Genomic DNA, 57,044 nt, shown 5'->3' on the forward strand with positions numbered 1-57,044 from the left:
ACATCTGCCCACCCCAAACACAACGTCGGCCTGACCCACCAACGAGATGGATCAGGCCGACGTCACGACGAAGGGGCATTCGCCAACAGCATCCGGTGGCCGGACACGCCCCTCCTCACTGTGTGCCGGAGCCGTCAGGCGCCGCGCAGCACCGCGCCGGTGCGCTCGGCGGCCAGCGCCACCGCGGCGTCCCGGGCGGCGGTGGCCTCGTCGACGGTCAGCGTGCGGTCCGCGGCACGGAACCGCAGCGCGTACGCCAGGGACTTGCGGCCCCCGCCGATCTGCTCACCCGTGAAGACGTCGAACAGCCGCAGCGATTCGAGGAGTGCGCCCGCGCCCTCACGAAGCGCCTGCTCCACGTCGGCTGCGGGCACGTCCTGCTCCACGACCAGCGCGACGTCCTGGGTCGCCACCGGGAAGGTGGAGATCCTGGGTGCCTGGAGGGCGCCGTCCACGGCCCGCTCCAGGACGTCGAGCTCGACCTCCATGGCGCAGGTGCGCTCGGGCAGGTGGAGCTCCTTGATGACGCGCGGGTGCAGCTCACCGGCGTGCCCGAAGAGCGTCTCCTCGCCGTCGACCCGCACGTACAGCGCGGCACAGCGGCCCGGGTGCCACGGCGCGTGCTGCTCGGCGCGGACCGTGACGTCGACACCGGCCTCACGGGCGACGGCGCGGGCGGCCTCGACGGAGTCCGCCCAGTCGGCGGGACGGCCCCTGCCCCACCAGCCGGCCTGCTCGCGGGCGCCCGCGAGGACGACCGCGGCGCGGCGCGGCTGACGCGGGAGCGCCGCGTCGAGCGAGGCGATCTCCTCGTCGGTCGGGCGCCGGTCGACGGGCAGCCGGACGGGCTTGGTCTCCTGGCCGGTCGGCCTGAAGACGAGACCGGTCTCGAACAGCGCCAGGTCGTGGCTGCCCCGGCCGTCGTTGCGCCGCAGTGCGCCGAGGAGGCCCGGCAGCAGCGTGGTGCGCAGCGAGGGCTCCTCGTCGGAGAGCGGGTTGACGAGCCTGACCGTGCGACGGCGGTCGTCGTCCGCGTCGAGCCCGAGCTGGTCGAGGACGGCCTCGCCGGTGAACGGGTAGTTCAGCGCCTCGACGTAGCCGGCCCCGGCGAGCACCCGGCCGATGCGGCGGTGCAGCCGCTGGCGGTCGGTGAGCCCCCGGCCGGAGGGCGGCGTGGGGAGGGTGGACGGGAGGTTCTCGTAGCCCTCCAGCCTGATGACCTCTTCGGCCAGGTCGTTCGGCTCGTTCAGGTCGGGCCGCCAGGACGGCGCCGTGACGAGCAGCTCGTCCTGTCCGTAGACGTCGCAGCCGACCTCCTGGAGGCGGCGTACGACGGTCTCGCGGCCGTAGGCGACACCGGCGACCCTGTCGGGGTGGTCGGCCGGCATCGTGATGGTGCGCGGGCCGGACGGGGCGGTCACCTCGGTGACGCCCGCCTCGGCGGTACCGCCGGCGAGCAGCACCAGCAGGTCGACGGTGCGCTGGGCGGCAGCGGCGGCGGCCTGCGGGTCGACGCCGCGCTCGAAGCGCTTGGACGCCTCGGAGGCCAGCTTGTGGCGGCGCGCGGTGCGGGCGATCGAGATCGCGTCGAAGTGCGCGGCCTCGATGACGACCTCGGTGGTGCGGGTCTCCTCGTCGGCGTCCGCGATCTCCGTGTTGGCCCCGCCCATGACACCGGCCAGGCCGATCGGCCCCCGGTTGTCGGTGATGACGAGGTCGGCCGCGTCCAGCACGCGGACGGTGCCGTCGAGGGTGGTGAGCTTCTCGCCCCGCTCGGCGCGGCGCACCCCGATCGGGCCGTCGATCCGGGTCCGGTCGTAGGCGTGCAGCGGCTGGCCGAGTTCGAGCATCACGTAGTTGGTGACGTCGACCGCGAGCGAGATCGGCCGCATCCCGGCCTTCTGGAGCCGGCGCTGCAGCCAGATCGGGGAGCGGGCCTCGGGCTGCAGGCCCACCACGGTGCGCGCGGTGAAGCGGGAGCAGCCGATCGGGTCCGCGACCTGGACCGGGTAGCCGTACGCGTTCGGCGCGGGCACGTCCAGGAGCGCCGGGTCGCGCAGCGGCAGGCCGTAGGCGATGGCGGTCTCACGGGCGACGCCGCGCATCGAGAGGCAGTAGCCGCGGTCGGGCGTGACGGCGATGTCGAGGACCTCGTCGACGAGCTGGAGCAGCTCGATCGCGTCGGTGCCGGCCTCGTGCTCCGGCGGCAGCACGATGATGCCGCCGCTGCCGTCGTCGCCCATGCCCAGCTCGTCGCCGGAGCAGATCATGCCGTGCGAGGTCTTGCCGTACGTCTTGCGAGCGGCGATCGCGAAGTCGCCGGGCAGTACGGCGCCGGGCAGGACCACGACGACCTTGTCGCCGACGGCGAAGTTACGGGCGCCGCAGACGATCTCCTGCGGCTCGCCGGTGCCTCCCCCAGAGCCTCCGGCCTGGGAGGTGCCCCCTGCGGTGCCGACGTCCACCGTGCAGAAGCGGATGGGCTTCTTGAAGCCCTCCAGCTCCTCGATGGTGAGCACCTTTCCGACGACCAGCGGGCCCTTGAGGCCGGCGCCGGTCTGCTCGACCGTCTCGACCTCCAGGCCGACGGCGACGAGCTTGGCCTGTACGTCACGGCCGGTCTCGGTGGCAGGCAGGTCGACGTACTCCCGCAGCCAGGAAAGCGGGACGCGCATCAGATCTCCATCCCGAAGGGCCGGGTGAACCGGACGTCGCCTTCGACCATGTCTCGCATGTCTTCTACGTTGTGGCGGAACATCAGCATCCGCTCGATGCCGAACCCGAAGGCGAATCCGCTGTACTTCTGAGGGTCGACGCCGCAGGCGATGAGCACCTTGGGGTTGACCATGCCGCAGCCGCCGAGCTCGATCCAGCCCTCGCTGCCGCAGGTGCGGCAGGGGCGGTCCGGGTTGCCGACGGACTCGCCCCGGCAGACGTAGCAGACCATGTCCATCTCGGCGGACGGCTCGGTGAACGGGAAGAAGTTCGGCCGAAGCCGGGTCTTCATGTCCGGGCCGAAGAGCGCCTGGACCATGTGGTCGAGGGTGCCCTTCAGGTCGGCCATGGTGAGGCCCTCGTCGACGGCGAGCAGCTCGATCTGGTGGAAGACCGGGGTGTGCGTCGCGTCCAGCTCGTCGGTCCGGTAGACCCGGCCGGGGCAGACGACGTAGACGGGGGGCTCGCGGTCGAGCAGCGTGCGGGCCTGCACCGGCGAGGTGTGGGTGCGCAGCACGACACCGGACTCGTCGTTCTTCGCGCCGTCGGCGCCCTCGACGAAGAAGGTGTCCTGCATCTGCCGGGCCGGGTGGTCGGGCACGAAGTTCAGGGCGTCGAAGTTGAACCACTCGGCCTCGGCCTCGGGGCCCTCGGCGATCTCGTAGCCCATGGCCACGAAGACGTCCGCGACGCGCTCCATGATCGTCGTGAGCGGGTGGCGGGCGCCCGCCGGGGTGCGGTCGTAGGGCAGCGTGACGTCCACCGCCTCCTCGACCAGGACCCGGGCGTCGCGCTCGGCCTCCAGCTCCGTCTGGCGGGCCGCGAGGGCCCTGCCCACGGCGGCGCGGGCCTGGCCCACGCGCTTGCCGGCCTCGGCCTTCGCCTGCGGCGGCAGCGCGCCGATCTCGCGGTTGGCGAGTGACAGGGGCGAGGTACCACCGGTGTGCGCGGTCTTCGCCTGGGCGAGCGCGTCGAGGTCGCCCGCGGCGGCGAAGGCGGCGAACGCCTCGTCCCGGATGCGCTCGATCTCTTCCGGTTTCAGTGCCTCGACCTCGACTGGGTCGTACGACTTGTTCGGTGCCGACATCTCTTCCCGTACTTCCGATTGGCTGGTACTGCGCTTACCGGGGGATACCCCCGGGCCTCCGTGGCCCCGCTCGACGCCTGGAGGACACAAAGGTGCCAATGGCCGAGTCTAAGGGTCACAGGATGTATGGGGCGCCCGTGGTCCGCCGAGGCCGCTTCTACTGCATGTAGGCCGGCGTGCTCACGGGCAGGATAAATCGGAACTCGGCGCCGCCCCCCGGGCCTCGGCCGACCGTGATCGTGCCGCCGTGGGCTTCGACGATGCCCTTGACGATGTAGAGGCCCAGGCCCGTGCCGCCGCGCTTGCTGCCCCGCCAGAAGCGGGTGAAGACGCGGCCCATCGACTCCTCGGGGATGCCGGTGCCTTCGTCGCTCACGGTGACGGCCGTTCCCTTCTCGTCGCTCTTGGCCGGTGCGGGTGCCACCTCGATGGTGACGGTTCCCTCGCCGTGGCGCACCGCGTTTTCCAGCAGGTTGCCGAGGACCTGGTCGACCTTGTCCGGGTCCGCCCAGACGGCGGGCAGCGGCTGGCAGGTGCGGACGAGGAACCGGTCGGGTGCCTGGCCGTTCGCGGTGAGTGCCTGGATGTGGCGCTCCACGGCGGCCGAGAGGTCCACGGGCTGGCGGCGCAGCTCCAGCCGCCCCGAGTCGATCCGGGAGATGTCGAGCAGCTCCGTGATCAGCCGGGTGACGCGGTTGGCGTCCGCGTAGACGGTCTCCAGCATCAGCCGCTTCTGGTCGTCGGTGAACCGCTCCCACTTGGCCAGCAGCGTGGCGGTGAAGCCCTTGACGGAGGTCAGCGGCGAGCGCAGTTCGTGGGCGACGGTGGCGATCAGTTCGGCGTGGCTGCGCTCGGTGCGGCGGCGGGCCTCGGTGCCGCGCAGGCTGATCACAAGGCGGCGGACGGGCCCGGTGGGGCTCTCGCGTACGTAGCGGGCGGAGACGAGGACCTCGCGGCCGCCGGGCAGCAGCAGATTCCGCTCGGGCTGGCCGACCCGGGTGGCGAGGCCGCCGTACGGATCGGTCAGCTCCCACCAGCGGCGGCCCTTGAGGTCCTCCAGCGGCAGGGCGTGCTCCAGCGGGCGGCCGAGGGCGGCTGCCCGGGGTACGGCGGTGATCCGTGCGGCGGCGGCGTTGAAGCAGATTACCCGGCCGGTCTCGTCCGCGATGACGAGCCCGTCGGGAAGGTCGTCGGGATCCAGCAGGGGGCCACCAGGTCCGGTGTCCGCGCCGGGTGCCCCGTCCGGGGCCGCTCCGTCCGGGGCCGCTCCGGGGCGCGCGACGGGCGCGTGTGTCGCCTGCGGTCCGCTCATGCCGACAGCCATATTCCCGTACCCCACCTCTCGAACCGGTGCAGTGGGCCCCCGAGTTCGTCACCCTACTAGTCGTCGGTGACGGAGCGACACCCTGCGTCGCCCCGAGTGGTGTCCGGGTGGGTCAGCGGGTGGTGCGGGGCGGGCGCTGGGCGCGCGCGGAGGCGTACAGGCAGACCGCGGCGGCGGTGGCAAGGTTGAGGCTCTCCGCCCTGCCGTGGATCGGCACCCGCACGACCGCGTCGGCCAGGGCCCGGGTCTCTTCCGGCAGACCCCAGGCCTCGTTGCCGAAGACCCAGGCGGTGGGGCCGCCCATGGTGCCCGCGTCGAGCTCGTCGTCGAGGTCGTCCTCGCCCGCGCCGTCGGCGGCCAGGATCCGAGACCCCGCGTCCCGCAGCCCCTGCACGGCCTGCTCGACGGGAATCCCGACGGCGACCGGCAGGTGGAAGAGCGAACCGACCGACGCGCGCACGGACTTGGGGTTGTAGAGGTCGACCGAGGCGTCGGTGAGGACGACCGCGTCGGCGCCCGCCGCGTCGGCGCAGCGCAGCACCGTGCCGGCGTTCCCGGGGTCCCGGACGTTCGCCAGGACGGCGACCAGCCTGGGCCGCCCGGCGAGGACCGACTCGAAGGGCGAGTCGAGGAAGCGGCAGACGCCGATCAGCCCCTGCGGGGTGACGGTCTGCGACACATCGGCGAGGACCTCACTGTCGGCCAGGTGCACCCGGGCGCCCGCCGCGAGGGCGGCCTCGATGATCGACTCGTACCGCTCGGCGGCCTCGACGGTGGCGAACAGCTCCACGAGGGTCGCCTCGCCGTCACCGCCCCGGTGCCCCGCGGCCTCGCGCACGGCCTGCGGTCCCTCGGCGATGAACCTGCGCTCCTTGCCGCGGAAGTTGCGCCTGGCCAGCCGTCGGGCGGCGGCGACCCGTGGCGATCGCGGGGAGATCAGTTCGGGGGTGCCCATGATCGGCGGCGAGCCTCTCTGCGTACGAAGGTGCGGGTCGTGACAGGTGGTGAAGGGGGGCGCAACGCACCGGACCCGCAGACGGCGAGCGCCTGCGGGTCCGGCTCAATACCAGGAAGTGCGGCCCTGAATCAGGCGGCCTTCGGGGCGTTGACGTCGCTCGGGAGGGCCTTCTGGGCCACCTCGACGAGGGTCGCGAACGCGTTGGCGTCGTTCACCGCGAGCTCGGCCAGGATCTTGCGGTCCACCTCGATGTTGGCGGCCTTCAGACCCTGGATGAGGCGGTTGTACGTCATGCCGTTCTGGCGGGCAGCGGCGTTGATGCGCTGGATCCACAGCTGACGGAAGTCGCCCTTGCGCTTCTTGCGGTCGTTGTAGTTGTAGACCAGGGAGTGGGTGACCTGCTCCTTGGCCTTGCGGTACAGGCGCGAGCGCTGACCGCGGTAACCGCTGGCGGCCTCGAGAATTGCCCGGCGCTTCTTGTGGGCGTTGACTGCCCGCTTGACGCGTGCCACTTGTTAACTCCTTGTAGCGGGGCCGTGGTCGTACTCACACGGCCCGGAAACGAATTGGTCCCGGTCGGATCGAGGGCGCGCCCCCGGCTTCACCGGGGGCGACGGCCTCACTTGCCGAGAAGCTTCTTGATCTTCTTGGCGTCGGCCGGAGCCACGACGACCGTGCCGGACAGCGAGCGGGTCTTCTTGGACGACTTGTGCTCGAGAAGGTGGCGCTTGCCGGCCCTCTCGCGGAGCACCTTGCCGGAGCCGGTGATCTTGAAGCGCTTGCTGGCACCGCTGTGCGTCTTGTTCTTCGGCATCGCGCCGTTCTCTCCTCGTCAGTGGCGCCCCTCCCGGTGCGGGCACCGGGCAGCAGGGGCGTCAGATCTTGGTGGGATTCCGGGGGGACCCGGGGGGCGCCTGGATGGCGGCCCCCACAGGTCACGCCTCGGAGGGTGTCTCGGCCGGAGCCTCGGAGGACGCCTCGGCCGGAGCCTCGACAGCCTCGTCCTCGGACTCGGCGTCCGGGGTGTACCCCTGACGCTCCGCCTTGCGGGCGGCCTGGGCCTCGCGGGCCTCGGCCATGGCTTCGGTCTTCTTCTTGTGCGGGCCAAGAACCATGATCATGTTCCGGCCGTCCTGCTTCGGGTTGGACTCGATGAAGCCGAGTTCCTCCACGTCCGAAGCGAGACGCTGGAGCAGTCGGAAGCCCAGCTCGGGGCGGGACTGCTCACGACCACGGAACATGATCGTGATCTTGACCTTGTCGCCCTGCTTGAGGAACCGGACGACGTGACCCTTCTTGGTGTCATAGTCGTGCGGGTCGATCTTCGGCCGGAGCTTCATCTCCTTGATGACCGTGTGCGCCTGGTTCTTGCGCGCCTCACGGGCCTTCATGGCCGACTCGTACTTGAACTTCCCGTAGTCCATGAGCTTGCACACGGGCGGACGGGCGGTAGCCGCCACCTCGACCAGGTCGAGGTCGTACTCCTGTGCAAGTTCCAGGGCCTTGGCAAGCGGGACAATCCCGACCTGCTCGCCGCTGGGACCGACAAGTCGCACCTCGGGTACGCGAATCCGGTCGTTGATGCGGGGCTCGGCGCTGATGGATCCTCCTCGGTAGCACCACGCGGCCGCCTGGCGGACAGCCACGTAACGTCTGTTTCGACAGACCAACCGTTGCGTGGGCAAGAAAAATGCCCCGGACGGGACACAGGCGGGGCTCCTGGAAAACCGGAACACCGCCGCGGTCAACCGCGGGGCGCATCGGGCGGCTCCATCGTCCGTACGGAACGATGGGCGCCACCTGACCGGTGACCCGCCGTCCTGAGGACGGTCAGGTGGGAGATCGGAGCCTCCACTTGTGGGCCGGGCACATAGATGCCCAGCCGGTCGTTACACAAGGTTAGCAGCTCGGCCGGGCGGGCGCTAACCGGTCGTCGCAGGCCCTCCCGCAGAGGGGCCGGGCCCGGCGTGGGCCTATCGTATGGGGCATGAGCGACGCGACCCCCACCACTGACTCCCCCGGCTTCGACGAAATGGCCCGCGACATCGCGGAGGTGCCTGCGGTCGAGGTGATCGTCACGGTCGCGGTCAACCTGATGAGCGCCGCCGCCGTGAAACTCGGGCTGACCGAGGACGGCGACGAGCACAAGGACCTCGACGAGGCCCGCAAGCTGATCCACGCGCTGGCCGGCCTGCTGGACGCCAGTACCACCGAGATCAGCTCCTTCCACGCGGCTCCGCTGCGCGACGGCCTGAAGTCGCTCCAGCTGGCCTTCCGCGAGGCCTCGCTGGTACCGGACGAGCCGGGCCAGGGCCCCGGCGAGAAGTACACCGGACCGGTCTTCGGCTGAGCCGCACACCCTCTCACCCCTTCCTGCTCCTTACGACCCTGAGCCCCCGCCCTTCCTTCCGGGCGGGGGCTCGTCGCGTGCGGGCGGTCAGGCCCGGTCGAGGTCGAGTTCGGGCCGGGGCTGGACCGGGTGGGTCAGCTTGATCGCGAACGCCGCGATCACTCCGCCGATCAGCGGTGCCACCAGGAAGAGCCACAGCTGGGAGAGCGCCGGGCCCCCGGCGAACAGGGCCGGGCCCAGGCTGCGCGCCGGGTTGACCGAGGTGCCGGTGAGCGGGATGCCGACCAGGTGGATCACCGCGAGCGCGACGCCGATGGCCAGACCGTCGAAGCCGATGACCGCGACCTTGTGGGTCACCGCAAGCACGACGAAGACCAGCAGGAACGTGAGCATCACCTCGGCCAGGAACGCGCCGCCGAGATTGATGTGCACGTCGGAGCGGTCACCGTAGCCGTTGCTGCCGAACTTCCCGTGGGTCTTCAGTCCCGGCACCTGCTTGGCCAGCAGGAACAGCAGGGCCGCGCCGGCGATGCCGCCGAGCAGCTGCGCGATCCAGTACGTCACCGCGGTCCGTACGTCGATCCGCCGGGCCGCGAGCATCCCGATCGTCACCGCGGGGTTGAGATGACAGCCGGATATCGGGCCGAAGGCATAGGCCAGCGCCATGAGGACGAAGCCGAAGGCGAGCGCGATTCCGACGGTCCCGATGTACTGGACACCGAGTACCGCTGATCCGACGGCGAAGAAGACCAGCAGGAGGGTGCCCAGGAACTCCGATGCTGCCGTACGCGTCTGCATACAACCACCTCGCGAAGAACGGTTGATTTCTCCGCAATTCTCCGACTCCGGGCGCCTTCGCGCGCGTTGAGCCGGTGGGGTGATCAGCGGGTGAACAGGGCGTCACCCGGTGCGTTCACGTCGGCCGGGAGCAGCGCGAGGTCCAGGCCGCGCACCAGCCGGGCCCGCAGCACCTCGCTGGCCGCCAGCGACCGCGCGACCCGGCCCGCCGCCTCGGCGGGGTCGGCGTCCGCCGCCAGCACCAGGGCGAGGGTGCCGTCGGCGTGGCCCGGACCGAGGTGGGCGCGGAGCACCGCGGGTTCGGCGGCCACGGCGTCACGTACCGCCGAGGTGACGGCGGGGTCGTCCAGCGGATCGGTGCTGGTGCGGCCCTCCGCGAGGGCCAGCAGGGCGGAGCCGGTCACCTCGAAGGCCACCGGACCCGCGAGGTCGAGCACCAGGGTGTCCGCCTTCTCGTGCACGGCTGCCTGGAGCGCCTGGTGCAGGGGTACGGCGACGGGGCGGGCCTGCGGGTCCCAGCGGGCCAGCGAGGCGGTGGAGGTGAAGGCCGGCAGGGCGCGGCGGTCGCCGGCCTGGAGGGTGGGGACGGCCATGTCGCTCGTCTTCTCCCGGCGCAGCCCGTTCCCGTCCTCCTCCACCTCACCGAGCACGGCCACCACGGGGACCAGCAGCCGGGCCGCCCTGAGGGCTTCGAGCACCGGGCCGACGGCCTCGCGGTTCTCGGCCCAGGCGGCCAGTGCCGAGCTCAGGGCGGGGTCGGCCGTGCCGTCGTCGTCGGAGTATCCGGGGTCCGGAATGTTCTTCTGCGCCACAGGGCGAGCGTAGTGCCTGGCCGTCGCCGTCCCTCCGACAGGTCGGACCCGGCCGGTTCCCGGCTGTCAGCGGCGCGGGAACAGCGGCCGGCCGTTGCGGCCGCGCCACAGCACCACGGCCAGTGCGAGCAGGAGAGCGCCGAGGCCGCCCGCGACCGGGGCCAGCCAGCCGGCCGGGCCGTCGTCCCCCCGGGCCGCGGTGGGGCCGGATCCGAAGTACTTCTCGCGGTAGCCCGCCGCGGTGGCGTCCGGACGCAGACCGGCCGGACGGAGCTTGGCGCCCGCCTCGATCGCCGCGGCCGGGTCGACCATGCCGTAGCCCCGGGAGTCGTCCCGGCCGCCGGAGGGGGAGCTGCGGGCGGTGTCCGTGAGGAGCTGCTTGATCTGGGCGGGCGTGAGACCGGGGTGGGCGGCACGGACCAGCGCGGCCGCGCCGGAGACGAAGGCCGAGGCCGCCGAGGTGCCCCACTCCACGTAGTACTGCCGGTCGGGGGCGGGGACGACGATGTCGACGCCGGGTGCGCTCACGGCGGCGTACCAGCGGCGGGTGGAGAACGCGGCGTGGGTGCCGTACCGGTCGACCGCGGCGACCGCGATCACTCCCGGGTAGGCGGCGGGGTAGGAGATGTGGTCGCCCTTCTCGCCCCCGTTGCCCGACGACGCGACCAGGACCGCGCCCTTCTTCAGCGCGTACTGGACGGCCGCGTCCTCGCCCGGCTCCGGGTGGGCCGACTCGCTGTCGTCGCCCAGGGAGAGGTTGATGACGTCGGCTCCGTGGTCGGCGGCCCAGCGGATGCCGTCCGCGAGCGCCGTGCCCCGGGACTTGCGGGCCTTGGCCCGGTCCGGGTCGCCGGCCTCCAGGATGACCCGGACCGGGAGGATCTTCGCCTGCGGTGCGATACCGAGCACCCCGTCGGCGTCGTCCGCCCCGTGGCCCCGGCCGGCGATGATCCCGGCCATCGCGGTGCCGTGCCGTGCCCAGGACCGGTCGCCCCGTTCGGCGCCGAAGCCGATCATGTCCTTGCCGGGCAGTACCTGGCCCGCCAGGTCGGGCAGGCTGCCGTCCACCCCGGTGTCGACGACGGCGACGGTGATGCCCTTGCCGCGTGTGGTCTGCCAGGCCCGGTCGGTGTGCAGTGCGTCCAGGCCCCACTGCTGGGCCCTGATGGTGTCGGCCCGTGCCGGTGACGCGGGCAGCAGCGCGAGTGCGGTGGCGGCGCAGACCGCGCCGACGGCACGGCGCCGGCGGGCGCGGCGGCTCGCTTTGGGCACTGGGCTCACTCCGGCTTCTTTGTGAGGTCGGTGACGGTCCCGCGCAGGCCGCGTTCTACCAGGTCGGCCAGCCCCTTGGCCTCGTGGCCGAGCCCGGCCTGGGCGGCCGCCGTCGTGGCGTGCGCCGCCATGGCCTTGGCGGCGGGCTGCGGTACGGGGACCGTGCGTCCGTCGGCGAAACCGGAGACCGCGAACACCACGACGGGTACCTCGGTCAGGACGTGCACGCTCCAGCTGGCGCGCTGCTTGTCGCCGAACCCGGCGGCCGGGGTGCCCTTGACGGGGTACGCGCGGGGCATCAGGTCGGTGCGTCCGTCCAGGTGCTGATCGGTGAACCGGGTGTTCAGCGCGCGCATGGCGTCGGTGTCGCCCTCGGCGAAGACCAGCCCGACGGTGGTCACGCTGCTCGATGTCGCGTCCGTGTACGTGGCGCGCAGCAGCCGGGCGCAGCCGGCCGGGCGGAGCGTCTTGAGCAGCAGCGGGTCCAGCGCGCTCGTGCAGCCGCTGTCGGGGGCGACGGCGAGCCTGGTCCAGACCCGGTCGGAGCCGCCGGGCCCGGCGCCGTCCCCCTTGAGGGTGCGCGGGAAGAGGGTGTCCACGGGCACGCTGTGCCAGGCGGCGCGGCCCACGGTGTAGGTGCTGTGGGCCGCCGGATCGGCCGAGGAGTCGCTGATCAGCCAGCTGCCGGTGGCCGCGCCGCCGATCAGGCCGAGCCCGAGCACGACGCAGACGGCGGCGGCCGCGGTCCTGAAGGGGCTCCGGTTCCGCACCGGGCGGAGCCTGGTGGTGGTCTCGGCGGGCGTCTCGGCCGGCGGGAAGTGGTACGGCGGCCGGTGGGCGGGCGACGTCGCGGGGCCGTCGGGCCACCCGGGCGGTGCGCCGAGGTCCACCGCGCCGACCGGGCGGCGCCGGGTCGCCGCGGGCGGCGTCGCGGGGCGCGGCGGGACGGCCGGGGTGACGGGGGGTACTGCCGGACGCGGCGGGGCCGGGGGCACGGGCCGGAGCCGGACGGTCGACTCCACGGCGGGCGGCCCGGGACGGGGTGCCTGCGCGGGGGCCGGCCCTGCGGCGGAGGGTGCCGGTGCGGAGGGCTCGGGTTCGGCGGGGCCGGGAGGCGTGGGTACCCGCCCGTCCGGCGGAGCGGCCGGGCGTGGCGGGACGGGAGCGCGCTGCGCCTCGGTACTCATCAGCCCCCCTGGTCCGTCCGTACCGCACGCGGATCGCCGCCACAGGCAGGCTCGTTGCGCGCCGCGTGCCCGTCACTCTACGGGCTGCGGCGCCCCTGATGGGAGCGGGCCGCCGGGCGCCGGACCGATCTGCGCAGATCATCCCCCTACCCAGCGGTACAGGTGTCTGGCAAGCTGCGGCCATGACTGCCCGCGCCGCTGACCGGACCCGCTACAACCGGGCCACCGCACATCTCGATGCCCCGATCGCCGTCGTCGATCTGGCGGCGTTCGACGCCAACGCCGACGACCTGGTACGCCGTGCGGCCGGGAAGCCGGTCCGCGTGGCGAGCAAGTCGGTGCGCTGCCGTGCGCTGCTGGAGCGGGTGCTCGCACGGCCCGGCTTCGCCGGGATCATGTCGTTCACGCTGGCCGAGTCGCTGTGGCTGGCGCGGGCCGGTTTCGATGACGTGCTGCTCGCCTATCCCTCGGCCGACCGGCCGGCGTTCGCGGAACTCGCCTCGGACCCGAAGCCGGCCGCCGCCGTGACGGTGATGGTGGACGACCACGCGCAGCTGGAGCTCATCGACGCGGCACGCGCCGGGGGCACCGAGGAGATCCGGGTCTGTCTGGAGCTGGACACCTCGCTGCGGATGCTCGGCGGCCGGGTCAGGATCGGGGCGCTGCGCTCACCGCTGCGCTCCCCCGCCCAACTGGCCGAGCTGGCCCGGTCCGTGGCCCGCAGGCCCGGTTTCCGGCTGGTGGGTCTCATGGCGTACGAGGGCCATATCGCCGGGGTCGGCGATTCGGTCGCGGGGCGGCCGCTGCGGTCCCGGGCGATCCGGCTGATGCAGGCATCGGCCCGCCGTGAGCTGGCGGTCCGCCGGGCCGAGGTGGTGCGGGCGGTGCGGGCGGTGGCGCCGGATCTGGAGTTCGTGAACGGCGGCGGCACCGGCAGTGTGCAGCACACCGCCGCGGAGCACGCGGTGACGGAGATCGCGGCCGGTTCGGGGCTCTACGTGCCCCGGCTGTTCGACAACTACACCTCGTTCACGGCCCGTCCGGCGGCCCTGTTCGCCCAGCCGGTGGTGCGGCGGCCCGGGGTGGGCGTGGTGACGGTGCTCGGTGGCGGCTACCCGGCGTCGGGTGCGGCCGGGCCGGACCGGCTGCCGGTCCCGTACCTGCCGGAGGGGCTGCGCTACGACCCGCAGGAGGGGCCGGGTGAGGTGCAGACCCCGTTGCTCGGCGCCCCGGCCGACGATCTGCTGATCGGTGACAAGGTGTGGTTCCGGCATGCGAAGGCCGGTGAACTGTGCGAGCGGTTCGACGAGTTGCAGCTGATCGAGGGTGACCGGATCACGGCGACGGTGCCGACGTACCGGGGCGAGGGCCGCACCTTCCTCTGAGCCGGGGGCGGTGTCAGGGGGCCACGGAGCTGCCGACGCCGCCGCTCGTCGCGCTGTCACCGATGGGCCGGATGCCCTTGGTGAGGGTGTCCATGAGGGAGAGCGGCGGCCCGTCGGGGCCGGCGTCGAAGGCGTAGCGCACGACGACGAGCGACTCGCTGCCGACGCTCGACGGGAAGGCGAGCGACTGCACGTATCCGCCGGGGCCCTTCCCGGTGACGACCCGCCAGCGCACCAGGTACCCGGTGCGTCCCGCCACGCTCACCGAGGCGGCCGCGAGCTGCTTGTGGGACGTGATGCCGCCGTGGATCCGGGTGCCGACGGCGTTCTTCTCGTACGCGGCGTCCGCGGCGTCGGCTATGTCCTCCCTGGCGAGGCGCTCGGCGGTGTCGGCGTCCGCCGCGTTGGGTGTCCGCGTGGTCACCGTGCCGTGGTAGCAGAAGTCGGCAGAGCTGCCGGGGCAGTTGTAGGAGCGGGCCGTACGCATGGTGAGCACCTGCTCCACGGTGCTCTCGGGCTTCTCCCAGCCCTCGGGGATCGGCAGGGTGATGCCGTTGAGCTGGTCCACCAGGACGGCCGGGTCGCTGTCGTCCTCGGGACCGTCCGACGAGGTGTCCGGTGCGGGGTCGGTGGCGGTCGCGCTGTCTGCGGATGGGGAGCTGCTCGAACGGGCCTGCGGCCGCTTCGCGTCGTCGTCCCTGCCGAGCAGGACGGCTCCGGTCACCGCGGCGCCGATCACCACCGCTGCGGCCACCACGAGTGCGATGATCCGGCCGCTCCCACCGCCGCTTCCCGGGCCGGGCCCGGCGGGGGCCGCGGACGGCACGGCGGGCCCGTACGGCTGCGTCGCGGTGGCGTACGGGCGGGTGTGGGCGGTCCATGCCGTACCGTCCCACCACCGCTCGTAACCCGGTGCGGCCGTGTCCGGGTACCAGCCGGGCGGTGTCGCGTTGCTCATCGCCACGCTCCAAGACGTGTCGGGGATGCGCCGTCGGGGCGGCGGCGCCTGGCACGCGCGGGGAGACCCGGGGGCGGACGACGCGAGTGGTGGGAGCCAGTTTATTCCCGCCGGGCCCTGGCGCTGCCCCTCTCGGGGGAGCACTGGCCCGCCCCGTGGCCCCGGCGCATGGTGGAGGAGCACGTTCACCGTACGACTCCAGGGATGTCCGATGGCTCTTCTCACCACCCCCTTCAACCGCGAGTCCACCGCCGACGAGGTGCTCGCGGGGGTCGGTCTGCACGGTCGCACCGCGCTGGTGACCGGTGGCTCCTCCGGGGTCGGGAGCGCGACCGCCCGAGCGCTGGCCCGAGCCGGTGCCCGGGTCGTGATCGCCGCCCGGGGCCTGGCCCGGGCCCGTGAGGTGGCTGCCGGCATCACGGCGGACACCGGCAACCGGGCCGTGACGGCAATCGCGCTCGACCTCAGCGCCCCCGCCTCGGTGCACGGCCTGGTCAGCGCCTGGCAGGGCCCGCTGCACATGCTGGTCAACAACGCCGGAATCATGGCGCTCCCGGATCCGGACCGCGACGCCGACGGCTGGGAGCGCCAGTTCGCCACCAACCACCTCGGGCACTTCGCCCTCGCCGCCGGGGGCGGCAGGATCGCGGTGGTCAGCTCGACCGCTCATCTGGGCAGCCCGGTCGTGTTCGACGACATCAACTTCCGCGAGCGGCCGTACGACCCTCTCCTCGCCTACGGCCAGTCGAAGTCGGCCGTCGTCCTCTTCGCGGCCGAGGCCGGAAAGCGCTGGGCGGCGGACGGCATCACCGCCAACGCGCTCATGCCGGGCGGGATCAAGTCGCCGCTCCAGAAGCACGCGTTCGGCGAGGACATGTCGGACGAGGCCCGCGCGGTCTACGACGGTTACCCGTGGCGCAGCGCTGACCAGGGCGCGGCCACTTCGGTCCTGGTGGCGGCGTCCCCGCTGCTCGACGGCGTCAGCGGGCGGTACTTCCAGAACTCGGCCGAGGCGCCCGTCATCGACCCCGCGCTCGTCGGGCAGGCGGCGGAGCCGGTCGGCGTCGCACCGCACGCGATCGATCCGGAGTCCGCCGCGCGGCTGTGGGACGTGTCGGAGCAGGCGGTCGGCGGCTGAGCCGCCCGGTTGCCCGCTTCCGAACCGCGACCAGAGGGAACACCTTCATGAACCAGCCCCTTCAGACCCCCTACGGCTTCTCCTCCACCACCGACGACGTCATCGAGGGCGTCTCGCTGACCGGCAGGCGGGCCGTCGTCACGGGAGCCACGTCCGGCCTGGGCGTGGAGACGGCCCGTGCGCTGGCAGCCGCGGGCGCCGAGGTGGTCCTCGCGGCCCGCCGGCCCGACGCGGCCGCCGACGCCGCCGCGGAGATCAGCCGCACGACGGGGAACCCGCACGTCACCGCGCGCTCTCTCGACCTCGCCGACCCGCGTTCCGTCGCCGCCTTCACCGAGGCCTGGACCGGCCCGCTGCACATGCTCGTCAACAACGCGGGGATCATGGCGCTCCCCGAGCTGAGGCGCACCCCCGAGGGCCACGAGCTCCAGTTCGCCACGAACTACCTGGGCCACTTCGCACTCACCCTCGGTCTGTATCCGGCCCTCGCGGCCGCAGGTGACGCCCGGATCGTCTCCGTCAGCTCTCTGGCGCACCTCATGTCACCGGTGATCTTCGACGACCTCGACTACCGGTTCCGGCCGTACGATCCCTGGTCGGCGTACGCGCAGTCGAAGACCGCCGACATCCTGCTCGCCGTCGGCGCGGACCGACGCTGGGCCAGGGAGGGCATCCGTGCCAACGCCCTCAATCCCGGTGCCATCGCCACCAACCTCCAGCAGCACACCGGTGGCCTGCGCACCCCCGAGCACCTGCGCAAGACGGTCTCCCAGGGTGCGGCGACCAGTGTCCTGCTGGCCGCGTCGCCCCTGCTGGCGGGTGTGGGGGGCCAGTACTTCGAGGACTGCGCGCCCTCCCCGGTGGTCGAGGGCAGCGGCGCCCTGGGATCGGGTGGCGTCGCCCCGTACGCCCTCGACCCGGAGAACGCGGAGCGGCTGTGGCGTACGGCCGCGGAGCTGATCGCAGGCTGAGCCCGGTGAGCGGGCAGGGTGCTCAGGACGGCGCCGGCAGCTCGCGCACCAGGCACTCCAGCGCGGCGGCGGACGGGGTGCCGGGGGCGGCGGTGTGGACGACGAGCAGCGTGCCGGGCAGGCCGGGGACGGCGAAGCGCTGGTACTCCAGGCTCAGCGGGCCAACGGCCGGGTGGTCGATCTCCACGGTGCCGCCGGGCGGCGGGCTCACGTCGTACCGCTCCCAGAGCGTGCGGAACTGCGCCGAGGCCGCGATGAGTTCGTCGCGCAGGGCGCGCAGGCGCGGGTCGTCGGGGGCCCGGTCGGCGAAGGCGCGCAGTGAGGCGACGGCGCGGGCGAGGAGCTCGGGGGCGTTGCGGTAACGGCGGCGGACGCTGTCGCCGAGGAAGGCAGCGCGCAACAGGTTGACGCCCGGACGGTAGAACGGGGCGAGGGCGGTGGCGGGCGGAGTGGCGGCGAGTACGTCGAGGTAGGCGTTCTGCACGACGGCCGGGACGTCGCTCCAGACGGTGAGCAGTTGCCGCAGTCCGGCGGGGAGCCGGCCGGCCGCGTCACCGGGGCCTGCCGGGTCGTCGGGGGGCAGGTGCCCGGCGAGGCGGTGCAGGTGGCGGGTTGCGGCGGGGTCGAGCCGCAGGGCGCGGGCCAGCGCGTCGAGGATCTCGGGCGAGGGATTGCGGTCCCGGCCCTGTTCGATGCGGGTGTAGTAGTCGACGCTCATCCCGGCGAGCCCGGCCAGTTCCTCGCGGCGCAGCCCCGGTACCCGGCGGCGCCCGGTCCCCGGCTCCACTCCGGCGCGGCCGGGGGTGAGCGCGTCGCGGCGGGTACGCAGGAACGCGCCGAGGGCGGGCGAGGGGGCGGTCACGCGGAGGACTCCTCGGAGCGCGGGGCGGCGGTGAGCGAGGCGAGCAGCGCGGCCTCCCGGCTGCCGGGCGCGGCGTGGTAGATCACGAGGAGCTGTCCCTCGTCGGGCAGGACGGTCAGCTTCTCGTACGCGAGGTCGAGCACCCCGAGGGCGGGGTGGCGCAGCCGGGTGCCGCCCGCGGTGCGCTGGCGCACGTCGTGCCGGTCCCACAGCAGCCTGAACTCCTCGCTCCCCGAGCGGAGTTCCGTGATGAGCTCGACGAAGCGCGGATCGGTGGGTGCGGGGCCCGTCCGGGCTCGCAGGGAGGCGACGACGGAGGCGGCGGTGCGGTCCCAGTCGTCGTGGAGCCTGCGGACCCGGTCGCCGAGGAAGGCGGCGCGCAGCAGGTTGACGCCGCTGCGGTAGCTGGGCGAGAGCGCGGTGGCCAGGGGGTTGGCGACGAGGACGTCGTGGTAGCGGCCCTGGACGAACGCGGGGGTGTCGGTGCGGCTGAGCACGAGTCGGCGTACGGGCTCGGGAACGGTCTCCGGGGCATGCGGCGCCGGGTGCGTGTGGCCGCCGAGGGCGAGGGCGTGCAGCCGTGCGCGGGCGTCGGTGCCGAGCCGCAGGACCCGGGCGAGCTCGTCGACCACCCCCGGGGACGGGTGCCGGTCCCGGCCCCGCTCCAGGCGCAGGTAGTACGCGGCGGAGATCCCGGCGAGCGCGGCGACCTCTTCGCGGCGCAATCCCGGCAGCCGGCGGCGGGGCGAGGCCGTGAGCCCCACCTGTTCGGGCCGCACGAGGGCCCGCCGTGCCTGGAGGAAGTCGCCGAGGGGACCGGGGGATGAAGCCACGCTCTCCACCGTAGACGAGGACCGGGGAGGGGCGGACGGATGCGTGCGGCCCCGGCGGGGCTCGCCAACGGGTGCGTCGCGAGCCCGTCACCGGCGAGGACGCGGTGGGACCGGGGCCTACAGGGGCGTGACGTAGGCGCCGGAGATTCCGCCGTCGACGAGGAAGTCGGTGGCGTTGACGAAGGAGGAGTCGTCGCTCGCCAGGAAGGCGACGGCGGCCGCGATCTCGGTCGCCTCGGCGAACCGGCCGAGCGGGATGTGCACCAGCCGGCGGGCCGCGCGCTCCGGGTCCTTGGCGAACAGCTCCCGCAGCAGCGGGGTGTTGACCGGCCCCGGGCACAGGGCGTTGACCCGGATGCCCTCGCGGGCGAACTGGACGCCCAGTTCACGGGACATCGCGAGCACCCCGCCCTTGGAGGCGGTGTACGAGATCTGGGAGGTCGCCGCGCCCATCCTGGCGACGAACGAGGCGGTGTTGATGATCGAGCCGCGCCCCTGGCGCCGCATGTAGGGCAGGGCCGCCTTGCAGCACAGGTAGACGGAGGTGAGGTTGACGTCCTGGACGCGCTTCCAGGCCTCCAGGCCCGTGGTGAGGATGGAGTCGTCGTCGGGCGGCGAGATGCCGGCGTTGTTGAAGGCGACGTCGACGGAGCCGTAGGTGTCGTGCGCCGCCGCGAACAGGGCCTCGACCTGTCCGGGATCGGTGACGTCGACCTGTACGAAGGTGCCGCCGACCGCTTCGGCGGCCGCCTTGCCGGCGGTCTCGTCGACATCGCCGCAGACCACGTGCGCGCCCTCGGAGGCGAGCCGGTGGGCGGTGGCGAGCCCGATGCCGCTGCCGGCGCCGGTGATGACGGCGGTGCGGCCGACGAGGCGGCGGCAGATGTTCCCGTTGTCCGTGGTCATGCCGGTTCAGGCCTCCGTACTGAGGAAGACGTTCTTGGTTTCGGTGAAGGCGGTGAGGGCGTCGGGGCCGAGTTCACGGCCGAGGCCGGACTGTTTGTACCCGCCGAACGGGGTCCAGTAGCGGACCGCGGAGTGGGAGTTGACGGACAGGTTTCCCGCCCGGACGGCCTGCGAGACGCGTAGCGCGCGTCCCACGTCGCGGGTCCAGAGGGAGCCCGCGAGGCCGTAGCGCGTCGCGTTGGCGAGCCGGACGGCGTCCGCCTCGTCCTCGAAGGGCAGCACGACCGCGACGGGCCCGAACACCTCTTCGGTGGCGACGGGCGAGTCGGCGGGTGCGTCGGTGAGGACGGTCGGCGGGAACCAGAAGCCGGCGCCCTCGGGCGCGCTGCCCCGGACGGCGGCCGCCCCCTCCGGGACGAGCGAGCGCACCCGGTCCAGCTGGGTGCGCGAGATGAGCGGGCCCATCTGCGTCTTCTCGTCGGACGGGTCGCCCACGACGACGGCGGCGACGGCCGGGGCGAGCAGTTCCAGGAAGCGGTCGTACGCGGACCGCTGGACGAGGATCCGGGTGCGGGCGCAGCAGTCCTGGCCCGCGTTGTCCAGGAACGACATCGGGGCGGCGGCCGCGGCGGCTTCGATGTCGGCGTCGGCGAAGACGATGTTGGGGCTCTTGCCGCCGAGTTCGAGGGTGATCCGCTTCACGTGCTCGGCGCACTTGGCCATGATCTGCTTGCCGACCCGGGTGGAGCCGGTGAAGACGATCTTGGCGACGCCGGGGTGCTCGACCAGTGCGCTGCCCGCCTCGTCGCCCGCGCCCGGCAGGACCTGGAAGAGGTGTTCGGGCAGGCCTGCCTCCAGGGCCAGGGCGGCGAGCCGGAGCGCGGTGAGCGGAGTGGTCTCGGCGGGCTTGAGGAGGACGGCGTTGCCCGCCGCGAGGGCGGGGGCGAGGCCCCAGGCGGCGATCGGCATGGGGAAGTTCCACGGTGCGATCACGCCGATGACGCCGAGGGGTTCGAGCAGGGTGATGTCGATGCCGCCGGGCACGGGGATCTGCCGGCCGCTCAGCCGTTCCACTCCCCCGGCGGCGAAGTCGAGCAGATCGCGGACGTTGCCCGCCTCCCAGCGGGCGTTGGAGATGGTGTGGCCCGCCTCGCGGACCTCCAGCCGGGCCAGTTCCTCGGTCCGGCCGTCCACGGCGGCGGCGAAGCGGCGCAGCAGCCGGGCCCGGTCGGCGGGGGCGAGCGCCGACCAGGTCCGCTGGGCGGCGGCCGCCCGGGTGACGGCGGCGTCCACCTCGGCCGCGGTGGTGGCCGGCACGGTGGCGACGAGTTCCTCGGTCGCCGGGTTCAGTACCTGGTGCTCACGGGTCAAGGAAGTCCTCACAGACGTTCGAAGGAGCGCTTGATCTCCCAGTCGGTGACCGCCGCGTCGAAGGCGTCGAGTTCGACGCGCGCCATGTTGGCGTAGTGCGCGACGGTCTCGTCGCCGAAGGCGGCCTTCGCGATCTCGCTGTGCTCCCAGAGTCCGGCGGCCTCGCGCAGGGTCGTGGGCACGTGGTCGTAGGCGGCGGTGTACGCGTTCCCCTCGCAGGGCTCGGGCAGTTCGAGACCGTGCTCGATGCCGTACAGGCCTGCGGCTACGAGTCCGGCGACGGCGAGGTAGGGGTTGACGTCGCCGCCGGGGACCCGGTTCTCGAAGCGCAGGGACCGGCCGTGGCCGACGACCCGGAGCGCGCAGGTCCGGTTGTCGGCGCCCCAGGCGACGGCGGTCGGGGCGAAGGAGCCGGGCTGGAAGCGCTTGTAGGAGTTGATGTTCGGGGCGTACAGGAGCGAGAAGTCGCGCAGGGCCGCGAGCTGCCCGGCGAGGAAGTGCCGCATCACCGGGGACATCGCGCCGTCCTCGGCAGCCATGACGCTGCGGCCGGGGTCGTCGGTGGACCGGAGCGAGAGGTGGATGTGGCAGGAGTTGCCCTCGCGCTCGTTGAACTTGGCCATGAAGGTGAGCGCGACGCCTTCCTGCGCGGCGATCTCCTTGGCGCCCGTCTTGTAGACGGCGTGCTGGTCGCAGGTGACCAGGGCCTCGTCGTAGCGGAACACGATCTCGTGCTGGCCGGGGTTGCACTCGCCCTTGGCCGACTCGACGGTGAGGCCCGCGCCGGCCATCTCGTTGCGGATGCGGCGCAGCAGGGGTTCGACGCGGCCGGTGCCGAGGACGGAGTAGTCGACGTTGTACTGGTTGGCCGGGGTCAGGCCTCGGTAGCCTCGGTCCCAGGCCTGTTCGTAGGTGTCCTTGAAGACGATGAACTCGAGCTCGGTGCCCGCGTGTGCGGTGTAGCCGTGCTCGGCGAGGCGGGCCAGCTGGCGGCGCAGTATCTGGCGGGGCGCGGCGAGGACGGGTGAGCCGTCGCTCCAGGCGAGGTCGGCGGTGACCATCGCGGTGCTCTCGTTCCAGGGCACCCTGCGCAGGGTGGTGAGGTCGGGGAGCATGGCGAAGTCGCCGTAGCCCCGGTCCCAGGAGGACATGGCGTAGCCGTCGACGGTGTTCATCTCGGTGTCGACGGCCAGGAGGTAGTTGCAGCCCTCGGTGCCGTGCGGCACGACCTCGTCGAGGAAGAAGGAGGCGGCGAAGCGTTTGCCCTGGAGCCGCCCCTGCATGTCGGGGAAGGCCAGCACCACGGTGTCGATCTCACCGCTGTCGACGAGGAGCCGCAGTTCCTCGTCGGCGAGCGGGGCTGTTCGGTCGGACACGGATGGATCCTCTCCTCGCGGGCCGGCAGATGATCCAGATCTATGGTCAGCTGATCCAAATCTATGGGCAGGGCAAGGGATTTGGATACGGTGCCCACGTGTTCCGCGTGCCGTGCGAGAGGGAGATCCGATGAACCGCCCGCTGATCGGGATCAGTACCTATCTGGTGGATTCGGCGCGCTGGGGCCTGTGGGATCTGCCCGCGACCCTGCTGCCCGCCGGGTACAGCCGTCTGGTCCGTGAGGCCGGCGGCCTCGCCGCCCTGCTTCCGCCGGACGCGCCGGAGCTGGCGGCGTCGGTGGTGGCGCGGCTCGACGCGCTGGTGGTCGTGGGCGGGCCGGATGTGGACCCGGCGCGGTACGGGGCCGGGCGCGATCCCCGGACCGGGCCGCCCGCGCCGGAGCGGGACGCCTGGGAGGGAGCCCTGATCGGGGCGGCGCTGGAGTCCGGCACCCCGGTGCTCGGGATCTGCCGGGGGATGCAGCTGCTGAACACGGTCCTGGGCGGCACGCTGACGCAGCATCTGGACGGGCACACCGGTCCCGGCGGGGCGACGGGGGTGTTCGGCACGCACACGGTGACGGCGGTGCCGGGGACGCGGTACGCATCCGTGGTCCCCGGCGACTGCGCCGTGCCCACCTATCACCACCAGGCCGTGGACCGGCTGGGCGCGGGCCTGGTGGCGTCGGCGCACGCGGCGGACGGCACGGTGGAGGCCGTGGAGCTGCCGGGCCCCGGCTGGGTCCTCGGGGTGCAGTGGCATCCGGAGATGGGCGACGACGTGCGGGTGATGGCGGCCCTGGTGGCGGCGGCCCGGCTGGGGTCTTCCGTTTGGATCAGGCCGGATCAGGGAGCGGTGTCCGATGCGTGCGGCTGCGAGGCGGAGGAGGGAGTGAATGCGGAGCATTGGCGACCGACGGCAACGCCGCAGATGTGCGTGCCGGACACCGCGAGCCCGGCATGATCCAAACGAGCGGCCCTAACCGAGCCGGTGATCGGGCCTGTTCCGTAGCCAGTCCAGCGCGGCGGCGCCCTGGGCCGCCTGGAAGGCCCGGAGCGTGGGCAGGCCCGGCGGGGCGGGCCGCAGCGAGTGCGCCACGAAGTAGCCGGCCAGGGCGGCGAGCACGGCGGTGACCGCTGCCGGGTCGGCGTCGCGGCCGAGCGGGTGGGCCGTGAAGACGGCCTCCGGGTCGGGTCCGCCCTGCGCCGCGACGCACGGCAGCATCGCCAGCAGGTCGAACCAGGGCGCGGCGCGCACCGCGTGCGGCCAGTCGACGAAGACGACCCGGTCCTCGGTGAGCAGGATGTTGTCGGCGCGCAGGTCTGCGTGGGCGAGGCTGTCGCCGTCGGCCGCTGCCGCCCAGCCGGACTCCAGTTCCGCCAGTGCGCCGAGGTGGCGCGCGGCCCAGGGGCCGAGGCCGGCGTCGCCCCCTGCCGCGTACAGGGTCCGCCAGCCGGTGAACATCGAGGCGTCACGCAGCGTGACGGGGGGCGCGTCGATCGGCGCCGGGGTGAGCGAGCGGCCGAGTGCGTCGACCGCGTCCAGGACGCGGTCCAGTTCGCCCCGGTCCCAGGGGACGGCGGGCTGGCGGCCCTCGATGTCCTCCAGGACGAGCGCGACGCGGGTGCCGTCGTCGTACGAGCCGAGCAGCCGGGGCACCGGGGCGTGCGGCGGGAGTGCGGCGGTGTGGCGGGCCTCGGCGCGGTGCAGGTCCGGGGCTCCGGCGTTCACCTCGGCGCTCACCGCCTTGACGAACGCCCGGCCGCCGTCGGCGAGCCTGACCCGTGCGGCGACGCCGGGCGAGAAGCCGCCGTTCTGGCTGCGGGCCTCCGTGACGGGTGAGCCCAGGATGTCCTCGACGGCGCGGCGCACGGAGGCCGGGAGCTCGGCCCAGTCGTGGCGGACGCCGGAGGCGGGCGGTGCGGTGACGGTCATCCACGTATCCTTGCGGGCCGCCCGGGGCACGGGCCAGCGGTTTTGCGCGGACGCGGATACCGGTGCGGCACCGGGACCGCTCAGCCGAGCGCCGCCCGCAGCGCCTCGGGCGCCCGCACCAGTGACGGCCCGTACCAGGTGAGGAAACGCCCGTCGACGAGTGCGGCGGGCAGCGCGGGGAAGGCCTCGGGCCCGTCGGCTGCGGTGAACCGGTACGGCTCGTCGGGCAGCACGACCAGGTCGGCGCCGGCCGCGTTCAGCTCGTCGAGCGGGACGCGGGGGTAGCGCTCGGCGTGGTCCGCGTAGACGTTGTCCACGCCGAGCCGGGCCAGCAGGTCGCCGGCGAAGGTGTCGCGGCCCAGGACCATCCAGGGCTTGCGCCAGACGGGGACGACGGCACGGCGCGGGGCGGACGGCGGCGGCAGCGCCGCCCAGGCGGCCTCGGCCTCGTCCAGCCAGCGGGGCCTCGGCAGCCCGCAGGCCACGGTCAGGAGCCGGTGCAGCTCCGCGAAGGCGTCGTCGAGGGTACGGACGGTGGTGAGGAGGACCTCGGTCCCGGCGTCCCGGAGCGCGGCGAGGTCGGGTTCCCGGTTCTCCTCCTCGTTGGCCACGACGAGATCGGGTCGCAGGGCGAGGATCGCGGGCACGTCGGGGTTCTTGGTGCCCCCGACCCGGGCGACGCGCAGCCCGGCGGGGTGGGTGCACCAGTCGGTGGCGCCGACCAGCAGCCCGGGGCCGCTCTCGGCGACGGCCTCGGTGAGCGAGGGGACGAGGGAGACGACCCGCACGGCTGTGACCTCCTGGCAGCTGGCCGGTGAATCCTGCGCCTCAGCGGCGAGGGTCGAACGTCGCGTCGATGTGTTCCGCGACCGCCACGAACAGCAGCCGGGTGCCGGGGACCGTGGCCCGCCAGCGGTGGCGCACCCCGCCCGAGAGGAACAGCGTGTCGCCGCGCTCCAGCCGGTACGCCTGGCCCTCGGCCTCCACCTCCGCCGCGCCCTCGGCCACGTACATGACCTCGTCGTTGCGGTGCTGGAACTCGCGCCCCAGGTCGAGCTCGCCGGTGAATTCGAGGGCGCTGAGCTGGTGGCGGCCGCGCACCACCCGGCGTACCCCGTCGCCGTCCTCCGGCGCGCCGCGCACGACGTCGACGGCGCGCGCCGAGTCGGCGGCGGCCCGCAGCCGCGCGGTGGTGGTCTCCAGCGCGTCCGCGACCCGGTCCAGGGACCGGGCGCTGGGTCTGGCCCGTTCGTTCTCGATCTGGCTGAGGAACGGTACGGACAGGCCACTGCGCGTCGCGACCGCGGCCAGCGTGAGCCCCAGGGACCTGCGCTGCCGTCGGACCGCCGCGCCCACCCGGAGTGTTTCCTTGTCGTCCATGTCCGGCTCCCTCCCGACTCCCCATCCTTCCGGCTGCCAGCACCTTACGCACACGGTTACGCGAGGACGGCCGGTAATGAGACGTCCGGACAGCCCGAAAGGGGTGGTCACCGCCGTCGGCGGTGACCACCCCTCTCCGTGCCGCGCCCCTGGTGGGGTACGACGGGGTTACTGCTGCGGAGCCATCTTGTCCGCGATGCCCGGATTCTTGTCCATCCAGGCCTTCACGGCTTCCTCCTCGTGCCCCGTGCCCTGCTTCTGGATCTCGTTCTCCAGGCCGCCGAGCTGGTCCTCGCTCAGCTTGAAGTTCTTGAACCACTTGGTCAGCTGCGGGTAGTTCTTCGGGAAGTCCTTGGAACCGATGGTGTGCAGCCGGTCGCCCTCACCGAACGCCTTCTGCGGGTCCTGGAGCTTGGTCATCTTGTACTCGTTGTAGGCCCAGTGCGGGGTCCACAGGAGTACGGCGATGGGCTCCTTCTTGGCGTACGCGCGCTTCAGCTCGGCCAGCATGCCGGGCGTCGAGGAGTCGACGACCTTGTACTCCTTGTCGAGGCCGTACTTCGGCAGCACGTTCTTCTTGAGGTTCTCCATCGTGGCGGTACCCGGCTCGATGCCGACGATCCGGCCCTTGAACTCGTCGCTCTTGCCCTTGAGGTCCGCCAGGGACTTGACGTCCTTCACGTAGTCGGGCACCGCGACCTCGATCGAGGTGGGGCCGTACCACGAGCCGATGTCCGTCAGCTTCGAACCGTACTTGTCCCAGTAGTTCTTCTGGGTGTACGGCAGCCAGCCGTCGAACTGCACGTCGATCTGACCGCGGGACATCGCGGTGTACATCGGGCCGACCTCGAACTGCTTGAGGTTGATCTTGTAACCGCGGTCCTCCAGGACGGCCTTCCACAGGTACGTGGCGGCGATGTCCTCCTCCCACGGGAACCAGGCCATCTCGACGGCGCGCTCGCGCTCGTCCTTGCCGTTGGCGCCCTTGGAGGTGGCGGCCTTCGCGACCGGGGCCGCCTTGTCGGCGAATCCCGGGTTGGCCTTCAGCCAGGTGCGGACGGCTTCCTGCTCCTTGCCGGATCCGCTCTTCTGGATCTGCGCCTCAAGACTGGTGAGCTGGTCCTCGGTCATCTTGAAGTTCTTCAGCCACTTGCCGACCTCGGGGTTCTCGTCGGAGAAGCCCTTGCGGCTCAGCGTGTGGATGCCGTCGCCCTTGCCCCAGAGGTTCTTGGTGTCCTTGAGCTTGGTCAGGTCGTACTGGTTGTACGCCCAGTGCGGAGACCAGAGCGGAACCACGATGGGGTCCTTCTTGGCGTACGCGCGCTTCAGCTCGGCCAGCATCGACGGCGTGGAGCCGTCGACGACCTTGTACTCCTTGTCCAGGCCGTAGCCCGGCAGGATCTTGTCCTTGAGCAGGCCCGTCTCACCGGCGCTCGGCTCGATGCCCACGACGCGGCCCTTGAACTTCGAGCCCTTGCCCTTGAGGTCGTCCAGGGTCTTGACGTCCTTCACGTACGAAGGGACGGCCAGTTCCAGCGTGGTGGGTCCGAACCAGGAGCCCATGTCGTCCAGGCGGTCCTTGTACTTCTTCCAGTACGCGGCGTGGGTGACCGGCAGCCAGGAGTCGGTCTCGAAGTCGATCTGGCCGTTGGCCATACCGGTGTACAGCGCGCCGGCCTCGTACTGCTTGGCGTCGACCTTGAAGCCGCGCTGCTCCAGCAGCTCCTTCCAGAGGAAGGTGGAGGCGATTCCCTCGTCCCACGGGATGTAACCCATGCTGACCGTCTTGCCGGCGCCGACGTTCTTCGGGTCGCTCTTCGCGGTGTTGTCCGAGTCCGAGGAGCCGCCGAACAGGCTCATGCTCCCGGCGACGAGCGCCAGGACGACGATGCCGGCCACGGCGACGACGGGCTGCGGACGGTAGTTCCACATCTTCAGTCCGCCGGCCACGGCCTGCGCCTTGGCGAGCGCGCGGCGGGCCAGCGGGGAGACCTCGCGGCCCAGCGCGCTGGTCATCCGGTCCAGGTACATCGCCAGGATGACGATGGAGATACCGGCCTCGAAGCCGAGGCCGACGTCGACGTTGCCGATGGCGCGGTAGACGGAGCCACCGAGGCCGCCGCCGCCGACCATGCCGGCGATGACCACCATGGACAGGCCCAGCATGATGACCTGGTTGATGCCCGCCATGATCGTGGGCAGCGCGAGCGGCAGCTGCACCCGCAGCAGTGTGTTGCGCGAGGTGGTACCGAAGGCCTCGGCCGCCTCGACGAGTTCACCGTCGACCTGGCGGATGCCGAGCTCGGTCATCCGGACGCCCGGGGGCAGCGCGAAGATGATGGTGGCGATGATGCCGGGGACGACGCCGACGCCGAAGAAGATGACGCCGGGGATCAGGTAGACCATGGCGGGCATGGTCTGCATGAAGTCGAGGACCGGCCTGGTCACCGCGCTGACGGTCTTGGAGCGCGAGGCCCAGATACCGAGCGGAACGGCCAGTACCAGCGTCACGATCGTCGCGACGAGTACCAGGGTGAGCGTGTCCATCGCTTCGTCCCACAACTCGACCGAGTCGATGAGGGCGAAGCCGACGAACGCGAGCACACCGGCGAGCAGACCGCGCAGCCACCAGGCGATGACGGCGACGATGCCCGCGAAGAGCAGGGGTGCGGGAGCGGAGAGCACGGCGGCTATGCCGTCGAACATTCCGCTGACTATGGAGCTGATGGCGTCGAAGAGCCAGGCCAGGTGGGTCTGGAGCCAGTCGACGGCGGAGTCGACCCAGTCGCCGAGGTGGAGCCTAAACACTGGCCACCTTCTTCAGTGCGTCTGCGGCGTCCTGGGGAGCCTCGGCGGGGGTCATCGGCTCACCGAGCACGGCGAGCAGCCGGGCACGGGGCACGACGCCGACGAGCTTGCCCTTGTCGTCGGTCACGGCGACCGCGACAGCGCTCTGCGAACAGGGCGTGAACAGCTCGATGATCGGGGTGCCCTCCGTGACGGTGGCCGGAGCCTCCCGCAGGATGTCCTCCGGGGTACGGAGTTCCTTGCCCGCGTCGGTCCTGGTGCCTATGACGGTGTCCGTCTCGGCCATGATCGCGCCCGCGGTCAGCACCCGGGAGCGGTCCACGTCCTGGGTGAAGGAGGCGACGTAGTCGTTGGCCGGGGTGACGAGGATGTCCTCGGCGGTGCCGAGCTGGACTATCTCGCCGTCCCGCATCACAGCGATACGGTCACCGAGGCGCATGGCCTCGTTGAGGTCGTGGGTGATGAAGACGATGGTCTTCTTCAGCCGCTTCTGCAGTTCCAGGAGCTGGTCCTGCATGTCGCGGCGGATCAGCGGGTCGAGGGCGCTGAAGGACTCGTCCATGAGGAGCAGGTCGGCGTCGGTGGCCAGTGCGCGGGCCAGGCCCACGCGCTGCTGCATACCGCCGGACAGCTCGTCGGGCCAGGAGTTCTCCCAGCCCGCCAGGCCGGTCATCTCCAGGGCCTCCGTGGCGCGCCGGGTGCGCTCGTCGCGCGGCACGCCCTGCACCTCCAGGCCGTAGCCGGCGTTCTCCAGCACACTGCGGTGCGGGAAGAGCGCGAAGTGCTGGAACACCATGCTGATCTTGGTGGACCGGACATGGCGGAGCTCGGCCGGGGCAAGGGCGGTCAGGTCCTGGCCGTCGAACAGCACCTTCCCCGCGGTGGGCTCCAGGAGCCCGTTGAGCATCCGCAGCAAGGTGGACTTGCCGGACCCGGAGAGACCCATCACAACGAAGATCTGTCCCGGCTCCACGGTGAACGATGCGTCGATCACCGCTGCGGTCGTTCCCTCGGCGCGCAGCTCGTCACGGCTTGAGCCGTCTTCGAGCTTCCGCACGGCTTGATCGGGTCGTCTGCCGAAAACCTTGTACAAGTGTTCGGCTTGCAGCCTTGACACATACACCTCACGCGTTGAACCGAAACGGTCTGCCACCCCCTCCGGCAGACCGTGGAGCGCGCGGATTCGGTCCGCATGGCACGTGCACTAGTTGAAAATGCGACGTGGTCCGCTCCAATGCCGCGCCTGCCCCCACTTACACAACCCAAACACGAGAGTGACCCAGCTCACACAGAAGTGGCCTCGGATCGGGAACCGCGTCCCCGGCGGCCGCTGTCGGTGGGGTGCGGCATCATCAGGGGGTGACGCGACGCCTGATGCTCCTCGACACCGCTTCCCTCTACTACCGCGCCTACTTCGGAGTCCCCGACTCGGTGCGCGCACCGGACGGTACCCCGGTCAACGCCGTGCGCGGACTGCTCGACTTCATCGCCCGGCTGGTGCAGGACCACCGGCCCGACGATCTGATCGCCTGCTGGGACGCGGACTGGCGGCCGCAGTGGCGGGTCGACCTGATCCCCTCGTACAAGGCGCACCGGGTCGCGGTGGAGACCGGCACGGGGCTGCCCGACGAGGAGGAGACCCCCGACACGCTGGCCCCGCAGGTGCCGGTCATCGAGGACGTGCTCGACGCCCTGGGCATCGCCCGGGTCGGCGCCGCGGGGTACGAGGCGGACGACGTGATCGGGACGCTGACCGGCCTGGCGACCGGCCCGGTGGACATCGTCACGGGCGACCGGGACCTCTACCAGCTGGTGGACGACGCCCGCGCGGTGCGGGTGCTCTACCCGCTGAAGGGCGTCGGCATGCTCCAGGTGACGGACGAGGCCTGGCTGCGCGAGAGGTACGGGGTGGACGGCTCCGGCTATGTCGATCTGGCCCTGCTGCGCGGCGACCCGAGCGACGGACTGCCCGGCGTGCCCGGGATCGGTGAGAAGACGGCCGCGAAGCTGCTGGACGCCTTCGGCGACCTCGCCGGAATCATGGCGGCAGTGGACGACCCGGCCGCGAAGCTGACGCCCTCGCAGCGCAAACGGCTCGACGAGGCCCGTGACTACGTGGCCGTCGCGCCGACGGTGGTCCGGGTCGCCGGCGACGTACCGCTCCCGGAGTTCGACCCCGCGCTGCCCGCCGGGCCGCGCGACCCGGCGGCCCTCGAAGCGCTCGCGCGGCAGTGGGGGCTGGGCGGCGCGCTGCAGAGGCTGCTCTTCACGCTTCGGAACTGAGGACACTTCGGGAACGAGGTGTTAGGTTAGGTAACCCTAAGGGAGGCTGGTACCGGACCGGCCCCGGACAGGGAGAGAACCTCGTGGCAGAACGACCGGCGCGGCAGGCCCCCACGGCGCAGGGTGCGCAGGTCCTGCGCACCGAGCAGATCACCCCGCACATGATCCGGGTGGTGCTCGGCGGTGACGGTCTCGCCGATTTCGCGCTCTCCGGCTACAGCGACCACTACGTCAAGCTCTGCTTCGCCCCCGAGGGCGCCGACTACGCGCACCCCTTCGACATCGCCCGCATCCGCGAGGAGTTCCCGCGCGAACTGTGGCCCACCACCCGCACGTACACGGTGCGCTCCTGGGACCCGGCCGCCCGGGAACTGGCCATCGACTTCGTGGTGCACGGCGACGAGGGACTGGCGGGCCCGTGGGCGGCCCACGCCAAGGCGGGCGACCAGGTGACCTTCCTGGGACCGGGCGGCGGTTACGGCCCGGAGGCCTCGGCCGGCTGGCACCTCCTGGTGGGCGACGAGAGCGCGCTGCCGGCGATCGCCGCGGCGCTGGAGCAGATGCCCGCGGACGCGGTGGTGCGCGCCTTCATCGAGGTCTCGGACGCCGCGGAGGAGCAGAAGATCGCCACTCCGGACGGTACCGAGGTCACCTGGCTGCACCGGGGCGAGCGCCCGGTCGGTGAGGCGCTCACCGCCGCCGTGAAGGAACTGGACTTCCCGGCGGGCGAGGTGCAGGCGTTCGTCCACGGCGAGGCCGGCTTCGTCAAGGACATCCGCCGTCACCTGCGGCTGGACCGCGGCATCCCGCTGCCCCAGCTGTCGATCTCCGGCTACTGGCGCCTCGGCCAGAACGACGACGCCTGGCGCTCGGTCAAGCGCGAGTGGAACGCTCAGGTGGAACGCGAGGAGAGCGCCGCGTAGGACACGTGCGCGCAGCCCGGCATGGCGGTGGCCCCGGTCCACGGACCGGGGCCACCGCCATGCGTGCCCCTTCACGCGCCGTCCGTATCCGCCGCTCCCCCATCGCCCCGCCCGCACGCCCGCGCCGGACACGTCCACGTGCGCGAGCCGCCGCAGCGCGCTGAACATCACCTCGCCCAGCACCATGCCGACGACCGCGCTCTCCCCCAGGTCCTCGCGGGCCTCCTCCGGTTCGGCCCCCGGCTCGTCGTCCACGGGAGCGGTCACGCGCTTCGCCGCGACGCCCAGCACGTCGTGCGGGGGCCGGCCCTGATCCTCCACACCCGGAACATGTCACCGATGGCCGACAGCGGGAGCCCGCCGACGTCCAGCAGGGCGCGGATCAGCCGCAGCCGGCGCTCGTGACCGGTGTCGTAACTCGCCTGGTTGGGGCTGGTCAGCTGCCCGGCGGGCGTCAACCGCGATGTATCGCGAAACCCGGAGCGGCCCGGGGCGCGAGCCTCCGGAGAGCCGCTCGGGGCGTGGCTCGGGGCGTGGAAGGAATTGCGCCGTGGAAGGATTCCTCCCACTGCCCCGTCCCTCGACCAATCCGCACCGTCACCGGCTCCGAATCACTCCTGGAGACTGTTGACCGTCCCGGGAGGAAGCCCGCGTGAAAGAAGCCGTGCACATCAGCGGACTGGCCTCGGCCGGACCCGACCTCCAGGAGCTCCTGGGAATGGTTGCCAGAGGTGATCAAGATGCTTTCGCCCAGGTGTACGAGGCCGTCTGCGGCCCGGTGCTCGGGCTGGTGAGGAGCGTCCTGCGCGACCCCGCCCAGTCGGAGGAGGTCGCACAGGAGGTGCTGGTGGAGGTGTGGCGCACCGCGCCCCGCTTCCAGGCGGCCCGGGGCAGCGCCATGAACTGGGTGCTCACACTGGCCCATCACCGCGCCGTGGACCGGGTGCGCTCCGTGGAGGCGACGACGGCCCGTGAGCACAAGGCGGCGCTGCTCGACCGCACCCCCGCCTTCGACGACGTCACCGAACAGGTCGAGAGCCGGCTGGAGCGGGAGCAGGTCCGCCGCTGCATGCGGACCCTCTCGGAGCTGCAACGGGAATCCGTCACACTGGCGTACTACCGCGGGCTGACCTACCGCGAGGTGGGCGAGCTGCTGGCGGTACCGCTCGGAACGATCAAGACTCGACTGCGCGACGGGCTGATCCGGCTGCGCGACTGCCTCGGGGTGAGCGCATGAGCAACGCCGGACTTCACACACTGACCGGGGCCTACGCCCTGCACGCGCTCCCGGAGACCGAACGCCGGGACTTCGAACGCCACCTGGGCGACTGCGAGGCCTGCTCCGTGGAGGTTCGGGAGCTGTCCGAGACGGCTACCCGGCTCGGCCTCGCCGTCTCGGCCACGCCCTCGCGGGATCTGCGCGAGCGGGTGCTGATGGAGATCACGACCGTACGCCAGGAGCCGCCGTCCACCGGCCACCGGGCCCGCTCCGGCGGCACGGTGAGCCGGAACGTCACATCCAGGGCGGGGCGGTGGCCGAAGTTCGCCCTGGCCGCGTGCCTGGCCGCGGCGGCCGGCCTGGGCGGCGTCGCCGTCTGGCAGAACCAGGAGGCGCAGGACGCCCGGACCGACGCCCGCGCGAGCGAGCAGCGGGGCGCGCAGCTGGCCGAGGTCATCTCGGCACCCGACGCCCGGACCGACTCGGCCACGCTGAGCGACGGTGCGAAGGGCACCGTGGTGGTCTCCAGGAGCCAGGACCGCGCCGTGTTCCTGGCCTCGGGCCTGCCTGAGGCACCCGAGGGCAAGGACTACCAGCTCTGGTACGACGACGGCGGCACGATGCGTTCCGCGGGCCTGATGCAGGCGACCGGACCCTCGTCGACGACCTACGCGACCCTGCTCGACGGGCCGGTGGACGACGCGACGGGAGTCGGTGTCACGGTCGAGCCGGCGGGCGGCTCCGAGCAGCCGACCACCACCCCGCTGGCGCTGATGAAGCTGCCACCGGCCTGAGAAGGCGGGCCGTGACCGGCCGGAACGAAGCGTTTCGGCCGGTCACGGCCCGCATGAGCCACGCCACGACGGGAACACGTCGTGAGCGGGACCGCCGGCCGCCACGCTGCGCGGGTCCCGCCCCCGGACGCGGTGGCCACCGTTCTCGCCCGGGTCGGGTCGTCCCGGCGGGCGCGGGACCACGTCGCGGTGCTCGCCCCGTACCTCCGCCGTTGGGAGGCGATGGAGGTACGGGGCCCAGTACAGCGCCGCCGGGGCTCCGGACTCAGCTCCCGCGCGGCGGCCGGGGGAAGAAGCCGCTGGTCCTGGCGGTGTACTCGGCAAAGCCCGGACGCTCCGCCATATGCCGTTCCAGCAGGGCCTTTCCGCTGCCCCCGATGAGCAGGAAGCTCATCAGGACGGGCGCCACGACGGTGGCCGCGGCCGCCGACGGCGCCTCGCAGACCATCAGGAACAGTCCCCACCACACGCAGAAGTCACCGAAGTAGTTCGGATGCCGGGTCCAGGACCACAGCCCCCGGTCCATGATCCGCCCCCGGTTGGCCGGATCCCCCTTGAACCGGGCCAGCTGGTGGTCGCCCACCGCCTCGAAGCAGAGACCGAGCGCCCAGAGCGCGGCCCCCGCCCACACCAGGGCGCCGGCCGGCCCCTGAACGTACCCGGCCGCCTGTACCGGCAGCGAGATCAGCCAGACGAGCGCCCCCTGGAGCAGGTACACCTTCCGCAGCGCGTACAGCGCGGGGCTGCCGGGCGCCTTGGCCAGCATCGCCTCGTAGCGCGGGTCCTCCCCGTGCCCCCGCCCGCGGCGGGCGATGTGCCAGGCGAGCCGCAGCCCCCACACCGCCGTCAGTACGGTGACCAGCAGCCGCCGGGTGCCGTCTCCCCCGCCGCCCGCCGACATGGCGTACGAGACGAGCGCGACGGCGGTGAACCCCAGCCCCCAGGCGACGTCCACGACGCGGTGCACGCCCTTGCGCAGCGCGACGGCGAACGTGGCGAGCATGACGGCGAGCGCGGCGCCCGCACTGGGCGCGAGGCCCTGTGCGAACGCCGCCCATCCGAAGCCGTTCATCCGGTGATCCCGGCGCTCTCGCCGTCACGGGCGGCCGGTACCGCCGGATCGGCGTACCAGCCGCGCCGGGTGGCGGGCATCCCGGCCGTGCCGGTCTCCTGCGGACGTACGGAGAGGATCTGGTCGACGCCCATCCGCCGTTCCTCGAAGGCGAGGGCGCCGCCGGCCAGGTAGAGCCGCCACACCCGTACGGTCTCCTCGCCGACCAGGTCCACGAACTCCTGCTGGTTGCCCTCCAGGGTGCGCCGCCACGCGTCGACCGTCAGTACGTAGTGCTCGCGCAGCGCCTCGACGTCGCGTACTTCGAGTCCGGCGCCCTCCAGCAGCGCGACCGTCTCACCGAGCGGGCGCATGTGCATGTCGGGGGCGATGTAGGACTCGATGAACGCGCCGCCGCCCGGGGCGTCGCGGCCCCGGGACATCTGCTGGACCAGCACCCGGCCCTGCGGGCGGACCATGGCGTGCAGAGTGGCGGTGAAGGCGGGGTACTCGGCGTCACCGACGTGCTCGCCCATCTCGATGGTGGACACCGCGTCGTAGCCGCCCTCATGGCCCGGTGCCCGGCCGATGTCGCGGTAGTCGCAGCAGCGGACCTCGACCAGGTCCTCCAGGTTCCGTTCGGCCACCTGCGCGCGGACGTGGGCGGCCTGTTCGCGGGCGAGGGTGACGGCGGTGACGCGGACTCCGTGCCGCTGTGCGGCGTACAGGGTCAGCGAGCCCCAGCCGCAGCCGATGTCGAGCAGCCGCGCCCCGGGGCGCAGGTCGAGCTTCCGGCAGATCAGTTCGAGCTTGTCGTGCTGGGCGTCGACGGGTTCGTAGCCGGGTGCGTCACTGGTCCAGTAGCCGCAGGAGTAGGCCATCGTCTCGTCGAGGAGCAGGGCGTAGAAGTCGTTGGAGAGGTCGTAGTGATGGCTGATCGCGGCCCGGTCGCGGGACTTGCTGTGCAGGACGCCGTGGAGTCCGGCGCGGGCGGCGGGGACCGGCGGCCGGGGGCCGACCGCGCCCAGGCGCAGTGCGGTGCCGGCCGCCCGCAGCCGGTCGCCGACACCGGGACGCGGCGGGCGCAGTCCGCGCTCGCGTACCGCGAGGCGCATCGCGCGCAGCCCCTCGGCCAGGTCTCCCTCGACGTCGACGTCACCGGTGATGTACGCCTCGGCGAGGCCGAGTTCGCCCGGCGCCCAGAGCAGCCGTCGCAGTGCCCGCCGGGAGCGCACGTGGACCAGGGGGCCGTCGGCGGCGCCGGTCTCGCTGCCGTCCCACATCCGTACCCTGACCGGGAGCGGGCCGCCGAGCAGTTGCTCGACGAGGGGCTCAAGGCGCTGGGCGGCGCCGGTCGTCGCCTGCTTGTCCTGCTTGCCGGTAAGAGTCATCACGCCGTTTCCTGACGGGTCAGCAGCAGTTGCCGCACATGGAGGTAGCCGGAGCGGAATCCCGCCTCGGAGTAGGCCAGGTAGAAGGTCCACATGCGGCGGAAGACCGCGTCGAAGCCGAGTGCGTCGATCTCCTCGGTCCGCTCGGTGAACCGTTCGCGCCAGAGCCGCAGCGTCTCGGCGTAGTGGGTGCCGAAGTCGTCGCAGCGGTCGATGCGCAGGCCGGTGTGTTCGGCCGTGACCTCCGCCATGGCCTCGACGGACGGCAGGAGTCCGCCGGGGAAGATGTACTTGTGGATCCAGGTGAAGGTGGTGCGGGAGGCGCGCATCCGGTCGTCCGGCATGGTGATGGCCTGGAGTGCGATCCGGCCGCCGGGGGCCAGCCGCTCCTCCAGGGTCCGGAAGTAGACCGGCCAGTACTCCGCGCCGACCGCCTCGATCATCTCGACGCTGACCACCGCGTCGTAACTCCCCTGGACGCTTCGGTAGTCGCAGAGCCGGACCTCGACCCGGTCGCCGTATCCGGCGTCGCTGATTCTGCGGCGGGCCAGGTCCCGCTGTTCGGCGGAGAGTGTGACGGAGACGACCCGGGCGCCGCGGGCGGCGGCCCTGATCGCCAGTTCTCCCCAGCCGGTGCCGATCTCGAGGAGTTCGGTCCCGGGTCCGACCCCGGCCAGGTCGAGCAGCCGGTCGATCTTGCGGTGCTGGGCGGCGGGCAGGGCCTCGGCGTCGGCGGGGAAGCTGCGGAAGACGGCGGAGGAGTAGCTGAGGGTCTCGTCGAGGAAGAGCGCGAAGAGTTCGTTGGACAGGTCGTAGTGGTGGCTGATGTTGTCCCGGGCGCCTTCGGGGGTGCCGAGCTGCTCCGCGGGGCGGCGCCCCGCCCAGAGTCCGCGCAGCCGCTGGAGGGGCTGCGGGATCAGGGAGGCGACCTCGCCGGCGAGGACCGTCAGGACGCCCACCGGGTCGGGTGAGTCCCACTCGCCCGCCATGTAGGACTCCCCGAAGCCGATCAGGCCGTTCACGCCGATCCGGCGGAAGAAGGCGTCGGGGTCCCGGACGTCCATCAGGGGCCCGCCGAGGCCGAGGCCCTCCTGTCCGGCGAGCCGGACACGGAGGGGGAGCCGGGCCAGGGCGTGGCGTACGAGCCGTTCGGCGACGGCGGTCCGCAGCCGGGACGCGCGCGGCGGCCGGGCTACATCGGGCCAGCGCTCGGGGTCGGTGTCCGGGGCGTGCGCCATGGGCGGGGAAACCGGGGACGGGGCGGCCGCCGGGGGCGAGGTGGCCGGGGACGACGGGGAGTGGGACGTGGACACGCTCACTGCATTCCTTCCTGAGTGGTGGGGCGGGGACGGGACCGCACGGGCAGCCCGCGCAGCAGCAGGCGGATTCCGTGCAGCCGGATGGCGACCGAGACGACCGCCGTGGACCAGGGGTGGCGCAGCGCCAGCCGGAGCAGTACGCGCGGGGTCACCGGGCGTCGTACACCGCGCACGGTGGCGGTGAAGGGCCGGGTGCCGGACCGTTCCAGATGCACCGCCAGTTCGAGCCGGGGACCGGGCTCGGGGAGCCGCATCCGGTAGGAGCCGTCGACGCCGAAGAACGGCGATACGTAGAACTCCTTCTCCGTGGAGGCCCGTCCGGCGGGGTCCGGGTGCAGCAGGTAGCAGTGCCGTTCGCCGTAGGTGTTGTGCACCTCGGCGACCGTGCAGAGCGGGGTGCCGTCGGCGCGGCGGCACCAGTAGACGGTCAGCGGGTTGAAGACGTGGCCGAACACCCGGGCCTGGGTGAGCATCCGCACGGTTCCGTCGGCGAGGTCGATGCCGTTCGCGGCCAGGAACCGGCTCAGGCCGGCCCGGATGGTCGGGGCCGTGCCGGCGAAGTGGTCGCGCGCGTCGAAGCGGGCCAGGACGCGCAGGGCGGCGGGCAGCGGCGGTGGCCCGTCCGGGTCGATCAGCCACAGGTAGGTGCGGTGCCGGAAGGCGTATGTGACGGGCGCGGACCGTACATGGGCGATGGTGCAGGGGTAGAGGGCGTTCACCAGTCCACCCCCAGGGCTCTGGCCGCCTCCGCCCCCGAGCGGCAGCCGTCCTCGTGGAATCCCCAGCCGTGGTACGCCCCCGCGTAGGCGGTGAGCGGTCCGGACAGGGCGGGCAGCCGGGCCTGCGCGGCCACCGACTCCGGGGTGTAGACGGGGTGTTCGTAGACCATGCGGGCGCGGACCAGGCCGGGGGCGACGCGGTCGGCGCCGTTCAGCGTGACGACGAAGGTCTCGGGGGCGTCGAGCCGCTGGAGCCGGTTCATGTCGTAGCTGACGGTGACGTGGTCGGGGCTCGCGGTGCAGGACGGCATCAGGTAGTTCCAGGAGGCGCGGGCGCCCCGGGCGCTCGGCAGCAGCCGGGTGTCGGTGTGCAGGAGGGTGGGATTGCGGGAGTAGCGGAACGCGCCGAGGGTGTCGCGCTCCTCGTCCGTGGGGTCGGCGAGCATGCGCAGCGCCTGGTCGGGGTGGGTGGCGATGACGACGGAGTCGAACTCCTCGGTGGTGTCGTCCGCGGTGGTGATCTCCACCCCGTCGGCGTGCCGGCGCACGGCGCGTACCGGGGTGGACGTGCGTACGGCGCCGAGCTCCTTGGTGACCCGGTCGACGTAGGCGCCCGATCCGCCGGTGACCGTCCGCCACACCGGGGAGCCGGTGACCGAGAGCAGCCCGTGGTGGTCGAGGAAGGTGAAGAGGTAGCGGGCCGGGTACCGCATCGCGGTCACCGGGTCGCAGGACCAGACCGCGGAGACGAGTGGGGTCAGGAAGTGGGCGGTGAAGTACGGGGAGAAGCGGCCCCGGGCGGCGAAATCGCCCAGTGTCATGGTCTGCGCGGCCGGTTCTCCGTCCGCCAGCAGCCGCCGGGCGGCCCGGTGGAAGCGGGGCACCGCGGCCAGCATCCGCAGATAGGCCGGGCTGCGGACCGCGTCCGGCCGGGCGAGGAGGCCCGCCGCGCCTCGGGCGCCCGCGTACTCCAGGGCGCAGCCCTCGCACCGCACGGACATGCTCATCTCCGACTCCTGCGTGGCGACGCCGAGTTCCGCGAAGAGCCGCAGCAGGTGCGGGTAGGTGCGCCGGTTGTGCACGATGAAGCCGGAGTCCACGCGGTGCACGCGGCCGTCGGATGCGGGCAGCTCGTGGGTGTGCGCGTGGCCGCCCACCCTGCTGTCCGCCTCGAACAGCGTCACGTCGTGGGCCGTCCGCAGGATGTGGGCGGCCGTCAGTCCCGCCACCCCGCTGCCCACCACGGCTGTCCGTCGCCGCATCCCTGTCATAACGCTCCCTCCGAGCACCGGCACCACTCACCCCTCCTTCTGTCTCCGGAGGAGCTGCGGATGCCTTTCGGGTGTGATTCGTTGCAGGTCGCACCGTGGATTGGCCGTGATCCGCTCTCATCCATTCGGGTGAGGGACCAATCCGCCGAGCGACCGGCACCGAATCCCCGGTGTGAGCGAAGATCAGAACGATGCGCAGGACGGGGCCCACGGGTCCCGGCGATCCCGCTGGGCGCGAGCCGCACTCGCCGCGCTCAGCGGTCTGATCGCCGGGTTCAGTGCGCTGGCCGTCGCCGAGCTGGCGGCGGCGGCGGTCCGTCCCGAGGCAGGTCCGGTCACGGCGGTGGGCGGTGCGGTCATCGACCGCACTCCCCCGGCCCTGAAGGACTTCGCCGTCCGGCATTTCGGCACCAACGACAAGCTGGTCCTGGAGCTGGGCATCCTGGTTCTGCTGGCCGGTTTCGCGGTGGTGGTCGGAGTGCTCGCCCTGCGGCACCGGCTCATCGGCTCGGCCGCCGTGCTGGTCTTCGGTGTGGTCGGGGCAGTCGCCGCGGTGGGCCGGCCGGAGGGCCAGGCCGCGGACGCGCTGCCCTCGGTGGTGGGTGCCGTACTGGCCGCAGGGGTGCTCTATCTCCTGGTCGGACGGCTCGCCCTGGTTCCCGGTCCCTCCCCCGCGGCTGGCGGGAGGGGCGGGGCGCCGGCATCCAGCACCTTCGACCGGCGGGGCTTCGTCATCGCGGCGAGCGCCGCGGCGGCGGCCTCGGCGGGCGCCGGTGTGCTGGGGCGACGGCTCACCTCCGCCGTCCAGGCCGGGGCGACCGCCTCACGCCAGGACCTGGTGCTGCCCGTGCCCGCCTCGGCGGCGCCGGCCGTACCGGCGGGCGCCGATCTGCGGATCCGCGGACTCGGCTCGTTCATCACACCGAACAAGGACTTCTACCGGGTGGACACGGCTCTGGTCGTCCCGCGCATCGACGCGAACGACTGGAAGCTGAAGATCCACGGCAAGGGCGTGAAGCGCCCTGTGGAGCTCAGCTTCAAGGACCTGCTGCGCCGCGAGATCATCGAGCGCGACATCACCATGACGTGTGTGTCCAACGAGGTCGGCGGACCGTATGTGGGCAACGCCCGGTGGATCGGCGTCCGGCTGGCCGACCTGCTGCGCGAGGCCGGGGTGAAGCCGCCGTCGCGCGGCGGCCCCGCCGACCAGATCATCACGCGTTCGGTGGACGGCATGACCATCGGCACCCCGGTCGAGACGGTGATGGACGGACGCGACGCGATGCTCGCCCTCGGCATGAACGGTGAGCCGCTCCCCTTCGACCACGGTTTCCCGGTCCGGATGATCGTCCCCGGCCTGTACGGATACGTGTCGGCCTGCAAGTGGATGAAGGACATCGAGCTCACCACGTTCGACGACTACGACGCCTACTGGGTCAAGCGGTCCTGGTCCAAGCAGGCGCCCATCAAGACCGAGTCCCGGATCGACACCCCCCGCCCGTTCGCCTCCCCGAAGGCCGGCACGATCCCGGTCGCCGGGGTCGCCTGGGCCCAGCACCGCGGGATCTCGCGGGTCGAGGTCCGGGTGGACGGCGGACCGTGGCACCACGCGCGGCTGGCCGCCGAGGACAGCCGGGACACCTGGCGGCAGTGGGTGTGGGACTGGCCGGCCACCTCCGGCAACCACACCCTGGAGGTCCGCGCGACCGACCGCACCGGCGTCACCCAGACCGACAAACGGGTCGGCACGGTCCCCAACGGGGCGACCGGCTGGCACTCGGTGGTGGTCGACGTGTCCTGAGCGGACACCCCCGCCGCAGCGCCCGGATCCAGCGCGGAACAGGGCCGCGGCCCCACACACTTCCCCTTCCTCACTTCACGTGATCAGTCAGTTACCCGGATCGACCCAGGAGAACATCATGAACGCCCTCCACATCCGCCGTGCCGCCGTCGCCGTGTCCGCGGCAGTGGTGCTCCCGCTCGCCCTCACCGCCTGTTCCAGCGACTCCAAGGACAGCGCGTCCGGCTCGACCGCCAGCTCCGCCAAGGCCTCGGCATCCGCCTCCGCCAGTGACTCGATGAACATGGACAAGCCCTTCGGTCCGGGCTGCGCGTCGGTGCCGAAGAGCGGTTCGGGCTCCTTCGACGGCATGGCGAAGGACCCGGTCGCCACGGCCGCGTCGAACAACCCGGCGCTCTCCACCCTCGTCACCGCGGTGAAGAAGGCCGGGCTGGTCGACACCCTGAACAACGCGCAGAACATCACCGTGTTCGCCCCGACCAACGACGCCTTCGCCAAGGTCCCGAAGGCCGACCTGGACAAGCTGCTGGCCGACAAGGCCGAGCTGACCAAGGTGCTCACCTACCACGTGGTGGGCGAGAAGCTGACCCCGAAGCAGCTGGAGAAGGGCTCCTTCGAGACCCTGGAGAAGGGCAAGCTGACGACGTCGGGCTCCAACATGGAGTACACCGTGAACGACTCCTCGAAGGTCGTCTGCGGCAATGTCCCGACCGCCAACGCGACGGTCTACATCGTCGACTCGGTCCTGATGCCCCCGAAGTAGTCACTCACGGCCGAACTGCTCACGCCCCCCGGCAACCCGCCGGGGGGCGTGAGCAGTTCGGCCCCGCGCGGACACGGCCGCGTCACGCCTGCGAAACAGCTCGTCCCTAATTTCTGTCGCCCGACAGGAAATCGGCGACAGGGGCTGACATGACCGCCACCGCACCAACGGGCACACGACCGGATCCCACCCCGGCCGGCCGGGGCGACCACGCCTCCCTGGCCGGTTTCGGCTATCGCCAGGAACTGCACCGGACCATGGGGCGCTACGCCTCGTTCGCCGCCGGGTTCTCCTTCATCTCGGTGCTCACCACCGTCTTCCAGTTCTTCGCGTTCGGCTTCTCCTTCGGCGGGGCCGCCTTCTTCTGGACCTGGCCGGCCGTGCTGCTGGGGCAGCTGCTGGTGGCCGCGTGCTTCGCCGAACTCGCCGCCCGCTACCCGCTGTCCGGCGCGATCTACCAGTGGTCGACCCGGCTGAGTACACCCGCCTTCGGCTGGTTCGCCGGGTGGATCATGGTGATCGGACAGATCGTCGTGGTCGCCGCGGCGGCACTCGTACTCCAGGTGGTGCTTCCCGCGATCTGGTCCGGATTCCAGCTGGCGGGCGGCGATCCGGCACCCACCACCCCGACCGGCGCGGCCAACGCGGCGCTGCTCGCGGTGGCACTCCTCGCCCTGACCACGACGGTGAACCTGCTCGACAACCGGATCATGTCGGCCGTCAACCGGATCGGAGTGACGGCGGAGATCATCGGCGCCGTGCTGATCCTCGTCCTGCTGTTCACACACACCGAACGCGGACCGGGCGTGACGCTGCACACCGGCGGCCGGGGCGACGCGCTCGGGGCGCTGCTGGTGGGTTCGTTCACCGCCGCCTACGTCCTGATCGGCTTCGACAGCGCGGGCGAGATGAGCGAGGAGACCCGTTCACCGCGCCGCACCGCCCCCCGGACGATCCTGCTCGCGCTGGCCTCGGCGGGCGTGCTCGGCGGGCTGCTGGTACTCGCCGGCGTGCTGGCCGCGCCAGCCCTGACCGACGGACGGCTGGCCACGGAAGGCCTCTCGTACGTGCTGACCAGCAGCCTCGGTGACGGCGTGGGCCGGATGCTGCTCGCCGACGTGGCGGTCGCGGTGGCCGTGGCCACGCTGGCCATCCAGACGGCGGGGTCCCGGATGCTGTTCTCGATGGCACGTGACGGGGTGCTGCCCTGCTCGCCCCGGCTCGCCAAGGTCTCCGCGCGGACCGGGATGCCCGCCGCGCCCGCGCTGCTCGTCGGGGGCGCGGCGGCGGCGCTCGGGCTGCTCAACCTGGCCTCCCCCGAGGCGTTCCTGGCCATCGGCACCACCTGTATCGCGATGCTGTACCTGGCCTACTCCATGGTCACGGGCCCGATGCTGCTGCGCAGACTGCGCCGCGCCCCGCTCTTCCCCGCCGCCGGACCGCACCGCGACGAGGCGGGCGAGCCGCTCTTCTCGCTGGGCCGCTGGGGGCTGCCGGTCAACGCGCTGGCCTTCCTCTACGGGACCGGCATGACGGTGAACCTGGCCTGGCCCCGGGCGGCGGTGTACGACCCGGCGGGCGGCCACTGGTACTTCCAGTGGTTCACGGTGCTCTTCCTGGCCGCCGCCACCGTGACCGGCGCGCTCTGCCGCGTGTTCGCGAAGCGGTCGCCCGCCGCGCGCCGACCGGATGCCCCCCGGGCCGCCGAACGGCCCGACGGCCTCCGGACCGGTGCGAATCCCGCCGAAATTCAGCTGCCTTGAACCTACACATAAGCGACAAATAAGAGCAGAATGGCATTGCAGGCCGCTCATCGCACAAGGCGCGTCCTGGCCTGCGGGAGCGAAGGAGACGAACCTCATGTCAAACGTCTCGCACGCCGGCCACGACTTGGCCGGACACCCCGACGCCACCGAAATGCGCGATCGCTACGCACGGGTGATGGGTGGCCGCGACGTGGCACTCGTGGACGGGCCGGTGTTCCTGGTCGGCCTGTACTGCGCCATCTCGCCCTGGGTGCTGCACTTCACTACGAGCCAGACCACCCTGGTGAATCACAACCTGATCATGGGTATCGCGATCGCCGTGCTGGGTCTCGGGTTCACCGTGATGCCGCAACGGATGTATGGCCTGAGCTGGGCCATCTGCGCCATGGGCGCCTGGATGATCATCTCGCCCTGGGTGGTGGGCAGCAGCCCGGACATGGGCGTCGTACTCAACAACGTCATCATCGGCGGCCTGACCGTTCTGCTCGGGCTGGTCTGCGCGGGAGCGTCGTTGAGGAGCAGCCGGGGCCGGTCGTAGAACACGCCCCCGGGCCATGACTGCCCGCACCGCGGATCGTGCACGGTGCGGGCGTCCGCGTGCCCGGTGCGTGGCGCGCGGCTCCCCGCCCGGTCCGGCCGGGAGAGGGCCGGCCGACGGGAGGACCGCAACTATTCATTCCCCTCACTGGCCTTGTGGGTTGACGGCCGCCTCCGGCGCCCCTCCCGGGCGGCCGGCGGCGGCACTCGGTAAGCACAGGGACGGGAGTGGGCACATGGCACGGCATCTGATGGCGTGTACGGCTCTGGCGACAGCTGTGGCGGCGGGGGGCCTGGTGGCACCTGCCGCCTTCGCCGCACCGGTTCACGGTGCGACGGCGGCGTCGCAGACCCCACGCAAGGCGGCCGCCCCGGCGCCGGGCGACGTGGACGGGGACGGCTTCGGCGACCTCGCGGCGGGCGCCCCGGAGGGCACCATCAAGGGGTACGCGAAGGCGGGTTACGTCTCCCTCGTCCACGGCACCGCCCAGGGCGTGCGGGTCGACAGGCACAAGGGCATCACTCAGGACACGGCCGGCATCCCGGGCGTGCCGGAGGCCGGTGACCGGTTCGGCTCCTCGGTGGCCATGGGCGACGTGGACGGCGACGGGTACACCGACCTGGTGATCGGTTCCGGCGGCGAGGCCATCGGGACGGTGGCGGGCGCCGGCGCCGTGACCATCGTCTTCGGGGCCAAGGGCGGACCGGGCGGCGACGCCATCGCGTTCCACGATCCGAAGCCGGCCCCGCGCGAGGGCTTCGGCGACAACCTGACGGTCGGGGACTTCGACCACGACGGGCGCGACGACATCGCGGTCTCCACCGGAACGAAGGTGAACGTGGTACGCGGTGCGAGCAGTCTGCGGGACATCGACGAACCGGCGATGACCGCGTTCGCCCCGCCCGGCGGCGGCGCCGGAATGGGGCCGATCGCCTCGGGCGACATCAACGGCGACGGCTACACGGACCTGGTCACGCAGGCCTACTTCGACGACGGGGCCGACGAGGGAACCCTGGCCGTGCTGCCCGGTTCGGCGAAGGGCCTGAAGACGCAGCCGATCGGCCGGACGGGGCTGCCCTTCACCGGCTACAGCGTCGTGACCGGTGACATCACGGGTGACGGCCGGGACGACGTGGTCGTGGACACCGAGGGCTCCGACGGCCCCGACGAGTTCCTGCTGCGGATGTTCCCGGGCACCGCCGCCGGGCTGGGCGCGGGGGTGACCTACGGCGGCCCGGTGGAGCCGGGCACCGCGGGCGTTCTGGCGGACACCGACGGCGACGGGCATGCCGACCTGGTGACCGCGGTGGTCGGTGAGCCGGACTCCGACGGCATCCAGAACGCGGGCGCGCTGACCGTCGTACCGGGGAAGCCGACCGGGCTGGACGCGGCCCGCGCCCGGAAGCTGACCCTGGACTCGCCCGGGGTGATGGGCGTGATGGAGGGCAACGACCAGTTCGGCCGGTCGGTGACGGCCGGGGACTTCGACGCGGACGGCCGTGCGGACCTGGCGGTCGGCGCGCCCGGCAAGTACCTGGCGACCGGCGCGGTGAGCGTCATCCCGGGTTCGCAGACAGGTCCGACCGGGACGGGATCGATCCTCTTCACCCCGGAGTCACTGGGGCACCCGGTCGTGAAGGCACGCTTCGGCTCGGCCGTCGGGGCGGCGGCCACCCGCTGACGCCGGGCTCGCGCGCACGGGGGCGAGCCGTGGCCGGGGTTACGTGGGCGGCGCCCCCGAAGCCCCGGCCGCCCCCGAAGCCCCGGCCGCCCCCGCAGCCCCGGCCGTCCCCGTGTCCCCGGTGGCGCCCTCACCCCCCGCGGTCCTCGTAACGCCGACGATCCGCAGCGCCGCGTCCGCCGTGGCCGCCGCGAACGCCTCCGCGGGCCGCTCGGGGCAGGACAGGTGGACCAGGATCACGCCCTCGATGAGCCCGAAGACCAGATCGGTGCGCAGTGCCGCCTCGTCCCCGGCCATCGCCGCGCCCGCCCCGGTGGCCGCGAGCAGCCTCCCGTAAGCGGCTCGCAGTTCGCCCCTGACCCGGTGGAAGTCCGCGAACCGTTCGGCCCGTACCTCCGGCAGTACGTACAGCGCGCCCAGGTTGTACGGGCCGCCGCACAGGAGCGCCACGTCCGCGCGGCACAGCTCCCACAGCCGGTCCTCGGCCGGCCGGCCGCCGTCCGCGAGGAGTTCCCCGGCCAGGGTGAGCGACGGGGTGACGGTCGATTCCAGCAGCGCCGCCAGGAGATCCTCCTTGCCCGCCACGTAGTGGTACATCGTCGCCTGGCGCATGCCGGCCCGTTCGGCGACGGCCCGCGTGGTGGTCGCCGCGTATCCCCGCGTCGTGAACAGTTCGGCCGCCGCTGCCAGCAGTTCGTCACGGGCGGACAGCCCGCTGTCGGACCGCTGGGTGGCGCGCGGCCGGCCGACCCTTCGTCCGCCGCCGGTCACTGGGGTGCTGGACATGGACCGATCGTCGCACATCCCCGTCCGTCACGATCTTGGTGAGCGGTCGGTAACTCCCCTGCAACGGGCGGGCGATGGCCCCGAATCCCCGGCGTCCTAATTTCTGTCGCGCGACAGAAACCAAGGCCGGCCGTGTGCCGGAACACGTCGAGCCGGAGGGTCAGCCATGGCGACAGCGACGACAGACGGAGCCCGGGAACACGCCCGTGCCCAGGGCGGCACCCGCACCGGGTCCATGCCGGTGGTGCCCGCGAGCGACTGGCCCGCAACCACCCCCGGCCCGCCGGTCTGGGCCGAGACGGTCGCGGGCGGCAACTACACCCACCGGGTACTGGCCCGCGGCACCGCGCTGCGGCTCACGGACCTCGGGGGTGACGCCTGCGCCCACCTGCTGCTGTACGCGGACGGCCGGCCGTGGGAGCGGCTCAGCACCGCGGACACGGTGAAGGTCCAGTGGAACGCCTACCTCGGTGCGGGCCGGCTGCTCCTGTCGGATCAGGGCCGGGTGCTGGCCTCGGTGACCGCCGACTCCTCGGGCCGCCACGACACCCTGTGCGGCACCTCCACGCTGCGGCGGAACACCGAACGGTACGGAGCCGGCACGCCGCAGTCGCCCTCTCCGGCCGGCCGGGAACTCTTCAAGGCCGCCGCCGCGAAGAACGGCCTCGGCCCGCGCGATCTGCCGCCGTCGCTCTCCTTCTTCCAGGGTGTGCGGATCAAGGAGGACGGCTCCCCCGGGTTCACCGGTTCGGCGGGGGCCGGAGCCTCGGTGACCCTGTGCGCGGAGCAGGACCTGACCGTGCTCGTCGCCAACGTGCCGCACCCGCTGGACCCGCGCCCCGTCTACACCAGCACCCCCCTGGAGGTGCTGGCCTGGCGTGCCCGGCCGACCGCCCCCGGCGACCCCCTCTGGGACGCGACGCCGGAGGGTCACCGCGCCTTCCTCAACACACTGGACTTCCTCAGCGCCCGGGGGCTCGCATGAACACGACCGGCACGGCCCGCACAGCGAACGGCACGACCGTCATCCCCGCCCGCGCCGCCTGGTCCGCGGTCGTCCGGGCGGGCGAGCACCTCACCCTCACCGATCTGCACGGCAACCAGGCGGTGGACTTCCTCGTGTACGACGCCCACGACACGGCCGTCCGCTACAGCGCACCCGACACGATCCAGGCCGGCGGCACCGTCTTCCTCACCACCGGAAGTGTGCTGATGTCGAACGAGCACGCCCCGCTGATGACGGTCACCGAAGACACCTGCGGCCGCCACGACACGGTCGGCGGCGCCTGCTCCAAGGAGTCCAACACCCTGCGCTACGGACACCACACCTGGTCCCAGCACGCCTGTGTGGAGAACTTCCTGACGGAGGGCGCCCGGCACGGGCTCGGCAAACGCGACCTGGTCCCCAACGTCAACTGGTACATGAACGTGCCGGTGGAACGGGACGGCACCCTCGGCATCGTCGACGGACTGTCCGCCCCCGGCCTGGAGCTCACCCTGCGGGCCGAGACGGACGTACTCGTGCTGATCTCCAACTGCCCCCAGATCAACAACCCCTGCAACGGCTTCGACCCGACGGCGGTAGCGGCCACCATCACCGGGACGAGCCGATGACCTTCGACACCGTGCTGATCGCCAACCGGGGCGAGATCGCCGTACGCGTCATCCGGACGGCCCGCCGCCTCGGCCTGCGTACCGTCGCCGTGTTCTCCGACGCCGACCGCTCGGCCCCGCACGTCCGGCTCGCCGACAAGGCAGTGCGGCTGGGTCCGGCGCCCGCCAAGGAGTCCTACCTCGACGCCGGCCTGGTCCTGCGGGCCGCGAAGGACACCGGGGCCGGGGCGATCCACCCGGGCTACGGTTTCCTCTCCGAGGACGCGGAGTTCGCCCGGCGGTGCGAGGCCGCCGGGATCGTCTTCGTCGGCCCGAGCGCCGGCCAGCTGGACCTGTTCGGCACCAAGCACACCGCGAGGGCCACGGCCGAGGCGGCGGGCGTGGCGACGGCCCCCGGCACCGGACTCCTCCCGGACCTGCCGACGGCCCTGGCAGCGGCACAGGGCATCGGCTATCCCGTGATGCTCAAGGCGACCGGGGGCGGCGGCGGCATCGGCATGTCGGCCTGCCGGTCCGCCGATGACCTCACCGGCGCCTGGGAACGGGTGCAGCGCGTGGCGGCCGCCTCGTTCTCCTCGGCGGGGGTCTTCCTGGAGCGCCTGGTCGAGCACGCCCGCCACGTCGAGGTGCAGGTCTTCGGCGACGGACACGGCCGGGTGGTGACGTTCGGCGACCGCGACTGCTCGCTCCAGCGCCGCAACCAGAAGGTCCTGGAGGAGGCCCCGGCCCCCGGCCTCCCCGCCCGCACCCGCGCGCTCCTCACCGGCTCCGCACGGCAGCTCTGCGCCTCGGTCGGCTACCGCTCGGCCGGAACCGTGGAGTTCGTGTACGACGCCGCCCGCGACGAGGCGTACTTCCTGGAGGTCAACACCCGGCTCCAGGTCGAGCACCCGGTGACCGAGGAGATCCACGGCGTCGACCTCGTCGAGTGGATGCTGCGCCTGGCCCGGGGCGACACCGGGTTCGTGCGGCAGCCGGCCCCGCCTCGCGGCCACGCCGTGGAGGCGCGGATCTACGCCGAGGACCCGAGCCGCGACCACCGCCCGGGGGCCGGTCTGCTGACCCGGGTCTCCTTCCCCCGGGGCGAGGGCCTGCGGGTGGACAGCTGGATCGAGACGGGCACCGAGGTGACCACGGCGTACGACCCGATGCTGGCCAAGGTCATCGCGCACGGCACCGACCGCGCCGAGGCCCTGGACCGGCTGGACGCCGCCCTCGCCGCCACCCGTATCGACGGCATCGAGACCAACCTCGGCCTGGTACGGGCCGCGCTGGCCGACGACCGGGTGCGTACCGCGACGCACTCCACGGCCACGCTCGCCACGATCGACGACCCGACCCCCCGCATCGAGGTGGTCTCCGGCGGCACCCTCACCACCGTCCAGGACCATCCGGGCCGCACGGGCTACTGGCAGGTCGGCGTACCGCCCTCGGGCCCGATGGACGACCTGTCGTTCCGGCTCGGCAACACCGCCCTCGGCAACGCCCCCGGCGCGCCCGGCCTGGAGTGCACCCTCCGGGGCCCGGCCCTGCGCTTCACCCACCCCACAACCCTCTGCGTCACCGGCGCACCCGCCCCGGTCGCCCTGGACGGCACCCCGGTCCCCCAGTGGCAGCCGCTGACCGTCCCGGCGGGCGCCACCCTCACGGTCGGCTCACCGGACGGGCCCGGCCTGCGTACGTACGTCCTCTTCGCCGGCGGCGGCCTGGACGTGCCGGAGTTCCTGGGCAGCGCGGCCACCTTCACGCTCGGCGGCTTCGGCGGTCACGGCGGCCGGGCGCTGCGCACCGGGGACGTCCTGCACGGCGGGGCCTGCCTGCCGCCGGCCCCGCCCGTCCCCGTTCCCGACCGGCCCCGCTTCACCGCCAGCTGGCACCTCGCCGCAGCGGAAGGCCCGCACGCGGCACCGGAGTTCTTCACCGAGGAGGACATCCACGACTTCTACGCGGCCGACTGGAAGGTCCATTTCAACTCGGCCCGCACCGGCGTCCGCCTCATCGGGCCGAAGCCCCGCTGGGCCCGTACCGACGGCGGCGAGGCCGGGCTGCACCCGTCCAACATCCACGACACCCCGTACTCCGTGGGAGCTGTCGACTACACCGGCGACATGCCCGTGCTGCTCGGCCCGGACGGCCCCTCGCTGGGCGGCTTCGTCTGCCCGGCGACCGTGGTGACCGGCGAACGCTGGAAGCTGGGCCAGCTGCGCCCCGGCGACACGGTGCGGTTCAGGCCCGTGACGGTGACGGGCGAACCCCGCCCGGAGATCGCCGACGGCGGCGTCCTGTACCGCGACGCGGCCGTCACCTACCGCCGCAGCGGAGACGACAACGTCCTGGTCGAGTACGGGCCGATGCAGCTCGACCTGGCCCTGCGGATGCGCGTGCACGCCCTCATGGCGGCCCTCGCCGCGGCGGCGGTTCCCGGCATCACCGGTCTGACGCCGGGCATCCGCTCGCTCCAGATCCGGACGGACCCCTCGGTCCTGACCCAGGCCGAGGTCCTGGGCCTCCTCCACCGCACCGAGGCCGCGCTCCCGCCAACCGACGCCCTCACCGTCCCGTCCCGCACCGTGCACCTGCCGCTCTCCTGGGACGACCCGGCGACCCGCGAGGCCATCGCCCGCTACATGGCGGGGGTACGGGACGACGCTCCCTGGTGCCCGTGGAACATCGAGTTCATCCGCCGGGTCAACGGCCTGGACACGGCCGCCGACGTGTACCGCACGGTCTTCGACGCCGAGTACCTGGTCCTGGGCCTCGGCGACGTCTACCTCGGCGCGCCCGTCGCCACCCCGCTGGACCCGCGCCACCGCCTGGTCACCACCAAGTACAACCCCGCCCGCACCTGGACGGCGGAGAACTCCGTCGGCATCGGCGGCGCCTACCTCTGCGTCTACGGGATGGAAGGGCCGGGCGGCTACCAGTTCGTCGGCCGCACCACCCAGGTCTGGTCGGGCTGGCAGCAGCGCGGCGCCTTCGAACCGGGCTCGCCGTGGCTGCTGCGCTTCTTCGACCGCATCAAGTGGTATCCGGTGGAGGCCGACGAACTCCTCGAACTCCGGGCGGACATCATCTCCGGCCGCTTCGTCCCCCGGATCGAGGAGGGCGAGTTCTCACTGGCCGGGTACGAGGAGTTCCTCGCCGGGCACGCGGACTCGATCGCCGCGTTCCGCACCCGCCAGGGCGCTGCCTTCGCCCTCGAACGGGACGCGTGGGAAGCGGCCGGCGAGTTCGACCGGGCGGACGCGGCGTCCGTGCCGCCGCCCCCGGCCGCCGAGGTGACGGTGGAGCCGGGTGGGCGGCTGGTCGAGGCCGAGTTCGCGGCATCGGTCTGGCAGCTGAACGTGGCCGAGGGCGACACCGTGACGGCAGGTCAGCCGCTGCTCGCCCTGGAGGCGATGAAGATGGAGTCACGCGTGGTCGCCCCGGCCGACGGCGTCGTGGCCCGTGTCCTGGTCCGTCCGGGCGCCCAGGTGGAGGCGGGCACAGCCCTGGTGGCCCTCGCCCCACTCCCCGTCACCGCCGAAGGAGTCCGCTGATGCCCACGTCCGCTCTCGCCCTCTCCCGGGTCCGCGCCGCCTACGCCCGCATCGATGAGGTGAACCGCCCCGAGATCTGGATCGGCCTGCGCCCGCGGTCCGAGCTGGAGGACGAGGCCCGCGCGCTCGGCCCCCGGCTCGCGGCCGGCGAGTTCCTCCCCCTGGCGGGCCGGCTGCTCGCGGTCAAGGGCAACATCGACGTGGCCGGTCTGCCCACCACGGCCGGCTGCCCCTCCTACGCCTACGCACCCGAAGCGGACGCCACTGCGGTGGCCCGCCTCCGGGCCGCCGGCGCACTGGTGATCGGCACGACCAACCTCGACCAGTTCGCCACCGGCCTGGTCGGCACCCGCTCCCCGTACGGTGCGGTGCGCAGCGCCCACGACCCGGACCGGGTGAGCGGAGGTTCCAGCTCCGGTTCGGCGGTCGCCGTCGCACTCGGCATCGCCGACCTCGCGCTGGGTACCGACACGGCGGGCTCCGGCCGGATCCCGGCGGCCTTCAACGGCATCGTGGGCCTGAAGCCGACCTACGGCCTGGTCCCGACGGACGGTGTGGTGCCCGCCTGCGCGAGCCTGGACTGCGTCACCGTCTTCGCCCGTACGCTCCCCGAGGCCGAGGCCGCGCTCGCCCTGATGATGTCGCCCACGCCCCGCCCGCTGCCCGCCCGCGCCCCCGGGCCGTGGCGGATCGCGGTGCCGTCGACCGGCCAACTGGGCGAGCTGGACCCGGGCTGGGCAGCGGCCTGCACCTCGGCGGCGGACCGGCTGCGCGCGGCGGGCGCCGTGCTGCGGCCCGTCGACCTGACCCCGTTCACCCGGGCGGCCGCGATGCTGTACGAGGGGGCGTTCGTCGCCGAGCGCTATACGGCGGTGGGCACGTTCGTCGACGGCGGCTCCCCGGACCTCGACCCGGCGGTGGCGGCCGTCATCGGCGCCGCACGGGACATCCCGGCACACCAACTGTTCGCGGACCTGGACCGGCTGGCCGCACTGCGCACCTCGGCCATGGCCGCGCTCGGCGACGCGGACGCGCTGCTGCTCCCCACCGCCCCCGGTCATCCCAGCCTCGCCGACGTCGCGGCCGACCCGTTGGGGGCGAACGCCCGCCTCGGCCGGTTCACCAACTCGACGAACCTGTTCGGGCTGTGCGCGGTGGCCGTCCCCGCGGGCGAGGTGGCGGGGCTGCCGTTCGGCGTGATGCTGGTGGGCCCGGCCGGCACGGACGAGCGGCTGCCCCGGATCGCGGACCTGCTGGCCCCGCCCGTCCATCTGGCGGTGATGGGCGCCCACTTGACCGGCGAACCGCTCAACCTCCAGCTCCTGTCACTGGGTGCCCGGCTGGTCCGTACGACGACGACAGCCGCCGCCTACCGGCTGTACGCCCTGGCGACGGCCCCGCCCAAGCCCGGCCTGGTGCGCGCGGACACGGGGGGTGCCGCCGTCGAAACGGAGATCTGGGAACTCCCCGCCGAGGGCCTGGGCGTCCTGGCGGCCGCCCTCCCGCACCCGATGACCCTGGGCCGGGTGGACCTGGCGGACGGCACGACAGCCACCGGCTTCCTCTGCGAGCCGTACGCCGTGGACGGGGCGGTGGACATCACGGAACACGGCGGCTGGCGCGCGTACAGAGCCGCGGCCTCGGCCGCCCGGGGCAGCCACCGGCCCGGGCGTCACCCCACAGAGCTGTAGGCCACCACTCCGCGCAGCACCTCGTCGACCGCCTTGCGTGCGTTCCGCCCCACCGAACTGCCCTCGCGCGGCGCCGCGGCGGCCACCTGCCCCAGCACGTCGATCACCTGCTTGCACCAGCGCACGAAGTCCCCCGCCGGCATCTCCGCCTCGCGCAGCACCTCGTCCAGCGTCCGGCCGGACGCCCACATGTACACCGCCCAGGCGAAGCCGAGGTCGGGTTCGCGCTGTCCGACCCCCTCCGCCTGGTTGATCTTGAAGTCCTCCTCCAGGGCGTCGAGCCGCCCCCAGATCCGGACCATCTCGCCCATCGCGGTCTTCGCCGGTCCGGACGGCAGCTTGGGCGCCACCGCGTCGTCGGACTGCCGGGCCTCGTACACCAGCGCCGAGACGCACGCGGCGAGTTCGGCGGGGTTCAGCCCCTCCCACACACCGGCGCGCAGGCACTCGCTCGCCAGCAGGTCCAGCTCGCCGTAGAGGCGGGCGAGCCGCTTCCCGTGCTCGGTGACCTCGCTGCCGCGCAGGTAGTCGAGCTCGGTGAGCAGCGCGACGATCCGGTCGAAGGTGCGGGCGATCGTGTTGGTGCGCCCCTCGATGCGGCGCTCCAGCTGCTGGGTGTCGCGCTGCAGCCTGTGGTAGCGCTCGGCCCACCGCGCGTGGTCCTCGCGCTCGTCGCACCCGTGGCAGGGATGCGCGCGCAACTCGGCCCGGTAGCGGGCGATCTCCCGGTCGTCGGCGGCGCCCGAGCGCTCCTTGCGGTGCCGCTCCGGCACGATGTGCCCCGCCTTGGTGCGCAGCGCGGAGGCCAGATCGCGGCGCGACTGCGGCGAGCGCGGGTTGAACGACTTCGGGACGCGCATCCGCTCCAGCGCCTCCACCGGCACCGGGAAGTCGATCGAAGCCAGTCGCTTGACCTGCCGTTCGGCCGTCAGCACCAACGGCCTCGGCCCGTCGTGGTACTCCATGCCCCGGTGCCCGTGCCCGTTGGTCCGCCCTGCGGGCAGTCCGGGGTCAAGGACCAGTGCCAGTCCGGCGAACTTTCCGGTCGGCACGTGGATGACATCGCCGGGCTTGAGCTTCTCCAGGGACGCCGCCGCGGCGGCCCGCCGCTGCGACGCTCCGTGCTTGGCGAGCTCCGTCTCCCGGTCCTTGAGGTCGCGGCGGAGCCGCGCGTACTCCTCGAAGTCACCGAGGTGGCAGGTCATTCCCTCCTTGTAGCCCTCCAGGCCCTCTTCGTTCTTCTGGACCTGGCGGGAGATCCCGACGACCGACCGGTCCGCCTGGAACTGGGCGAAGGAGGTCTCCAGCAGTTCGCGCGAGCGGTGCCTGCCGAACTGCTGCACCAGGTTCACGGCCATGTTGTAGGACGGCCGGAAGCTGGAGCGCAGCGGATACGTGCGCGTACCCGCGAGTCCGGCGAGCGCGCCCGGGTCCATGCCGCGCTGCCAGAGCACCACCGCGTGGCCCTCGACGTCGATCCCGCGCCGCCCGGCCCGGCCGGTCAGCTGGGTGTACTCGCCGGGGGTGATGTCGGCGTGCTGCTCGCCGTTCCACTTGACGAGCTTCTCCAGGACCACGGAGCGCGCGGGCATGTTGATGCCCAGGGCGAGCGTCTCGGTCGCGAAGACCGCCTTGACGAGCCCGCGCACGAACAGTTCCTCGACGACCTCCTTGAAGGTCGGCAGCATCCCGGCGTGGTGCGCGGCGATGCCCCGCTCCAGGCCTTCGAGCCATTCGTAGTAGCCGAGGACATGGAGGTCCTCGGTGGGGATGGAGGCGGTGCGCGCCTCGACGATCTCCCGTACGAGCCGGCGCTTGTCCTCGTTGTTGAGCCGGAGCCCGGCCTGCAGGCACTGCTGCACGGAGGCCTCGCAGCCGGCCCTGCTGAAGATGAACGTGATGGCGGGCAGCAGGCCCTCGGCGTCCAGCCGGTCGATGACCTCGGGCCTCGACGGCGTCCAGATCCGGCTGCGCTGGCGCCGCTCCCGCTCGCGGTCCGCCTCGCGCACCATCTTTCCGCGCCGGCGCTCGCGCGGGTTGTATCCGCGCTGGTTCTCCATGCGGGCGAGCCTGACGAGGTCGGGGTTGACCTCACGGCGTCCGACACCTCGGCCGCCGTGGTCGCTCTCCTCCTCGAAGAGGTCGTACATCCGTCGTCCGGCCAGCACGTGCTGCCACAGCGGTACGGGACGGTGCTCGGAGACGATCACGGCGGTGTCGCCGCGCACGGTGTCCAGCCAGTCCCCGAACTCCTCGGCGTTGGACACCGTCGCCGAAAGTGACACGAGCGTCACGGATTCGGGCAGGTGGATGATCACTTCCTCCCACACCGCGCCCCGGAAGCGGTCGGAGAGGTAGTGCACCTCGTCCATCACCACGTAGCCGAGGCCGTTCAGCGCCTGGGAGCCCGCGTACAGCATGTTCCGCAGCACCTCGGTGGTCATGACGACCACCGGGGCATCGGCGTTGACGCTGTTGTCGCCGGTGAGCAGGCCCACCTTGTCCGCGCCGTAGCGCTTGGCCAGGTCGGCGAACTTCTGGTTGGAGAGGGCCTTGATCGGTGTGGTGTAGAAGCACTTGCGGCCCTGCTCCAGGGCGAGGTGCACGGCGAACTCGCCGACGATCGTCTTGCCCGAGCCGGTCGGGGCGGCGACGAGCACGCCCTTGCCGGCCTCCAGCGCCGCGCAGGCCTCGATCTGATAGGGGTCCAGCTCGAACTCGTACATCTCGCGGAACGGCCCGAGCGCGGTCGCCTGCTCGGCGGCTCGGAGCCGGGAAGCCTGGTATCGCTCAGCTGGTGAGAGGTCCTCTGTCATCTTGTCCACGAGCCTACCCGCCACCTCCGACAGTGACGCGATCTTTAATTCACCGTGGCAGAACCGGCCGGAGAACCCGCCCCGAGCACCCGGACCGCGCCCGGCACCGAGGTGGCGGTCAGCGGCAGCGCGCCGAGCGGTTCACCGTCCGCGTACGCGGTGACACCGACCGCTTCGAGGGAGATGGAGGAGACCCGGTGCGTGGTGACGACCGGATGGCTGAGATGCGTCCCCTTGTAGACCCGGGGGAACACCTTGAGGAGCGTGGTCCGGCTGCAGTCGCCGACCACCGTCACGTCGAAGAGGCCGTCGTCCATGACGGCGTCCGCGCAGATCCGCATGCCGCCGCCGTACGTCGATCCGTTGCCGACGGCTATGAGGGTCGCCGCGATCTCCCGGACCGGGCCGCCGTCGAGGCTCATGCGGTAGGCGATGGGCCGGAACGCGGCGAGTTCGGCGAGTATCGCCAGGTCGTACTTGAACCGGCCGCCGGGCCGGCGCATCCGGTTGCCCCGGTCGTTGACCCGGGAGTCGAAGCCCGAGGCGAGCACGGACCCGAACCACCGGTCACCGACCCGGCCGAGGTCGATCTCGCGGACGGCGCTGCCCTTGAGCGCCTCGGCGGCCAGCCGGCCGGCCGCTGCCGGGTCGC

The 57,044-nt window shown here is 72.5% G+C and carries 48 protein-coding genes and 1 pseudogene (1 of these 49 running past the window's edge); 18 read left to right on the top strand and 31 right to left on the bottom strand.

The genetic code is table 11. The annotated features are described in order from the left end of the window. Positions 1-134: 134 nt before the first annotated feature. From pheT to infC, 7 genes are all read right to left on the bottom strand, one after another. On the bottom strand, positions 135-2,675 hold the full coding sequence (gene pheT / locus ACGFU6_RS35345) for a phenylalanine--tRNA ligase subunit beta (protein WP_393616659.1): 2,541 nt from the start codon (positions 2,673-2,675) through the stop codon (positions 135-137). Beyond that, positions 2,675-3,802, bottom strand: coding sequence for a phenylalanine--tRNA ligase subunit alpha (gene pheS / locus ACGFU6_RS35350; protein WP_385285287.1), 1,128 nt, complete (start codon positions 3,800-3,802; stop codon positions 2,675-2,677). Before pheS ends, pheT begins: the two co-directional genes overlap by 1 nt. Before the next feature lie 157 nt (positions 3,803-3,959). Further along, positions 3,960-5,126: an ATP-binding protein gene (locus ACGFU6_RS35355; RefSeq protein WP_393616660.1), complete on the bottom strand. Its 1,167-nt coding sequence runs from the start codon at positions 5,124-5,126 to the stop codon at positions 3,960-3,962. A gap of 112 nt (positions 5,127-5,238) precedes the next feature. Then, positions 5,239-6,081, bottom strand: coding sequence for a TrmH family RNA methyltransferase (locus ACGFU6_RS35360; RefSeq protein ID WP_393616661.1), 843 nt, complete (start codon positions 6,079-6,081; stop codon positions 5,239-5,241). Positions 6,082-6,212: 131 nt separating this feature from the next. Beyond that, positions 6,213-6,596 (bottom strand): 50S ribosomal protein L20, encoded by a 384-nt coding sequence (gene rplT / locus ACGFU6_RS35365; protein ID WP_073737428.1) that lies wholly within the window; start codon positions 6,594-6,596, stop codon positions 6,213-6,215. 107 nt (positions 6,597-6,703) lie between these two features. Continuing rightward, positions 6,704-6,898: a 50S ribosomal protein L35 gene (rpmI, locus tag ACGFU6_RS35370; RefSeq protein WP_362966116.1), complete on the bottom strand. Its 195-nt coding sequence runs from the start codon at positions 6,896-6,898 to the stop codon at positions 6,704-6,706. Positions 6,899-7,019: 121 nt separating this feature from the next. Further along, a complete protein-coding gene (gene infC, locus ACGFU6_RS35375; RefSeq protein ID WP_393616662.1) occupies positions 7,020-7,730 on the bottom strand; it encodes a translation initiation factor IF-3 in 711 nt (236 codons plus the stop codon). 341 nt (positions 7,731-8,071) lie between these two features. Here infC and ACGFU6_RS35380 point away from each other — a divergent pair, with 341 nt between their 5' ends. Then, the gene (locus tag ACGFU6_RS35380; RefSeq protein WP_123528205.1) at positions 8,072-8,434 is read left to right on the top strand and encodes a DUF1844 domain-containing protein; all 363 of its coding nucleotides are present in this window, start codon (positions 8,072-8,074) and stop codon (positions 8,432-8,434) included. An 87-nt stretch (positions 8,435-8,521) separates the two neighbouring features. Here the strand turns inward: ACGFU6_RS35380 and ACGFU6_RS35385 are convergent, their stop codons facing one another. From ACGFU6_RS35385 to ACGFU6_RS35400, 4 genes are all read right to left on the bottom strand, one after another. Next, on the bottom strand, positions 8,522-9,232 hold the full coding sequence (locus ACGFU6_RS35385) for an MIP family channel protein (RefSeq protein WP_393616663.1): 711 nt from the start codon (positions 9,230-9,232) through the stop codon (positions 8,522-8,524). An 83-nt stretch (positions 9,233-9,315) separates the two neighbouring features. Next, entirely contained in the window at positions 9,316-10,044 is a 729-nt protein-coding gene (locus tag ACGFU6_RS35390) for an SseB family protein (RefSeq protein WP_393616664.1), read from the bottom strand. A gap of 66 nt (positions 10,045-10,110) precedes the next feature. Then, complete coding sequence (gene mycP, locus ACGFU6_RS35395; protein WP_393616665.1) at positions 10,111-11,316, bottom strand: type VII secretion-associated serine protease mycosin; 1,206 nt, start codon at positions 11,314-11,316, stop codon at positions 10,111-10,113. Positions 11,317-11,321: 5 nt separating this feature from the next. Further along, positions 11,322-12,206: a hypothetical protein gene (locus ACGFU6_RS35400; RefSeq protein ID WP_393616704.1), complete on the bottom strand. Its 885-nt coding sequence runs from the start codon at positions 12,204-12,206 to the stop codon at positions 11,322-11,324. 479 nt (positions 12,207-12,685) lie between these two features. Between ACGFU6_RS35400 and ACGFU6_RS35405 the strand changes: the two genes are divergently transcribed. Next, positions 12,686-13,888 (top strand): amino acid deaminase/aldolase, encoded by a 1,203-nt coding sequence (locus ACGFU6_RS35405; RefSeq protein ID WP_393616666.1) that lies wholly within the window; start codon positions 12,686-12,688, stop codon positions 13,886-13,888. A 13-nt stretch (positions 13,889-13,901) separates the two neighbouring features. On the opposite strand, the gene ACGFU6_RS35410 is transcribed toward ACGFU6_RS35405, so the two are convergent. Beyond that, positions 13,902-14,846 (bottom strand): DUF2510 domain-containing protein, encoded by a 945-nt coding sequence (locus ACGFU6_RS35410; protein WP_393616667.1) that lies wholly within the window; start codon positions 14,844-14,846, stop codon positions 13,902-13,904. Positions 14,847-15,057: 211 nt separating this feature from the next. On the opposite strand from ACGFU6_RS35410, the gene ACGFU6_RS35415 reads away from it, so the two are divergent. Together ACGFU6_RS35415 and ACGFU6_RS35420 are read left to right on the top strand one after the other, a co-directional pair. Then, complete coding sequence (locus tag ACGFU6_RS35415) at positions 15,058-15,984, top strand: SDR family NAD(P)-dependent oxidoreductase (RefSeq protein WP_393616668.1); 927 nt, start codon at positions 15,058-15,060, stop codon at positions 15,982-15,984. A gap of 47 nt (positions 15,985-16,031) precedes the next feature. Then, on the top strand, positions 16,032-16,955 hold the full coding sequence (locus tag ACGFU6_RS35420; protein ID WP_393616669.1) for an SDR family NAD(P)-dependent oxidoreductase: 924 nt from the start codon (positions 16,032-16,034) through the stop codon (positions 16,953-16,955). A gap of 22 nt (positions 16,956-16,977) precedes the next feature. Here ACGFU6_RS35420 and ACGFU6_RS35425 read toward each other — a convergent pair whose 3' ends face one another. The 5 genes from ACGFU6_RS35425 to ACGFU6_RS35445 form a co-directional block, all read right to left on the bottom strand. After that, positions 16,978-17,817, bottom strand: a complete 840-nt coding sequence (locus ACGFU6_RS35425) for a helix-turn-helix domain-containing protein (RefSeq protein WP_393616670.1) — start codon at positions 17,815-17,817, stop codon at positions 16,978-16,980. Next, the gene (locus tag ACGFU6_RS35430) at positions 17,814-18,650 is read right to left on the bottom strand and encodes a helix-turn-helix transcriptional regulator (protein ID WP_393616671.1); all 837 of its coding nucleotides are present in this window, start codon (positions 18,648-18,650) and stop codon (positions 17,814-17,816) included. The genes ACGFU6_RS35425 and ACGFU6_RS35430 overlap by 4 nt, the downstream gene beginning before the upstream one ends. Before the next feature lie 117 nt (positions 18,651-18,767). Continuing rightward, complete coding sequence (locus tag ACGFU6_RS35435; protein WP_123528197.1) at positions 18,768-19,556, bottom strand: 3-oxoacyl-ACP reductase; 789 nt, start codon at positions 19,554-19,556, stop codon at positions 18,768-18,770. A 6-nt stretch (positions 19,557-19,562) separates the two neighbouring features. Next, positions 19,563-20,927, bottom strand: a complete 1,365-nt coding sequence (locus tag ACGFU6_RS35440) for an aldehyde dehydrogenase family protein (RefSeq protein ID WP_393616672.1) — start codon at positions 20,925-20,927, stop codon at positions 19,563-19,565. Positions 20,928-20,935: 8 nt separating this feature from the next. Further along, on the bottom strand, positions 20,936-22,303 hold the full coding sequence (locus ACGFU6_RS35445) for a glutamine synthetase family protein (RefSeq protein ID WP_393616673.1): 1,368 nt from the start codon (positions 22,301-22,303) through the stop codon (positions 20,936-20,938). Positions 22,304-22,433: 130 nt separating this feature from the next. Between ACGFU6_RS35445 and ACGFU6_RS35450 the strand changes: the two are divergent. Continuing rightward, positions 22,434-23,120, top strand: a pseudogene (locus ACGFU6_RS35450) (gamma-glutamyl-gamma-aminobutyrate hydrolase family protein); the annotation flags it as partial. A gap of 162 nt (positions 23,121-23,282) precedes the next feature. Here the strand turns inward: ACGFU6_RS35450 and ACGFU6_RS35455 are convergent. From ACGFU6_RS35455 to ACGFU6_RS35475, 5 genes are all read right to left on the bottom strand, one after another. Then, positions 23,283-24,239, bottom strand: a complete 957-nt coding sequence (locus tag ACGFU6_RS35455; RefSeq protein WP_393616674.1) for an aminoglycoside phosphotransferase family protein — start codon at positions 24,237-24,239, stop codon at positions 23,283-23,285. Positions 24,240-24,319: 80 nt separating this feature from the next. Continuing rightward, entirely contained in the window at positions 24,320-25,027 is a 708-nt protein-coding gene (locus tag ACGFU6_RS35460; RefSeq protein WP_393616675.1) for a helical backbone metal receptor, read from the bottom strand. Between the two features lie 40 nt (positions 25,028-25,067). Then, positions 25,068-25,619: a helix-turn-helix transcriptional regulator gene (locus ACGFU6_RS35465; RefSeq protein ID WP_123528191.1), complete on the bottom strand. Its 552-nt coding sequence runs from the start codon at positions 25,617-25,619 to the stop codon at positions 25,068-25,070. 168 nt (positions 25,620-25,787) lie between these two features. Continuing rightward, a complete protein-coding gene (locus tag ACGFU6_RS35470; RefSeq protein WP_393616676.1) occupies positions 25,788-28,427 on the bottom strand; it encodes an ABC transporter permease/substrate binding protein in 2,640 nt (879 codons plus the stop codon). After that, entirely contained in the window at positions 28,420-29,484 is a 1,065-nt protein-coding gene (locus ACGFU6_RS35475) for a glycine betaine/L-proline ABC transporter ATP-binding protein (RefSeq protein WP_393616677.1), read from the bottom strand. Before ACGFU6_RS35475 ends, ACGFU6_RS35470 begins: the two co-directional genes overlap by 8 nt. 317 nt (positions 29,485-29,801) lie before the next feature. On the opposite strand from ACGFU6_RS35475, the gene ACGFU6_RS35480 reads away from it, so the two are divergent. After that, the gene (locus ACGFU6_RS35480) at positions 29,802-30,710 is read left to right on the top strand and encodes a 5'-3' exonuclease H3TH domain-containing protein (protein WP_393616705.1); all 909 of its coding nucleotides are present in this window, start codon (positions 29,802-29,804) and stop codon (positions 30,708-30,710) included. Positions 30,711-30,793: 83 nt separating this feature from the next. Further along, the gene (locus tag ACGFU6_RS35485) at positions 30,794-31,633 is read left to right on the top strand and encodes a siderophore-interacting protein (RefSeq protein WP_393616678.1); all 840 of its coding nucleotides are present in this window, start codon (positions 30,794-30,796) and stop codon (positions 31,631-31,633) included. A gap of 263 nt (positions 31,634-31,896) precedes the next feature. Here the strand turns inward: ACGFU6_RS35485 and ACGFU6_RS35490 are convergent, their stop codons facing one another. Next, entirely contained in the window at positions 31,897-32,091 is a 195-nt protein-coding gene (locus tag ACGFU6_RS35490) for a MerR family transcriptional regulator (protein WP_393616679.1), read from the bottom strand. 194 nt (positions 32,092-32,285) lie between these two features. Between ACGFU6_RS35490 and ACGFU6_RS35495 the strand changes: the two genes are divergently transcribed. Next, on the top strand, positions 32,286-32,870 hold the full coding sequence (locus ACGFU6_RS35495; protein WP_073737408.1) for a sigma-70 family RNA polymerase sigma factor: 585 nt from the start codon (positions 32,286-32,288) through the stop codon (positions 32,868-32,870). Then, positions 32,867-33,646: an anti-sigma factor domain-containing protein gene (locus tag ACGFU6_RS35500; RefSeq protein ID WP_393616680.1), complete on the top strand. Its 780-nt coding sequence runs from the start codon at positions 32,867-32,869 to the stop codon at positions 33,644-33,646. Before ACGFU6_RS35495 ends, ACGFU6_RS35500 begins: the two co-directional genes overlap by 4 nt. Before the next feature lie 265 nt (positions 33,647-33,911). On the opposite strand, the gene ACGFU6_RS35505 is transcribed toward ACGFU6_RS35500, so the two are convergent. From ACGFU6_RS35505 to ACGFU6_RS35525, 5 genes are all read right to left on the bottom strand, one after another. Beyond that, positions 33,912-34,718, bottom strand: a complete 807-nt coding sequence (locus ACGFU6_RS35505; RefSeq protein ID WP_393616681.1) for a DUF1295 domain-containing protein — start codon at positions 34,716-34,718, stop codon at positions 33,912-33,914. Next, a complete protein-coding gene (locus ACGFU6_RS35510) occupies positions 34,715-36,088 on the bottom strand; it encodes a class I SAM-dependent methyltransferase (RefSeq protein ID WP_393616682.1) in 1,374 nt (457 codons plus the stop codon). Before ACGFU6_RS35510 ends, ACGFU6_RS35505 begins: the two co-directional genes overlap by 4 nt. After that, positions 36,088-37,326: a class I SAM-dependent methyltransferase gene (locus ACGFU6_RS35515; RefSeq protein ID WP_393616706.1), complete on the bottom strand. Its 1,239-nt coding sequence runs from the start codon at positions 37,324-37,326 to the stop codon at positions 36,088-36,090. Before ACGFU6_RS35515 ends, ACGFU6_RS35510 begins: the two co-directional genes overlap by 1 nt. 77 nt (positions 37,327-37,403) lie before the next feature. Next, complete coding sequence (locus ACGFU6_RS35520) at positions 37,404-38,129, bottom strand: DUF1365 domain-containing protein (protein WP_393616707.1); 726 nt, start codon at positions 38,127-38,129, stop codon at positions 37,404-37,406. Next, positions 38,123-39,397 (bottom strand): NAD(P)/FAD-dependent oxidoreductase, encoded by a 1,275-nt coding sequence (locus tag ACGFU6_RS35525; protein WP_393616683.1) that lies wholly within the window; start codon positions 39,395-39,397, stop codon positions 38,123-38,125. The genes ACGFU6_RS35520 and ACGFU6_RS35525 overlap by 7 nt, the downstream gene beginning before the upstream one ends. Before the next feature lie 262 nt (positions 39,398-39,659). Between ACGFU6_RS35525 and ACGFU6_RS35530 the strand changes: the two genes are divergently transcribed. From ACGFU6_RS35530 to ACGFU6_RS35550, 5 genes are all read left to right on the top strand, one after another. Further along, positions 39,660-41,198 carry a molybdopterin-dependent oxidoreductase gene (locus ACGFU6_RS35530; protein WP_393616708.1) on the top strand — a complete coding sequence of 513 codons (1,539 nt, stop codon included), beginning with the start codon at positions 39,660-39,662 and terminating at the stop codon, positions 41,196-41,198. A gap of 118 nt (positions 41,199-41,316) precedes the next feature. Beyond that, the gene (locus ACGFU6_RS35535; RefSeq protein WP_393616684.1) at positions 41,317-41,961 is read left to right on the top strand and encodes a fasciclin domain-containing protein; all 645 of its coding nucleotides are present in this window, start codon (positions 41,317-41,319) and stop codon (positions 41,959-41,961) included. Between the two features lie 149 nt (positions 41,962-42,110). Beyond that, complete coding sequence (locus tag ACGFU6_RS35540; RefSeq protein ID WP_393616685.1) at positions 42,111-43,724, top strand: amino acid permease; 1,614 nt, start codon at positions 42,111-42,113, stop codon at positions 43,722-43,724. A gap of 97 nt (positions 43,725-43,821) precedes the next feature. Continuing rightward, positions 43,822-44,265 (top strand): SPW repeat protein, encoded by a 444-nt coding sequence (locus tag ACGFU6_RS35545; protein WP_393616686.1) that lies wholly within the window; start codon positions 43,822-43,824, stop codon positions 44,263-44,265. Positions 44,266-44,500: 235 nt separating this feature from the next. Next, positions 44,501-45,946, top strand: coding sequence for an FG-GAP-like repeat-containing protein (locus ACGFU6_RS35550; RefSeq protein WP_393616687.1), 1,446 nt, complete (start codon positions 44,501-44,503; stop codon positions 45,944-45,946). A 39-nt stretch (positions 45,947-45,985) separates the two neighbouring features. Here ACGFU6_RS35550 and ACGFU6_RS35555 read toward each other — a convergent pair whose 3' ends face one another. Continuing rightward, a complete protein-coding gene (locus tag ACGFU6_RS35555) occupies positions 45,986-46,732 on the bottom strand; it encodes a TetR/AcrR family transcriptional regulator (protein ID WP_393616688.1) in 747 nt (248 codons plus the stop codon). Between the two features lie 166 nt (positions 46,733-46,898). Between ACGFU6_RS35555 and ACGFU6_RS35560 the strand changes: the two genes are divergently transcribed. The 4 genes from ACGFU6_RS35560 to ACGFU6_RS35575 are packed head-to-tail and all read left to right on the top strand — an operon-like array spanning position 46,899 to position 53,576. Continuing rightward, complete coding sequence (locus tag ACGFU6_RS35560; protein WP_393616689.1) at positions 46,899-47,717, top strand: urea amidolyase associated protein UAAP1; 819 nt, start codon at positions 46,899-46,901, stop codon at positions 47,715-47,717. Further along, complete coding sequence (locus ACGFU6_RS35565; protein WP_393616690.1) at positions 47,714-48,346, top strand: urea amidolyase associated protein UAAP2; 633 nt, start codon at positions 47,714-47,716, stop codon at positions 48,344-48,346. The genes ACGFU6_RS35560 and ACGFU6_RS35565 overlap by 4 nt, the downstream gene beginning before the upstream one ends. Next, positions 48,343-51,885: a 5-oxoprolinase/urea amidolyase family protein gene (locus tag ACGFU6_RS35570; RefSeq protein ID WP_393616691.1), complete on the top strand. Its 3,543-nt coding sequence runs from the start codon at positions 48,343-48,345 to the stop codon at positions 51,883-51,885. Before ACGFU6_RS35565 ends, ACGFU6_RS35570 begins: the two co-directional genes overlap by 4 nt. After that, positions 51,885-53,576 carry an allophanate hydrolase gene (locus tag ACGFU6_RS35575; RefSeq protein WP_393616692.1) on the top strand — a complete coding sequence of 564 codons (1,692 nt, stop codon included), beginning with the start codon at positions 51,885-51,887 and terminating at the stop codon, positions 53,574-53,576. The genes ACGFU6_RS35570 and ACGFU6_RS35575 overlap by 1 nt, the downstream gene beginning before the upstream one ends. On the opposite strand, the gene ACGFU6_RS35580 is transcribed toward ACGFU6_RS35575, so the two are convergent. Continuing rightward, the gene (locus ACGFU6_RS35580; protein ID WP_393616709.1) at positions 53,558-56,392 is read right to left on the bottom strand and encodes a DEAD/DEAH box helicase; all 2,835 of its coding nucleotides are present in this window, start codon (positions 56,390-56,392) and stop codon (positions 53,558-53,560) included. The two genes, ACGFU6_RS35575 and ACGFU6_RS35580, sit on opposite strands and share 19 nt — an antisense overlap. Positions 56,393-56,436: 44 nt before the next feature. Next, positions 56,437-57,044: the 3' portion of a diacylglycerol kinase gene (locus ACGFU6_RS35585; protein WP_393616693.1), read on the bottom strand. The gene runs 313 nt beyond the window's last position; 608 of the gene's 921 nt are visible here — the last part of the coding sequence; its start codon lies off the right edge, out of view; its stop codon occupies positions 56,437-56,439.

The organism is Streptomyces sp. NPDC048462, assembly GCF_043200175.1.
Lineage (GTDB): Bacteria > Actinomycetota > Actinomycetes > Streptomycetales > Streptomycetaceae > Streptomyces.

Bases quoted from the DNA above. Each gene is read 5' to 3' on its own strand.
- ACGFU6_RS35500 (WP_393616680.1), top strand. From the start codon at position 32,867: ATGAGCAACGCCGGACTTCACACACTGACCGGGGCCTACGCCCTGCAC.
- ACGFU6_RS35525 (WP_393616683.1), bottom strand. From the start codon at position 39,397: ATGACAGGGATGCGGCGACGGACAGCCGTGGTGGGCAGCGGGGTGGCG.
- ACGFU6_RS35435 (WP_123528197.1), bottom strand. From the start codon at position 19,556: ATGACCACGGACAACGGGAACATCTGCCGCCGCCTCGTCGGCCGCACC.
- ACGFU6_RS35560 (WP_393616689.1), top strand. From the start codon at position 46,899: ATGGCGACAGCGACGACAGACGGAGCCCGGGAACACGCCCGTGCCCAG.
- ACGFU6_RS35570 (WP_393616691.1), top strand. From the start codon at position 48,343: ATGACCTTCGACACCGTGCTGATCGCCAACCGGGGCGAGATCGCCGTA.
- ACGFU6_RS35455 (WP_393616674.1), bottom strand. From the start codon at position 24,239: ATGACCGTCACCGCACCGCCCGCCTCCGGCGTCCGCCACGACTGGGCC.
- ACGFU6_RS35380 (WP_123528205.1), top strand. From the start codon at position 8,072: ATGAGCGACGCGACCCCCACCACTGACTCCCCCGGCTTCGACGAAATG.
- ACGFU6_RS35480 (WP_393616705.1), top strand. From the start codon at position 29,802: ATGCTCCTCGACACCGCTTCCCTCTACTACCGCGCCTACTTCGGAGTC.
- ACGFU6_RS35545 (WP_393616686.1), top strand. From the start codon at position 43,822: ATGTCAAACGTCTCGCACGCCGGCCACGACTTGGCCGGACACCCCGAC.
- ACGFU6_RS35565 (WP_393616690.1), top strand. From the start codon at position 47,714: ATGAACACGACCGGCACGGCCCGCACAGCGAACGGCACGACCGTCATC.
- ACGFU6_RS35405 (WP_393616666.1), top strand. From the start codon at position 12,686: ATGACTGCCCGCGCCGCTGACCGGACCCGCTACAACCGGGCCACCGCA.
- ACGFU6_RS35540 (WP_393616685.1), top strand. From the start codon at position 42,111: ATGACCGCCACCGCACCAACGGGCACACGACCGGATCCCACCCCGGCC.
- ACGFU6_RS35360 (WP_393616661.1), bottom strand. From the start codon at position 6,081: ATGGGCACCCCCGAACTGATCTCCCCGCGATCGCCACGGGTCGCCGCC.
- ACGFU6_RS35465 (WP_123528191.1), bottom strand. From the start codon at position 25,619: ATGGACGACAAGGAAACACTCCGGGTGGGCGCGGCGGTCCGACGGCAG.
- ACGFU6_RS35420 (WP_393616669.1), top strand. From the start codon at position 16,032: ATGAACCAGCCCCTTCAGACCCCCTACGGCTTCTCCTCCACCACCGAC.
- ACGFU6_RS35410 (WP_393616667.1), bottom strand. From the start codon at position 14,846: ATGAGCAACGCGACACCGCCCGGCTGGTACCCGGACACGGCCGCACCG.
- ACGFU6_RS35415 (WP_393616668.1), top strand. From the start codon at position 15,058: ATGGCTCTTCTCACCACCCCCTTCAACCGCGAGTCCACCGCCGACGAG.
- ACGFU6_RS35355 (WP_393616660.1), bottom strand. From the start codon at position 5,126: ATGGCTGTCGGCATGAGCGGACCGCAGGCGACACACGCGCCCGTCGCG.
- pheT (WP_393616659.1), bottom strand. From the start codon at position 2,675: ATGCGCGTCCCGCTTTCCTGGCTGCGGGAGTACGTCGACCTGCCTGCC.
- ACGFU6_RS35535 (WP_393616684.1), top strand. From the start codon at position 41,317: ATGAACGCCCTCCACATCCGCCGTGCCGCCGTCGCCGTGTCCGCGGCA.
- ACGFU6_RS35385 (WP_393616663.1), bottom strand. From the start codon at position 9,232: ATGCAGACGCGTACGGCAGCATCGGAGTTCCTGGGCACCCTCCTGCTG.
- ACGFU6_RS35580 (WP_393616709.1), bottom strand. From the start codon at position 56,392: ATGACAGAGGACCTCTCACCAGCTGAGCGATACCAGGCTTCCCGGCTC.
- ACGFU6_RS35550 (WP_393616687.1), top strand. From the start codon at position 44,501: ATGGCACGGCATCTGATGGCGTGTACGGCTCTGGCGACAGCTGTGGCG.
- pheS (WP_385285287.1), bottom strand. From the start codon at position 3,802: ATGTCGGCACCGAACAAGTCGTACGACCCAGTCGAGGTCGAGGCACTG.
- rpmI (WP_362966116.1), bottom strand. From the start codon at position 6,898: ATGCCGAAGAACAAGACGCACAGCGGTGCCAGCAAGCGCTTCAAGATC.
- ACGFU6_RS35515 (WP_393616706.1), bottom strand. From the start codon at position 37,326: ATGGCGCACGCCCCGGACACCGACCCCGAGCGCTGGCCCGATGTAGCC.
- ACGFU6_RS35505 (WP_393616681.1), bottom strand. From the start codon at position 34,718: ATGAACGGCTTCGGATGGGCGGCGTTCGCACAGGGCCTCGCGCCCAGT.
- ACGFU6_RS35555 (WP_393616688.1), bottom strand. From the start codon at position 46,732: ATGTCCAGCACCCCAGTGACCGGCGGCGGACGAAGGGTCGGCCGGCCG.
- ACGFU6_RS35510 (WP_393616682.1), bottom strand. From the start codon at position 36,088: ATGACTCTTACCGGCAAGCAGGACAAGCAGGCGACGACCGGCGCCGCC.
- ACGFU6_RS35575 (WP_393616692.1), top strand. From the start codon at position 51,885: ATGCCCACGTCCGCTCTCGCCCTCTCCCGGGTCCGCGCCGCCTACGCC.